A 56,181-nucleotide genomic window follows, 5' to 3' on the forward strand; every position below is an offset into this window, starting at 1 on the left:
CGCGCGCAGCGATGGCCTCCAGGACGGTGGACATGCCGACCAGGTCGCCGCCCATGACGCGGACCATGTTGATTTCGGCCGGGGTCTCGTAGTGCCGGGCCGGGGTGGGGAACGGCGCGGCCGGGCGGGCGTGCGGCGCGGCGCACCCGGCTCCGCTCCGGCGGCCTGCGTACGGTGGGTCAACTCCCTTCGGCGCCCGCCCTCTTGCGCGCCCCCGGACAGGCCCCTACTCTCGCCCCCAGTGAAAGTTAGGAAGCTTTCCTATTAGTCTCCTCCGAGAAGTGGAGTGACATGCCCCCCACCATCAACGCGCTCCGGCGCCACCGCACGGCGGCCCTCGTCGCCGCCGCGGCCACCGGCCTCCTGCTCCCCGCCCTGTCCGGCCTCACGCCCGCCACCGCCGCGGCCGGCAACCTCGCGCAGGGCCGACCCGTCACCACGTCCTCCACGGAGACCAGCACCCTCACCGGCGCCAAAGCCGTCGACGGCTCGACCACCACCCGCTGGGCCAGCGCCGAAGGCGTCGACAACCAGTGGATACGGATCGACCTGGGCGCGGGCACCGCCGTCAAGCGGGTCGTGCTCAAGTGGGAGGCCGCCTACGCCAAGTCGTACCGCGTCGAGGTCTCCGACGACGGCTCCACCTGGCGCCAGCTCTACGCCACCACCTCCGGCGACGGCGGCACGGACGACCTCACCGTCGACGGATCGGGGCGCTACCTGCGTGTCTTCGGCACGCAGCGCGGCACCCCTTACGGCTACTCCCTCTGGGAGGTCGAGGCGTACGGCACCGGGTCCACCACCCCGCCGTCCACCGGCAAGAACCTCGACGACCCGGCCAAGAAGGAGGTCGCCATGAAACTGGTGTCCTCCTTCGAGAACTCCTCCCTCGACTGGCGCGCCCAGTTCGCCTACATCGAGGACATCGACGACGGCCGCGGCTACACCGCCGGCATCATCGGCTTCTGTTCCGGCACGGGAGACATGCTCGACCTCGTCGAGCGCTACACCGCCAAGAAGCCGAGCAACCCGCTCGCCTCGTACCTGCCCGCCCTGCGCAGGGTGAACGGCACCGACTCCCACCAGGGCCTCGACCCGGGCTTCACCAGCGCCTGGCGCCAGGCCGCCCAGGACTCGGTGTTCCAGCAGACCCAGGAGGAGGAGCGCGACCGCGTCTACTTCAACCCCGCGCTCTCCCAGGCCAAGGCGGACGGTCTGCGCGCGCTCGGCCAGTTCGCCTACTACGACTCCGCCGTGATGCACGGCGAGGACGGCTTCCGCTCCATCCGCCAGGTCGCCCTCTCCCGGGCCCTCCCGCCGTCCCGCGGCGGCGACGAGAAGGCCTACCTCAACGCCTTCCTCGACGCGCGCGAGGAGGAGATGCGCAAGGAGGAGGCGCACAGCGACACCACGCGCGTGAGCACCGCCCAGCGCCGCTTCCTCAACGAGAACAACTTCGACCTCAACACTCCGCTGTACTGGAGCGTCTACGGAGAGTCCTTCTCCCTCACCGGCTGACGCGAGCGGCGACGACGGCGCGGCGGCGGTGCGGAGCAGGTCTCCGTACCGCCGCCGCGCCGTCGTCATGGGTCACCGCCAGGCCGGGTGGCCCTCCGACACCTCGCCGGTGGTCAGGCGCCGCTCGCCCGTGCCGTCCGCCCGCACCGCCCAGATGACCGGCTTCTCGTACGGTCCGCGGACGAAGGCCAGCCAGTTCCCGTCCGGAGACCACGCGGGGTCCATCTCGTGCGCCCCGGTCTTCACCAGAGGCCGGTCCCCGGTGCCGTCGGTCCGGACGAGGCGGATGTCGCCCGCCGTGGGCCCTCGGTAGGTTCCGGCGGTGTACGCGAAGGTCTTGCCGTCCGGGGACCAGACGGCGTCGAGCGCCGGGTGCGGCAGCCGGGTCACCTGCTCGGGCCCCTTGTCGGGGTTCGACGGATCCACCACGTACACCTGCCAGTTGCCCGGGGAGGACGCCTCCTGCGAGATGGCGATGCGCGAGCCGTCCGGGGACCACGACGGATCCTCCACCCGGCCGGTCCCGTGGGTGAGCTGGCGGGCCGAGCCGTCGGCGACCTTCACCTCGAAGAGCTGCTGCACGCCGTCCTGCTTGCGCAGCACCGCGAGCCGTGTGCCGTCCGGCGACCACGACACCCGCCCGCCGGAGATCTCCGCGACACGCCGCGCGCCCGAGCCGTCGGCCTTCGCCGTCCACACCGCCGTGCCCTCGGACGTCGTGCGCGTGAACGCGAAGGAGGCGCGGTCCGGCGCCCACTGGGGCAGGAAGTCGCAGGTTCCGTCCGGCACCAGCCGGCGGGGCTCGTCCTTGGTCGACGGGCGGACCGCGATCACCGCGTGACAGTTCCGCGGCCAGCCGGGCGCGGTGTCCTCACGCACCAGGAGCTGCGTGTTCGGGAACGCGGCGGGCCCCGCAGCGGTGGACGACGTGCCGCCTCCGGGCTTCGTCCCGGGGCCGGGCTCCCCCTTCCACGGCTGCCATACGAACAGGCCGGCCGCGACGGCCGCGGCCACGACGAGGGCGGCCGCGACGGCGACGCGACGACGGGGCCGCGTCGTGGGGGAGGGGGCCGGGTACTCGGTCGGGCGGTCGGGCGGCGGACCCGGCGCGACCGTCGGTGTCGGTGTCGGTGTCGGTGTCGGAACCGGCGGTACGGGCGGGGGCACGGGAACGGGCCCGGGCGGAGTGCCCTGCCCGGCGGCCGTCGGCTCGCCCGCCGTCCCGGGCCCGGAGGGGGGCGTCGGCGGGGGCGTCGTGCCCGGTCCGCTCACGGCGGTCGGTTCGGGTGCCGTGCCGGGTCCGCCGGCCGCGGTCGGTTCATGGGCGGTCCCCGGTGCGCTCGCGGCGGCCGGTCCGGGCGCGCCGCCCGCCGGCCCGGACTCGGCCGCCGTCGGCTCGCGGGGCACCTCTGCCGCGCCGGGCTCCTCCCGTACGACGGCGGTCGTGGGATGTCCCGGGACCGTGCGGAGGAGGTGGGTGGCGGCGTCCGGGAGCCAGCCGCCGTCCGGTCGGTGATGGACCGTCAGGGCGTCGAGGAAGGCCGCGGGGGTGGGGCGGGCCGCCGGGTCCTTGGCCAGGCAGGCGGCGACCAGGTCGCGCAGGGACGCGGGCACGGCGCCCAGGTCCGGTTGTTCGTGGACGACCCGGTAGAGCCAGCCCACCGACGATCCGTCGCCGAAGGGCGAGCCGCCCGCCGCCTGGCCGAGCACGACCCCCAGCGCGAACATGTCGACGGCCGGCGTGATCGTGCCTGCCGTGAGCTGCTCCGGGGCGAGATAGCCGGGCGTGCCGACCTGGAGGCCGGTACGGGTCAGGGCGGCCGTGCCGTCCAGGGCGCGGGCGATGCCGAAGTCGATGACGCGCGGCCCGTCCTCGGCGACGATGATGTTGGCCGGCTTGAGGTCGCGGTGGATCACCCCGGCCCGGTGGATCGCGTCCAGTGCCTCCGCGAGGCCGGCGGCCAGGACGGTGAGGCTGTCCTCGGGGAGCGCCCCCACCTCGTCGAGCACCGCCCGCAGGGTGGGCCCGGGCACGTACGCGGTGACCAGCCAGGCCGGATGACCGTCGGGGTCCGCGTCCACGACCGGCGCCGTGTGGAAGCCGCCGACCTGCCGCGCCGCCGTCACCTCACGGGCGAACCGGCGCCGGAACTCCGGGTCGGTGCTCAGATCCGGACGTACGACCTTGACCGCGACCGCCCGGCCGGACCGGGAACGGCCGAGGTAGACCACTCCCATGCCACCTTGGCCGAGCCGTCCGATCAACCGGTACCGGCCGTCGCCGACCGATTCCGGGTCCCCCGCCTCCAACGGCTTCATACTGCCCCCTCACCAGACGTACTGTGCAGGGTTCTCCTACCAGCCGCGCGGTGCCCTGGTCGAGCACCGTGCGGTCCGGGCGTCGGGAACCGCCGGCCGGCTGCTCCCGCTCAGTCCTCCAGGGAGTGCTCCTCCCAGGTCTCGTCGTCGGGGTCGTACTCGGTCCGCGCGGACTCCCAGGTGGCCGACGCCAGCTCCACGCCGGGGACCTCGCCGAGGAGGGCGATCGGGTCGATGAAGTGGGCCAGCGAACCGGACGGGTCGAGGTCGATGGCCTCGACGGACTGGGCACGCTCGCCCTCGTCCATGTACTCGTCGTCCTGGACCTGGGCGAGCGCGGCGTCCTTGAGGGCCTGCTCGTCGGTGATCTCGGCGACGAGCTCGATGGTGACCCGCACGTAGCGCGGGCCGGACTGCTCGGATGCGGGTTCGAAGGTGGTCATCCGGGAAGCTTAGGCGACGTCCGGAACAGCGGCGTCCGGCCCCTCGGGGAGGGGCCTGGCGACGACGCCGAGCGGCGTCTCCTGGTGTCCGCCCGAGGCGAGGACGCGCACTTCGTCACGGTCGCTGATCTCCGCGCGGATGATGCCGGTCGGGTCGGCGTAGACGGGATGGCCGCCGGGGCCGGACGCCGAGGTGCGCTCCACGACCACGGCGTCACGGGTCGAACCCGCGGCGTCGGAGAACACCAGCTCGTACCTGCGTGCGCTCACCCGGCCATCTTACGCCCGCCCCCCGATCCGGGCCGGTCCCCGCGGCGCGTCCCGGCGCGCGGTGGGGTGCACCGCCCGGTCACGGCGTCGGCCCTCTCAGGCCGCCGCATCCGTCACCGCGTCGACGAGGGCGGCCAGAGCGACGCCCAGGGCCCGCGCCCCCGGTCCGGCCGGTCCGCCCGGCTCGGTCATGTACAGGTCCCGGCGGATCTCCACCATGAGCGCGCTCACCCGTGGGTCCCGGCCGTAGTGCGCCAGCGGCACGTACGTCCCGGCGAACGGGCTGTCCATGCCCACGCCGCCGAAGCCGGCGAACGCCCGCCGCGCCGCCGCCAGCAGGGCGGGCGGCGTGTGGAAGCGGTCCGTGCCGAGGCAGACGGGCGGCCGGGGGCCGTCGCCGTGCAGCTCGTACGGGAGCGCGGCGGTCGGGTACGAGTGCACGTCGACGATCACCGCGCGGCCCGTCGCCGCGAGCCGTTCGTCGACGGCCCGGGTCATGGCCTCGGCGTACGGGGTGAAGTACCGCTCCACGAGCGGTGCGGGGTCGAATCCGGCCGGGCGCAGCTCGGCACGGTGCGTGGTGCGCGTGTACACGGCTCCCATCCCGACCGAGAGCATCTCCTCACGCTCGTCGGGGAAGCGCTCGGGGTCGACGACCAGCCGGGACAGGCGGTTGAGGAACCGCCAGGGCGTCGCGTCGGCCGATGTCGCGGCCACGGCGGCGACGACGTCCGTGTGCCCGTCGGTGATGTGGTCGAGCTCGCGCTCCAGCGCCGCGTCGCCGAGGACGATGTCCGCGCGGACGTCCGAGGGGACCAGCCGGGACGAGTGCGGCACGTGGAGCAGGACGGGGGAGTCCGGGGCGCCGGTGACGAGCTCGAAGGAGGGGGCGGCGGCGGACGGCGGGGCGGCATCGGTCATCGGGCGGGCTCCTCGGGACGGACGTGCGGGCGCCGGCGGAGGGACGTTCGCGACCCTGCGCGACGGACGGCGGGGCGTGCGCTACGGACGGCGGGGCGTGCGCGACGGACGGCGGGCGTGCGCTACGGGAGGGCCGCGCCGCGGGCGGTGATCCACAGCCGGTACCAGTCCTCGTGGCCCAGGTCCGGGGCATCGACGGCGGCGTCGCGGCAGGCGCGGATGCGCTCGGGGTTGGTGGTGCCGATGACCGGGCTGATCCGGGCGGGGTGCCGCTGCAGCCACCAGAGCACGATCGTCTCCGGGGTGGTGTCCTTGGCCTTGGCGAGTTCGGCCACGAGCTCGGCGGTGGCGTACTCCTCGGGGGTCTGCTGGCGCCCGGTGAAGCGCCCCTGCGCGAGCGGGCCCCAGGCCTGGAGGGTGACCCCGTGGTCCAGGCAGTGCTCGACCGTGCCCGCCGGGAAGCCGACGCCCGCCGAGGCGGGCGTGTTGACCAGGACGCCGTCCTCCAACCAGTCCCTGCGGAGCAGGCTCATCTCCAACTGGTTCGCGACCAGCGGAAGTCCGAGGTGCGCCTGGAGCCGGGCCATCTGGGCGGCGTTCATGTTGGAGACCCCGAACCGGCGCACGAGCCCCTGCCGGTGCAGCGACTCCAGGGCCTCGGCGACCTCGGCCGGGTCGGCGAGCGGATCGGGCCGGTGCAGCAGGAGGACGTCCAGGGCGTCCGTGCGCAGCCGGGTCAGGCTCTCCTCGACCCTCCGCACGATCGTCGCCCCGCGCAGGTCGTACATGCCGGGCCGGTCCCCGTCGGCGAGCCGGATGCCGCACTTCGACTGGAGCGTGATCCGCTCACGCAGCCCCGGCGTGCGCGCCAGGACCTCGCCGAAGACGGCCTCGGCCTTGCCGTGCCGGTAGATGTCGGCGTGGTCGAACGCGGTGATGCCGCTCTCCAGGGCCGCCTCGATCGCCGCCTCGGCGGCGTCGACGTCGGCAGGGGACCAGGGACTCGCGTCCCAGCTCCCGCCGAGCCCCATGCAGCCGAGGAGGACACGGTCGGTGCGGACGGGCGTTCGCGCGGTGTCGGTCGTCGAGGTCACGGGCACACCCTGCCACAGGAGGGTCGCCGACCGGAGCGGGCGGACACGCCCCGCGGTCGCGGCCGGTGGGTACCCCGGCCACGTGTGCGCGGACCTCGCCGGGATGTGGCCTCGCCCACCCTCGTCGTACCCGCTTCAACAGTTTGTATACAATCCGACGGAAGCGTCGCCACCGTCCCACCTGCCAGGAACCACGTCCCTTCCCATGAGCACCGACACCGCACCCCCCGAGACCACGACCAAGCTCCGCATCACGGGCCGCGCCCCGGCCCGCCCGGCCCCGGCGGCTGCCGTGCACAGCGTCAGCGCCGTCACGCTCGTCCTGCTCGGTCTCGTGGCGATCGGCGCGGCCATCCACGAGCCCGTCCTGATCCCGCCGCTGGCCGCCAGCGCCGCCTTGGTGCACAGCGTGCCCACGCTGCCCTTCTCGCAGCCCCGCAGCGTCGTCGTCAGCCACCTCCTGGCGGCGGCAGCCGGCTACGCGACCCTCGCCGTCGCGGGGGCCGGCTCCGCCGCCGCGGCCGTGGCCGCCGGCATCACCCTGGCCCTGACGACCCTCGCCCGCACCCCGCACGCGCCCGCCTGCGCCACCGCCGTGGTGATCGTCCTCCAGTCCCCCTCCCCGGCGCGCTTCGTCCCCCTCCTCTTCGGCGCGAGCGTCGTCCTCGTCCTCATGGAGTTCGCGGTCTCCCGCATCCGCCGCGGCGCACCCCGCTATCCGTCCTACTGGTGGTGACCACCCTCCCTGACGCCGGCCGTCAGGGGCGGTACACCACGAGGTCGCGGACCTCGTAGGACATCTCCGTCGTGTCCGGGGACGGGGCGGGGTGGTAGCGGCCCGCGCAGACCGACAGGTTGACGATCAGGTAGGCGTGCCAGGAGCGGCCGACGCCGCGGTGGTCGGCGAACACCTCCTCGCCGTCGAGCCACCACACCACGGAGCGGGCCCCGAACTCGGTCCGCAGGCGGATCCAGCCGCCCGGCCGCACGGCCGCGGCGTGATGGTAGCGGTGCGTGCCGCGCACATGGTTGGACAGCTCCAGCAGGTCGGGGTTGTCAGGGTGGTACTCGAAGACGTCGACCTCCTGCCCGCCGTCGCGCCAGGTCCAGATCGCGGGCCAGGCGCCCGTCTCCTCGGGCAGCCGCACCCGCGCCTCCAGTACGTCCCCGGCGCGCACCTGGAAGCCTTCGGGACTCCCCTCGGTCGTCAGGAGCCCGGCGTCCCACAGCCCGTCCGGGCGGCGCGTCGCACGGAAGACCCCGGACCGCGCGTACGCGGGATCGTCCGACAGGTGGTCCAGCTTGTTGTCGCCCGGATTGACCGGTCCGCCGTCGGGATAGGCCCAACTGCGGCCTGCGACCCACTGCTCCGACGAGCGGAAGTCGGCGGTGAAGACCGGCTCTCCGGCCGGTGACGGTGTGGACATGGCTGCTCCTCGCCTCGGTGGCCCCGCGGGGCCGGCCGTCTCCGGCTGTACTGCCCCCAGGACGCGGCGAGATGCGGAACGGTCCGCTCCTTGACGACAAGTCGCCACACGAGGTCATTCCCGAGCCGGGGCCTCGGCCCGGGCCGTCACCACCCGTGGCAGGGCGCCCGGATGCTCGCGCGCCAGCCAGCCGACCAGCTCCTCCCGCACCGCGCAGCGCGTCGTCCACAGGTCGTCGGCGTCCTTGCCGGTCACCAGGGCGCGCACCGTGACGCAACTGGGGGAGGTGTCGGTGACGGCGAGGTCCCAGGCCCGGCCGTCCCAGGTGGGGCAGGTGTCCAGGAACTCCCGCAGCCGCGCCCGCATCAGCGCGACGGGCACGGAGTGGTCGCAGTGGACGAACACCGTCCCGGTCATCTCGGCACCGCCGCGCGACCAGTTCTCGAAGGGGCGGGACGTGAAGTACGAGACGGGCAGCGTGACCCGGCGCTCGTCCCATGTCCGGACGGCCAGGAAGGTCAGGGTGACCTCCTCCACCACCCCCCACTCCCCGTCCACGACGACCGTGTCGCCGAGCCGCACCATGTCGCCGAACGCGATCTGGAAGCCGGCGAACAGGTTCCCCAGCGTCGACTGCGCCGCCACGCCCGCCACGATGCCGATGATCCCGGCCGAGGCGAGCAGCGAGGTCCCGACCGCGCGGAACGACGGGAAGGTGACCAGCGCCACCGCCGCGGCGAGCACTCCGACGGCGACGGACACCACTCGCATGATCAGCGTGACCTGCGTACGTACCCGCCGCACCCGGGCCGCGTCACGGGACCGCCCCGCGTAGCGGGCGTACGTGGACTCGACGACGGCCGAGGCGACCCGTACGGCAAGCCACGCGCCCCCGCCGATCAGACACAGCGTCAGGACGTGCGTCACCGCCCCCGCGTGCTCCTCCAGCGGGGCCCAGCGCGTCGCGCGGAACGTCCACCCGAGCAGGGCGGTGACGAGCACCACGTACAGCGGGGTGCGGCAGCGGCGCAGCAGACCCCACAGGGGGGTCTCCGGATGGCGCGCGTCCGCGTGCCGCGCGAGCAGGTCCGCCGCGCGGACCGCGGCCAGGGCCACCACGGCCGAGCCGCCCAGGACTATTGCCAGTCGCAGAAGGTTCTCCATGGCTTCCTTGTCGATGCGTGATGCGTGCGTGATGCGTGCGTGGCGCGTGCGTGGCGCGTGCGTCACGCGGACGCGGGTGCGTCCGCGTGCGGTCAGGTCGGCGGGGCGCGCACGCTCAGCGGTTCACCGCCACCACCGCGCGCACCGTCTTGCCCCCGGGCCCCACGTCCACGGTCACCTCGCGGCACAGGTGCAGCACGATCGGCCAGCCGAAGCCGCCCGGTCGCAGGTCCGGCGACAGCGTGTACCGAGGCGTCCGTGGGCTGGAGTCGCTCACCGACACGGTCACGCTGTCCCGCCCCACGGCGAGCGCGAAACCGGTCACCCCGCCCGCGTGCCGCTGGGCGTTGGTGACCAGCTCCGAGGCCACCAGCAGGACGTCGTCCACCTGCGCCGACACGGCCGCCGTACCGGACGTCAGGGCGCGGCGGACCGACCGCCGCGCCTGGGCCGAGGTACGCACGTGCGCCTCCGCCCGGCCCCTGGTGCCGTACGGCTCCCTCACGGGCGTCGACGGGCCGGACCGCACGTCGCCCTGACTGTTCATCACGAGCCCCTTCCCTCCCGGTCGGTGTGATGCGGGCAGTGCCCGCCTGCCCCGGCTCGGCGGAAAGATGCCTGCCGGAGTCCGCTGCGCGTGCCCGCGCGAAGCGGGGGTAGGCGCACTGCCACAGGCGAACGTTCAGCGAGGAACAGGAGGTTGTCCCCGTGCGGACCGAGATGGTCGAGGCGACGACGACGGCCGCGGCGGACGGCGCGTGCCGGGACCTGCCCGTGCTCGAGGCTCCTCACGAGGTCGCGCCCCAGGACGCGCGCGCCCTGTCGAAGGTGTTCCTCCGCGAGTTGGCGGCACGGGAGGAGGGAACGGAAGGCCACCAGTACGTCCGCAGCACCCTGATCGAGATGAACGCGTCGCTGGTCCGGTACGCGGCCGGCCGCTTCCGTGCCCGGGGCGACGAGATGGAGGACATCGTCCAGGTCGGCATGATCGGCCTGATCAAGGCGATCGACCGCTTCGACCTGACCCGGGAGGTGGAGTTCGCGACCTTCGCGGTGCCGTACATCGTGGGAGAGATCAAGCGCTTCTTCCGCGACACGACCTGGGCCGTGCACGTGCCGCGCCGCCTCCAGGAGGCGCGGGTGGAGCTGGCGAAGGCCAACGAGGCCCTGGGCGCCCGGCTCGGCCGGCCGCCCCGCGTCGGCGAGCTCGCGGAGGCGATGGACCTCTCCGAGGAGGAGGTGATCGAGGCGCAGATAGCCGCGAACGGCTACCACTCCACGTCGCTCGACGCGGCCCTCGCCGCCGACGACGAGGAGGAGGACGCCTCGCTCGCCGACTTCATCGGCGGGGAGGACCCGGCGCTCGAGCTCTTCGAGGACTTCCACACCCTCGCTCCGCTCCTGGAGCGCCTCGACGAGCGCGACCGGCTGCTGCTGCACCTCCGGTTCGTGGAGGAGCGGACCCAGTCGGAGATCGGCGCGCGCCTCGGCGTGTCCCAGATGCACGTCTCGCGCCTCCTCGCCCGCAGCCTCGCCCGGCTGCGCGAGGGGATGCTCCTGGACCCGCCCGCCGGGCCCTGACGGCCCGGGCGCGGCGCGCCGACCGCCGGGCCCGGGGGCGCACCACCTGACGGTGCATGCCCCCGGGCCCGGCGCCCTGCCGGGAGCCCGCGCCCTCACCTGACCGAGCGCAGGAACGCCCTCGTCCGCTCCTGCGCGGGCGCGTCGAGGAGCTCATCGGCCCGTCCCGACTCCACGATCCGCCCCCGGTCGAACATCAGGATCCGGTCGGACACGTCCCGGGCGAAGCCCATCTCGTGCGTCACGCAGAGCAGGGTGATGTCCGTGTCCCGCGCGACGTCCCGCAGGACGTCCAGCACCTCGGCGACCAGTTCCGGGTCGAGTGCGGACGTCACTTCGTCGAGGAGCAGGATCTCCGGCCGCATCGCGAGCGCCCGGGCGATCGCCACCCGCTGCTGCTGGCCGCCGGAGAGCCGGGTCGGCCGGGCGTCGACCTTGTCGGCGAGCCCGACCATGCCGAGCAGGTCCCTGGCGCGGACCTCCGCCGCCTCGCGGCTCTCGCGCAGGACGTGCACGGGCGCCTCCATGACGTTCTCCAGCACGCTCATGTGGGGGAACAGGTTGAAGTGCTGGAACACCATGCCGACCCCGCGGCGGCGCTCCGCGAGGTACCGCTCGCTCGCCGGCACCAGCCCGCCGCCGGGCCCGCTCGGCATGTGCGAGTAGGGATCGCCGTCCACGTGGATGACGCCCTCCGTCACCCGCTCGAGGGTCATGAGCAACCGCAGGATCGTGGTCTTGCCCGAGCCGCTCGGCCCGATGAGCGTGACCCGCTCGCCGCGACCGACCGCCAGGTCGAGGCCGTCGAGCACCGTGTGGTCCCCGTACCGCTTGGTGACCCCCTCGAAGCGGACCGCCTCCGCGGGCCCGTCCGGTGTGCCGCCCCCGGGCATCCGCGACGGCAGCCGCCCGCTCTCCTCCTGCCTCCGCCGATCGGGCACCGGCTCGTCCAGGGCCGCCTCTCCGTGCTTGTTCTCAGTGGGCAAGGCGTGCCTCCAGTCGTCGTACGAGCACGGACGTCGGCCAGCTCGCCAGCAGGAACACCGCGGCGGCCAGCGTGAAGCTCTCCAGATAGGCGAAGTGCGTACTGCCGAAGGTGCTCGCCGAGTTGACCATCTCGTGCACCGTGATCACCGACAGCAGCGGGGTCTCCTTGAACATGGAGACGGCGTAGTTGCCGAGCGGCGGCAGCACGTTGCGCACCGCCTGCGGCAGCACCACCGCCCGCCACACCCGCCGGCGCGGCAGCGACAGCGCCGTGCAGGCCTCCCACTGGCCCTTCGGCACCGCCTCGATGCCGGTCCGGTACACCTCGGACAGGTACGTGGCGTAGTGCACCCCGAGGACCAGGACGCCGAGCACCAGCGCGTCCAGGCCGGGGACGAGCACCCACGCCGCGAACAGCTGCACCAGGAGCGGCGTGGAACGCACGAACGCGGCGACCCCGTTCACCGGCGCGGCCGCCCACCGCGGCCCCGCGTGCCCGACGAGCGCCAGGACCAGGCCCAGCACCGCCGCCACCGCGAAGCCGAGGACGGTCGCCATCAGCGTGACCCCGAAGCCCTCCAGCACGACGGGCAGCGCGGCCCGAGCGGCCTCCCCGTCCCACATCACGCACCACCTACCGTCCCGAGCCGCGCCTTCGCCGCTCGCTCAAGCGCGTTCATCGACAGACTCAGGACCGCCGCGAGCGCCCCGTACACCCCGAGCAGCACCAGATACGCCGCCGCCGTGTTCCCGGTCGCCGACCGCAGCTGGTCGATCTCGAAGGTGATGTCGGGCACCGTGACGAGCGACAGCAGCGGTGTCGCCTTCAGCAGCTGGACCAGCAGGTTCTTGAACGGCGCGACCATCAGCGCGTGCGCCTGCGGCAGCACCACCCGGCGCAGCCGCAGCCCGCGACCCATGCCGAGAGCGATCGCCGCCTCGGTCTGGGGCCGCGGCACCGCCGCGACGGCGCCCCGGACCACCTCGGCGCCGTACGCGCCGTAGTTGAGTCCGAGGGCGAGGACCGCGCAGGCCAGCGGCTCGAGACGGAACCCGAGCATCGGCAGGGCGAAGAACAGCCAGAAGAGCTGCACGTAGAGGGAGGTGCCCCGGAAGAACTCCACGACCAGGCGCACCCCGCCGCGCACGGCGAGCCGCCGGGAGCGCGAGAGGAGCCCGAGGCCGTAGGCCACGGCCAGGGCGAAGGCGGCGCCGAGCAGCGTCGCCTCCACCGTGACGAGGAGCCCCTCGCCGAGCCGCGGCAGGGCTCGCCGGAGCTCCGGCAGGAACTCCGTCACGCCGGCTCCTTGCCCGCGCACAGGTCGGCGGTCCGCAGCGAACGGGGCGGCGCCTCCTTCGCGGTGAACCCGTAACGTCCGATCAGCCCCACGTAGCGGCCCGGGTCACCAGTGATCTTCGCGAGCTCCCGGTCGAAGGCGTCCCGCAGGTCCCGGGCCCCCGGCCGGAAGACGGCACCGCCCGCGCTCCACTGCTTCACCCCGCCGATCTCGGGGACGAACGGGGTGCCCACCTCCACCGCCGCACCCGCGTTCGTCCGCGCCAGCCAGCGCAGCGAGATGCCGGTCAGAGCGAAGGCGTCGATCCGGCCCGCGAGCAGCGCGTCGAGCCCGTCCTGCTGCTTGGCCAGCGTCTTCACGGCCTCGTCGGGGACGCCGGCCGCCTTCGCGTAGGAGGCCTCCACGGCCGCGGTGAGCACCCCCACCGTGGCGCCCTCGCGCGCGCAGGAGGCGAAGTCGCCCAGCCGCTTCGGATTCCCCCGGCGGACCATCAGCGCGGTGGGGGAGACGAACTCCGGCTGGGAGAAGATCACCTTGTCGCAGCGCTCGGGCGTGATCGACATCCCGGCGCTCACGACGTCGAAGCGGCCCGCGAGCAGTCCCGGGATCAGGGCTCCGAAGTCGGTGAGCGTGGGGCGTAGTTCGGGCACGCCGAGGGCCTTGAATATCTCGTGGTGGAGCGTCGGGGCCTCGCCCGTGAGCTCGCCGCCGTCCTGGAAGCCGTACGGCGCCTCGCCGGCGAAGCCGACCCGCACGAAGCCCTGCCGGCGCAGCTTGGCGAGCAGCCCGCCGTCCTCCTTCGGCGCCCCCGTGCCCACCTCGGTGCGGCTGCAGCCGGCCAAGAGTCCGGCCGCCCCGATCGCGGGTGCCAGGGCGAGGAATCCGCGCCGGTCGAGGTGTGCGGGACGGGACATGACGGTCCTTCCGGGAGGGGGCGGGGGAGGCGGTGCGGTGGCGGAGGGGGAGTCACCCGACGGGCGTGAACTCGCGTGCGGCGATGAAGGCGGGCCGGCGGACCGGAGCGGCGAACGGGGCCTCCGGACGGTTCTCGACACTGTTGAAGACGAGGAACACGTTGCTGCGCGGGTACGGGGTGATGTTGTCGCCCGAGCCGTGCATCGCGTTGCAGTCGAACCAGGTCGCCGACCCCGGGGCGCCCGTGAACTGGCGGATGCCGCACGCCTCCGCGAAGCGGGTCAGGGCCTCGTCGGACGGGGTCCCGGCGTCCTGCATCTGCAGCGACTTCTTGTAGTTGTCCTTCGGCGTGGCGCCGGCGCAGCCGAGGAAGGTCCGGTGCGAGCCCGGCATGATCATCAGGCTGCCGTTGGTCGTGTGGTTCGCGGTCAGCGCGATCGACACCGAGACGGTCCGCATCTGCGGCAGGCCGTCCTCGGCGTGCCAGGTCTCGAAGTCGGAGTGCCAGTAGAAGCCGCTGGCCCCGAAACCGGGCTTCACGTTCACCCGCGACTGGTGGACGTACACGTCGGAGCCGAGGATCTGCCGGGCGCGGCCGACGACCCGGGGGTCGGCGGCGAGGCGCGCGAACACCTCGCTGATCCGGTGCACCTCGAAGACGGAACGGATCTCCTGCGTGCCCGGCTCCACCACGGCCCGCTCGTCCTCGCGCACCTTCGGGTCGGTGACGAGCCGGTCCAGCTCGGCCCGGAGCTCCACGACCTCGTCCGGGGTGACGAGCGCGTCGACCGTGGCGAAGCCGTCGCGCTCGTACTCCTCCAGCTCACGGGCCCAGAAGGGGCCGGGTGTTCCGGGGCCGGACCACACGACGGGGTCCTTGCGGCCGACGAGCACCTCTTCGGTGCCGCGGGTGGGGTAGAGGTCGACGGGACGGGTGGGTGCGGAGGTCATGAGGAGCAGTGCCTGCCTTTCTCGTGTCTCTGGTCGCGGGTGGCGCGGGTGGCGCGGGTGTTGCGCGGGGTGTGCGTGTTCTTCGGGTTCTCGTACGGGTGCTGCGCGGTGTGATGCGGCGTCAGGCCGGGTCGGGCTCGGTGAGCAGCGGGTAGACGCCGTTCTCGTCGTGGTCCTCGCGGCCCGTGACGGGCGGGTTGAAGACGCACAGGCAGCGGAAGTCCTGCTTGACCTTGAGGGTGTGCCGCTCGTGCCCGTCGAGCAGGTACATCGTTCCGGGCGTGATCGTGTACGAGCGGCCCGTCTCGTGGTCGGTGAGTTCGGCCTCGCCGGCGGTGCACACGACGGCCTCGACGTGGTTCGCGTACCACATGGACGTCTCGGTCCCGGCGTACAGCACGGTCTCGTGCAGGGAGAAGCCGACCCGCTCACGGGCCAGGACGATGCGCTTGCTCTCCCAGGTGCCGGAGGCGGCACGGACGTGCCGGTCGGTGTTCTCGATCTCGGCGAAGCTACGGACGATCACGGGTGGGGTCTCCCTTTCGGGGGTCGGGCTGGTCGGGCTGGTCGGGCGGGTCGGACGGCGCGGACCGTCCGGACGGGTCCGGCCGGCGCACGGGCCAGGCAGGTCCGGCAGGCCGGCAGGTCCGGCCGGTCAGGCGGCGACGGCGGCGCGGTCGGCGGCGTGCCGTACGGAGCGGGCCAGGATGCCGAGCCCCTCGTCGAGCTCGTCGTCGGTCGCCGTGAGCGGCGGCAGGAGCTTGACCACCTCGCCGTGCGGCCCCGAGGTCTCCAGGAGCAGGCCGAGCTCGAAGGCCCGCCGGCACACGGCCTCGGCACGCTCGCCGTCGGTGAACTCCAGGCCCCAGACGAGCCCCCGGCCCCGGTGGGCGATGCCCGTCCGTCCGTCGTCGCCGCACAGGTCGCCGAGGGCCTGTTCGATCCGATCGGCCCGGTTCAGGGTGCGCTCGCGCAGGGCGCCGTCGCGCCAGTAGGCGTCGAGCGCGGCGGTCGCGGTGACGAAGGCCGGGTTGTTGCCACGGAAGGTGCCGTTGTGCTCGCCGGGCTGCCAGAGGTCCAGCTCCGGGCGGAACAGGCACAGCGCCATGGGCAGGCCGTAGCCGCTGATGGACTTGGACAGGGTGACGATGTCGGGCGTGATGCCCGCCTCCTCGAAGGAGAAGAAGTCCCCGGTGCGGCCGCAGCCCATCTGCACGTCGTCGACGATCAGGAGCATGTCGTGGCGTCGGCACAGGTCCGCGAGGCCGCGCAGCCACTCGGCCCGTGCGACGTTGATCCCGCCCTCGCCCTGCACGGTCTCGACGATCACGGCCGCCGGGTGGTCGAGCCCGGAGCCCGGGTCCGCGAGCAGTTTCTCGAACCACAGGAAGTCCGGCACCTGGCCGCCGAGGTAGTGGTCGAACGGCATCTGCGCGGCGTGGTGGAGGGGGACGCCCGCGCCGGCCCGCTTGGTGGCGTTGCCGGTGACGGCGAGGGAGCCGAGCGACATGCCGTGGAAGGCGTTGGTGAAGGACACGACGGTCTCCCGCCCGGTCACCTTGCGGGCGAGCTTCAGGGCCGCCTCGACGGCGTTGGTGCCGGTGGGGCCCGGGAACATCACCTTGTAGGGGAGGGCGCGCGGTTCGAGGACCGTCTCGCGGAACGTCTCCAGGAAGTCGCGTTTGGCGGTCGTCGACATGTCGAGGCCGTGGGTGACGCCGTCACCGGCCAGGTAGTCGAGCAGGGCCCGCTTCAGGACCGGATTGTTGTGGCCGTAGTTGAGGGAGCCCGCGCCGGCGAAGAAGTCGAGGAAGGGGCGCCCGTGCTCGTCGTACAGCCGGCTGCCCCGGGCCTGTTCGAAGACCACCGGCCAGGCACGGCAGTAACTGCGCACCTCCGATTCGACGGTCTCGAAGACGGACGGGGCGATGTCGGTGAGGGTCACGGTTCTCCCGTATCTCGATGGGGGGTGGGTGGATGAGGAAGTCGGGCGTGCGTCGTCGGCGCCCGGGGTGCCGGCCGGACGGTCAGGCGGACGCCGGTGGACCGATGCGGTAGAGCACCTCGGGCTCGTGGACACCTGCCTCGGGCGTGTCGGGGAAGGCGGTGGTGGGGAACAGGACCTCCCGCGTCACGGTCGCGCCGTGCCGGCGTGCGTAGGAACGGAAGAGCCGGTCGGAGGGGATGTTCCCCGGGGTGACCGTGGCTTCGAGCCGGACCGGCCCGTGCTCCGTCGCCACGCGGGCGGACAGGGCGTCGAGCAAGGCTGCGGCTACCCCGGTTCCGCGGTGCGAACCGTCCACGGCCACCTGCCAGACGAAGAGCGTCCCCGGCGCCTCGGGCCGCAGGTACCCGGTCACGAAGCCGACCGCGCGCCCCGAGGCGTCGCGGGCGACGGCGCTCGTCGCGGCGAAGTCGCGGCACCACAGCAGATAGCTGTAGGGCGAGTTGACGTCCAGTTCCCCCGACTCGCGGGCGATGCGCCAGAGGTCGGCACCGTCCGCCACCTCGGCGGGGCCGATGGCGACGCGGGCCCTCGGGGTTGTCACGTGTGCTGTGGTCATGTGGGCCGAAGCTACCCAGCGCACCGGCGAACTTCCTGGTCCGGAAGGGTTGTGCGGCGCTGAGAAATGCGGTAGGTGCGCAAAACTGGTTCGGCGGGGAACTCCGTCACTTCCCGCCCGTCAAACAGGCCGACAAACGGACAAAATGCCCGTTTATAACAGCTGGGTAACGGCTCCGTGGTGTTTGCTGTGCCCATTACGATCTTGTGCGAACCTGCCGCCCTTCACGTTTGAAGCGGCCAGGCGGGGTCAGAAGTAAGAGTTCGCGGGACGGCTGGGCATGCCCGGCAGGGCCTCCGGAGCGGATCCGGACGGGATGCCGGGAGCGGGTTCGCGAGCGGATCCGGGACTCATTCCTCTTCGACGAGGTGTACGGCGGCCTCCTCCGCGGACGCCGCACCGCCGTCGATGCCGACGTCGCGCGCGTAGCCCTCCAGCGGGGACAGGGCGAGGCCGTTGTCCGGTGCCACGAGTCGGCCGGCCCGGCGGGCGCCCACCTCGCGGTCCAGCGGCTCGCCGTCGGTGTCCGCGGCGTCGCCGATGCCGTCCCATTCGGGGTCCGAGCTTTCTTCGGGCAGCTCCTCGGCGAGTCGCTGCTCGAGGGTCTCGCCGCGCAGCCGCTCGGCCGCGGTGACTCCCGTGTGCTCGACGGCCCACGGCCGGTCCGGCGGCACGTACCCCTCCTCCACGGGGTCGACGGGCCCGACGAGCGTGTCCGAGGCGTCGAGCAGGCCCGCGTCGTCCTGCACCTCGCTGCCGTCGGGCTGGTAGACGTCGTCGCCCCAAGCCTCGCCGGCCTCGTTCTCGATCATGCGGAATCTCCAGCCACTCTTCGATCGGCACGAGCCGCACTTCCATGCTCCGTGTCCGGCCCGCGACCCGCCACCCCACGTCGCCCGTACCGGTCGGCACCCTTGTGCCGGCTGCGTCCCACGCTCCGGTCGGTGGCACTCGATCCCCGGCGGGAACGTCGACGCCGCCGTGCCGCCCGGCGGGAACCTTGACGCCGCCGTGCCGCCCGGCGGGAACCTTGACGCCGCCGCGCTGTCCGGCGGGAACCTTGACGCCGCCGTGCTCCCCCGCGCGGACCCCGCCGCGACCGTGCTGCCGTCCCTGACCTGACCTGCCCCGATCGGACCCGACTCGGCCCGACGCGACTCGGCCCGACGCGACTCGGCCCGACCCGACGCGACTCGGCCCGACCTGTCCGGACCCCACCCGTCCGGACCCCACCCGTCCTGCCCCGTCCTGACCGGACCTGGCCGGCCCGAGCGGGCGTGCCGGGCCGGCCGTGCCGCGCGGGGCCCCCGCTCGGCGCTCAGCCGAAACTGCGTCGGTACGCGTGCGGGCTCACGCCCGTGGTCCGCTTGAAGCGGTCCCGGAACGCGGTGGGGGAGCCGAAGCCGACCTGGGCGCCGATCCCTTCGACGGAGTGCCGCGTGGTCTCCAACAGGTGCTGGGCCTGCCGGACCCGCGCCCGGTGCAGCCATTGGAGCGGCGTCGTACCGGTCTGCTCGCGGAAGCGGCGGATCAGCGTCCGGGTGCTCGTCCCCGCCCGCGCGGCGATGTCGTCGAGGGTGAGCCCGCGTCCCAGGTTGTCCTGCAACCACGCGAGGAGCGGCTCCAGATCGGAGCCCCGGGGGACCGGCGGGCGGTCGTGGACGATGAACTGTGCCTGCCCGCCCTCCCTTTCGAGCGGCACGACGGCCAGCCGCGCGGCATCGGCGGCCACCGCCGAACCGTAGTCGGCGCGGACCATGTGCAGACACAGATCGAGGCCCGCTGCCGCGCCGGCCGACGTCAGGAACTGCCCGTTGTCGACGTACAGCACGTCGGGATCGACCGTCAGGCGCGGGAACTCCGCGGCCAGCAGGTCGGCCGCGATCCAGTGCGTGGTGACCCGCAGTCCGTCGAGGAGGCCCGTGGCCGCCAGGGGGAACGTCCCCGCGCAGATGGACGCGATCCGCGTCCCGTTCTCCGCCGCCGTGCGCAGCGCTTCCCGCACCTCGTCGGGCAGCGGCGCCGTGGGATCGGCCGTTCCCGGTACGACGACGGTGTCCGCCTCCCGCAGCGCGTCGAGTCCCCAGGGCGCCCGCAGGGCGAACGTCCCCGCGTCGATCTCGGGCCGGGCGGCGCACACCCGCACCTGGTAGCCCGGGCGACCGTCGGGCAGTCGGGCGCGCGTGAACACCTCGACGGGCGTCGCGAGGTCGAACGGGATCACCCGGTCCAGAGCGAGGACGGCCACGGTGTGCATGGCGTGAATATAGCCCGCCACCAGGAGGGCGGCGCCAGGACTGCGAGCCATTCGATCGGTCTTTTCGCAGGTCACAGCCCATGGAGCCAGGTGGTGCACGGGTGTGTCACTTTTCCGTTGATACCTGGCACTCTCGCCACTGGGATCATGCACGGTCACGACATAGCCTCGGCACCGCCGGGGTCGCCCGGCCCCCGGACAAGCCCTGCTTCCCGCCCTCGAAGGCCCCCATGACCAAACTCTTCCTCACCCTGCACGTCCTGGCCGCCATCGTGGCCGTGGGACCCGTGACGGTCGCGGCGAGCATGTTCCCGCCCGCCCTCCGCCGCGCGCACCGGTCCCCGGACGACCCCGGGGCGCGCGCCACCCTCGCCACCCTGCACCGCGTGTGCCGCGTCTACGCCGCCCTCGGCATCGCCGTACCCGTCTTCGGCTTCGCCACCGCGAGCAGCCTCGGCGTGCTCGGCAGCGCCTGGCTGATCGCCTCCGTCGTCCTCACCGCGGCCGCCGCCGCGATCCTGGCCCTGGCGATCCTCCCGGCCCAGGAACGTGCTCTGGCACCTGGCGGAGGGGGAGCGGTCGCGGCAGCCGGACGCCTGTCGGTGCTCGCGGGCGTCTTCAACCTGCTGTGGGCCACCGTGACGGTCCTGATGATCGTCCGCCCCGGCTCCACCACCGGAGCGTGACCATGGACCCCGCCCTCCGCCCGCTGCGCTTCGCCGCCCACGCCGAACTCGCCACGCTCGTCGTGATGCTGGCCAACCTCGCAGGCCCGCACCTGAGGGCCGTCTCCTCCCTCATGGGTCCGGCGCACGGCTGCGCGTACCTCTTCGTCGTCGGCGCGACCTGGCGGATCACCCGCGCCGCACGCCTGACCCGGGTGGTCGCCCTGGTCCCCGGAATCGGGGGTCTCCTCGTCCTCCGACAGCTGCGCGCGCACCGCGTCTCCACCGCCTGGACCAATCCCGGATGTGAACCTGAGGCGCCCACGGGGTAAAACGAAGGGCAACACCCCTCTCATTCGAACGGACACGCGCGCGTTGAGCATGCTTCCTGGGTCACGTGTGCCAGGCAGGACCTGGACGATCCGCCTCGGCGGTCACCCCGATCACTCCGCTTCGGTCACCTGCACCACGGCGGGCTGCCGCATGCCCGCCCGGTCCAGGGACCTCCAGGCCCTGCGCGTCTTCGCCGCCGAACACGCCCGGGCACACGCCCGCCTGGCCACCCCCCGCCCCAACGCCGCCTGTGCCTGCGGTGCCACCGGCTGCCGGCACCATGCCGCCCGGGCCACCTGCACCGGCCGGACGCTCCTGGTCCTCATCCACAACCCGGCCCTCGCCGAGGTCTGGACGCTCGCCGAGATCTGCCAGGCCTGCGCGCCCCTGATCTCGCACGCCACCGTCGTGGCGGGGGCCGGGCCGGCCGGCGCCCGTGAATCCCTCGCCGCCCGGGCAGCCGCGGCGGCGGGGGCCGCCGGTGCCACAGGGGCGACGGGGACGACCGGTGTGACGGGGGCAGGCGGCCCGACCGGGGGCGTCCCCCCGGTGGCATCCCCGGCCGCGCCCACGACCCCGCCCGTCGTGCCGATGATGTTCTCGTCCCCGGAGGCGGCCGGCGGCCCCGCGGCACCCGGCCCCTCGACGCACCGTCGGCGGCCCCGCCACGGCGGCGGCCGGGGCGGGCAGGGCGGGCAGGGCGGGCAGGGCGGGCAGGGCGGAAACCGCCCGCGTCGCGGCCGTTCCTGACGCGTGCTCCGCCCTCCGTCGGACGACGGAGGGCGGACTCCCTCGGGCCGCCGAGCCGGCTGGTCGACCGGGAGGGCCGCCCAGCGGATGATCACGACCGCACCCGGTGAACGGGGCCGTCTGCCGCCTTTCTAGGCTGACCCCCATGTCCGACGAGTCTCCCCTCATCCGTAGCCTCCGCGCTGCCCTCGCCGCCGCCCCCGAAGACGTGCCCCTGCGGCTGCACTTCGCCGAACTCCTCCTTGCCGAGGGGCGAAACGACGAGGCCGTCAGCCAGGCCGCGGTCGCGCTCCAGCACGCGCCGGGCGACCCGGCGGCACGGGACCTGATGGTCCGGGCCATGAGTCTGCCCGCCCCCACCCCGCCGCCGACCGCGCCCTCGCCGCCGCCCCCCACCGCCCCGGAGCCCCGGCGGCCCGCCGCCACGGACTCGCCCGCGGTCGGCCCGGACACCATCGGCCCGGACACGACGGGCCCGGACGCGACCGGCCCGGACACGACGGGCCCGGACGCGACCGCCTCCGCAGCCGCCGCCCGACCCCCGGCCGAGTCGCCCGCCTTCGACTGGGACGCCGCCGAGCAGGAGGTCGCGGGCCTCGTCGGCCCCCGCTTCGCCGACCACGACACCGAGGAGCCGCTGACCTCCGACGGCAGCGGCGACGCGGGCGACGCGTCCGCCTGGGACATCGACGGGCCGGGCGCCGTACGCCTCGCCGACGTCGGCGGCATGCAGGAGGTCAAGGACCGCCTGGAGGCCGCGTTCCTCGCCCCGATGCGCAACCCCGAGCTCCGCCGCCTGTACGGCAAGTCGCTCCGCGGCGGCCTGCTCCTGTACGGGCCCCCCGGCTGCGGCAAGACGTTCATCGCCCGTGCCGTCGCGGGCGAACTCGGCGCCGGCTTCATGTCGGTGTCGCTCTCGGACATCCTCGACATGTACATCGGCACGTCCGAGAAGAACGTCCACGACATCTTCGAGACCGCCCGCCGCCAGTCCCCGTGCGTCGTCTTCCTCGACGAGCTGGACGCCCTCGGCGCCAAGCGCTCCCGCAGCCACCACAGCGGACTGCGCAACGTCGTCAACCAGCTTCTCACCGAGCTGGACGGCGTCGACGGCGACCGCAACGAGGGCGTGTTCGTCCTCGCCGCCACGAACGTGCCGTGGGACGTCGACCTGGCCCTGCGCCGCCCCGGCCGGCTGGACCGCACCCTGCTCGTCCTGCCCCCCGACGCCCCGGCCCGGGAGGCGATCCTCCGCTACCACCTGCGCGACCGGCCCATCGAGTCCGTCGACCTGAGTAAGATCGTCAAGGTCACCGAGGACTTCTCCGGCGCCGACCTCGCCCATGTCTGCGAGACGGCCGCCGAGTCGGCGCTGCTGGACTCCGCGCGCAGCGGCAAGGTCCGCATGATCGGCACCAAGGACCTGCTCCAGGCGGCCAAGCAGATCCGGCCTTCCAGCGAGTCCTGGTTCGCCTCCGCCCGCAACGTGGCCATGTTCGCCAACGACGGCGGCATGTACGACGACCTCGTCGCCTACCTGAAGAAGAAGCGGAAGCTGTGAGCCGGCACCCTGACGTCGTGAAGTCCGAGGCCCTGTACGACCTCGGTCGCTACGAGGAGAGTCGCGAGGCCGCCGTGCGCCGGGTCGCGGAGGACCCCGACGACCCTTACGGCTGGCTGGCGCTCGCCCGTTCGCAGGCGGCACTGCGCCTGCGGGAGGAGGCCCTCTCCGCGGTGGGCGAGGCGGTGCGCCTGGCGCCCGAGTGGAGCAGCGCCCACTTCGTCCGCGGCTTCGTCCTGCGCCGGATGGACCGCATCGAGGAAGCCGAGGAGGCGCAGCGTGAGGCGATCCGGTGCAACCCGGAGAACTGGGCTCCGCGCGCCCAGCGCGCCGAGCTGCTGATCTCCCTCCCCGGGCAGAAGGCGGCGGCGCTGGCGGAGGCTCACGAGGCGGTACGGCTCGGCCCGGACGAGCCGGAGACCTGGGAGGCGATGTACAAGGCGGCTGCCTTCAACGAGCGGCCCGACCTGTCGCGCGACGCGGTGAAGCAGCTGCTGCGCATCGACCCCACGCACACGCTCGCCGTCTCACTGTCCACCCGACAGGAGGCCGCCAAGCCCGGCACCTCCGCCGCGCGGGCCGCCGACCTGTACGCCGGCGGTCTCGCCGCCGCCCCCGACTCCAACTGGCTGCGCGGTGACCTCGACAGGGCCGTCTACCGGATGCTGCGGGGGACCCGCTGGCTCGCGCTGCTCTGCCTGGTCATGGCGGGTGTCACCCTCGACGTCTTCCCCACCGACGGCGAGGAGCCGAAGGAACTCCCCATCCACCTCGGCACCCGGCTCTGGGCGCTCGCGCTCATGGCGGCGGTGTGGGGCTTCGGCGCCCTGCGCCGCTACCAGCGGATGCGCACCGGCGCCCAGCTGGCCGTCCTCGCCCTCGTCCGCGCCCCCCGCGAACGCTCGTTCTGGCCCAGGGTCGTACTCGGACAGGCCACCTGGGCCACCCTGTGCGCGCTGCTGCTCGTGGTCCTTCCCTGGACCGAACGCACCGTCCCCCAGGTGCTGTTCTGGCTGGCACTCGTGCCGAACCTGCTCAGCATCACCCACGACAGAGACAAGGTCCGATGAGCGGGACACTGGAACAGGCCGACGTCCTCTTCGACCTCGGACGCTTCGAGCAGGCCGCCGAGCTCGCCGCCCGGCACCTCGCCGGCCACCCCGACGACACCACCGCGCTCGTGCTGCTCGCCCGCTGCCGGCACCGCCTCGGCGACGAGGGAGAGGCGCTCGCCACCGTCGAACAGGCCCTGCGCGTCGCGCCCGAGTCCGTGAGCGCCTGGCTGATGCGCACCCACATCCTGCTCGCGCTGAAGGAGCACGAGCAGGCCGAACGCTCCGCCCGGCGGGCCGTCGAACTCGCCCCGCAGTACTGGGGGAGCCACTACACCCTCGGCACCGTCCTCGACCGCTCCGTCCGCCCGGAACGCCAGCGTGCGGCGTACGAAGCCGCGCGTACGGCCGTCGCCCTCGCCCCCGAGGAGGCCGACGCGCACTTCCTCGTGGGCCTGACCGCCCAGCGCACCGGCAACCACCAGGTCGCCCGGCAGGCGTACGAGACGACGCTGCGGCTCAACCCGGAGAGCAGCGAGGCCCACAACAACCTCTCGCTGCTCCACCTGCGCCGCCATTGGCTGCGCCCCGGCTCGTGGACCAGGGCCGCCGAGGGCTTCGTCCAGTCGGCCGCGCTCGACCTGAACGACCGCCAGGCCCGCTACAACCTGGAGACGATGGCCTGGGGGACCGTGTCCGGCTCCCGCTGGGTGGCCCTCGCCGGGATCGTCGCGGTGTCCACCGGGGCCACCCACCTGCGGGCGGGCGCCACCGGGACCGACGCCCTCGTCACGTACCTGGTGTGCGCGGCGGTGCTCCTCGGGGGCTGGGGAGTCTGGCTGCTGTGGCTGACCCGGCGGGTCCCGCCCCACCTGCGGCGTCCCCTCCTGCTGGTGGCGCGCGGCTGCCGGCAGGTGCTCGGGATGGCGTTCGCCATCGCGCTGCTCGTCGTCCACTCGGTCCTGGCGTTGGTGCTGTGGCGCAGCGCCCTCTTCGGTGGCCTCGCCCTTCCGCTGGTCATCTTCGCCCTCGTGATGTCCGTGGCCGGCCGCACCGCTCTCCAGCAGCGCGCGCCGAAGCCGTAGGGGCGGCCGGTCGGCGCCCGGAGGCCGGGGGCGGCGGCCTCCAGGCGCGGTACGTGAGGGCCGTGCGGCCCTGCCCGACCCCCGGGTCAGCCCGCCGCCCGGTACGCCTCCGTCAGCTTGCGCACGGCGCCCGCCGGGTCGCCCGCCAGAAGCAGATGGTCCGCCTCGGCGAACGGCTTGGCCGTGGCCTGCGTGAGGCGCTGCCCGATCCGCTCCTGCACGATCAGCCGGGCCCGCGTGACGAGCGCCCTGCTCTCGGGGGAGTCGCCCCGCCCGGCCGACTGCAGTGCCCCGGCCGCGATGCCCAGGGCCCGCAGGACGGGCTCGCCGCCTGCCGGCGCCGCGGCCAGGGTCGTCAGGCCCCAGCCGTACGGGTACTGCGGGTCGTAGGCCCGGTCGCCCACGTTGATCGGCAGCTGCTCCTGCGACTTCGGCCAGGTGACCGGCAGCCGGCCGGTGAACGGCCGCTTGCCGTAGAGGACGTCGGCGACGCCGTCCCCCTCCGTTCCGGGCAGCCAGGACGCCACGAGCGCGTCGACGGCCGGCAGCCGGTCGCCGACGAGCTGCGGGCGTCCGGACACGACGAGGACCGCGCACGGCATCGCGTCGCAGACCCTGTCCACGGCCGCCCGGTCCGCGGCGGTCAGCTCCAGGTCGTGGCCGTTGCCGACGTCGCCGACTCCCTCGGCGTACGGGGTCTCGCCGACCACGACCACACCGACGTCGTATCCGCCGGTGGGCGCGGAGGCGTCCTTCGAGTAGGCGATGTCGGCCGTCGGCGCTGCCCTGCGCATGCCCTCGAGGATCGTGGTGCCGGTGGTCGTACGGCCGGAGGAACCCTGCCAGCTGATCGTCCAGCCGCCGGTCTGGTTGCCGAGGTCGTCGGCGTTCGAGCCGGCCACGTACACCTTCTGCGAGGGCTTCAGGGGCAGCACGGCACCCTCGTTCTTCAGCAGCACCTGCGACTTCGCGACGGCCTCGCGCGCCACGGCGCGGTGCTCGGGCGATCCCACGGACGGCAGGTTCGTGGTGTCCGCGTACGGCTCGTCGAACAGGCCGAGGCGGAACTTCTGGGTCAGGATCCGCGCCACGGCGTCGTCGACGCGTGCGGGGGCGATCCGGCCCGCCGTGACCTCGGCGGCGAGGGTGCGGGTGAACTCCTGGTAGTTCGTCGGGACCATGATCATGTCCAGGCCGGCGTTGACGGACGTGCGGACGTCACTCGGGTAGTCGCCGGGGATCTGGTCGATGGCCTGCCAGTCGCTGATGACGAAGCCCTCGAACCCCATACGGCCCTTGAGCACGCCGTTGATCATCTCGGCGTTCGCGTGCATCTTGACGGGGCCGGCGCCGTCGTCCAGGACGTCCAGCGAGGAGTACGAGGGCATGACCGTACCCGCGCCGCGGCGGACGGCCTCGGCGAACGGGGCGAGGTGGACCGCCTCCAGTTCCTGCCGGGTGACGCGGGTGACGCCCTGGTCGATGGTGTACGAGCCGGTGGCCGACGAACCGAACTGGGTGCCGCCGTCGCCGACGAAGTGCTTGGCACTGGTCAGGACCTTGTCGTTGCGCTTGAGGTCCCGGCCGTCCCGCGCGCCCTGCATCCCGTTGATCACGGTCTCCATGGCGGTGACGAGCGCCGGGTCCTCGCCGAAGGCCTCGTAGGAGCGTCCCCAGCGCTCGTCGCGGGTCACGCACAGGCACGGCGCGAAGTCCCAGGGGACGCCGGTGGCCCGTACCTCCTTGGCCGTGACCGCGCCCGTCCGCGCCGCCAGCCCCGGGTCGCGGGCGGCGCCGATGCCGATGTTGTGCGGCATGACCGTCGCCCCGACGACGTTGTTGTGCCCGTGCACCGCGTCCACGCCGTAGATCAGCGGGATCTGCAGGCGGGTGGCCCGGGTGCGCAGCTGGTACGCGTCCACCATCCTGGCCCATGCCTCGGGAGTGTTGGGGGCCGGCACGGAACCGCCGCCGGAGAGCAGGGAGCCGAGCCCGTAGCCGGCGATGTCGCCGGGCGAGCGCAGCGCGTTGCGCTCGGCCTGGGTCATCTGGCCGGTCTTCTCCTGCAGGGTCATCCGCCCGACCAGGTCGGCGACCCGCTCGCGGACGGGTCGTCGCCTGTCCAGGTACGGCAGACCGTGGGCGTTCACCACGACGAACGGCGGCTCGGCCGGCGCCTTGGCGCCGTTCACGCCCAGCACGAGCGGGATGCTCTCGGCGGTCTCGGCCGTGCCGTCCTTCAGCGTCGCCACGGTGAGGGAGCGGGTCGCACCGGAGGGCGTCCCGGCCGGGAAGACGACGCTCCCGCTGACCGGCGTGTAGTCCCTGCCGGGCTCGGCGCCACCGCTGCGGCTGTCGTCCGTCGCGTAGGTCACGGTGACGGGCTCACCGAGCGGCGTGGCACCGGTGGTGGTCACCGACAGCTCGATGCGGGCGGAGCCGCCCTCGTCGACGGGGTGCACCACGGACCGCGTGACGACCCGGGTGTTCAGCGCGGGCTCGGCCCGGCCGTACAGCTCCACGCCGTCGAGGGCGAACGTGCCCGGTGCGCCGGTCGGCAGGGTGAGGGCGTACCCCCACATGGCGTCGAGCCCGAGGACCTGGTCGATGCCGCCGACGGGCTGGTAGTCGGCCCGGTAGTGGAACTCGGAGAACGGGATCTCGACCAGGTGCCAGCCCTCCCAGTCGTCCGTGAAGGACGTCGTCCACAGCTCGGACGCCTCTCCGTTCGCCCCGCCGTCCTTGATCTCGAAGTTGATCCGCCGGCCCGAACCGGGCGGCAGCGGGGCGGTGTTCTGGCCGTACCACCAGAAGCGGACGCCCCTGTACGCGGTCCAGTCCTGCGCGGGCCGGTCGAAGGCGAAGTCGTGGGTGAAGCCGCCCCAGCCGCTGATGTCGTAGCGCCCTTCGAGGACCTTGTCCCCTTCGGGGGCGTCGGCCCGCTCGGCCAGCGCGAGGCGTGGGTGGTCGTCGGCGTCGCTGCCCCAGGTGAACAGCCCCTCGGCGGGAGGTCCGGCGAACGGCACCTCGCCCTCGAAGCGGTCGACGGGTCGGGGAACGGGGTCCTCCGCGGCGGCTGCGCTCGGCAGGGCGCCGGTGAGCAGTCCGGCGAGCACGGCGGTCGCCGCGACCACCGCCGGTCCGGCCGTCCTTCGGTATCGCTTGCGTGGCATGCGGGGCTCCTTGGACAGGGGAGGCTGTCGGTAGGGGAGGGGGACAGGACCGTGCGGGGGCACGCTGGAGGGGTCAAGCGGAGCGCCGCACGACGAGCTCGGTGGGCAGCACGAGCGGCTCGTCCGGCAGCGGCGCGCCGCCCAGCCCGGCGAGCAGCATCCGGGCGGCGGCCTCGCCCATCGCCCGCATCGGCTGGCGGACGGTGGTCAGGGGCGGTTCGGTGTGCCGGGCCATCGGCAGGTCGTCGAAGCCGACGAGCGCGACATCGTCCGGGACGCGGCGGCCGACGGCCCTGAGGGCGCGAAGGGCCCCGGCCGCGATGAGGTCGTTGTGCGCGAAGACGGAGTCGAAGGGCCGACCCTCGGCGAGGGAGCGTTCGACGGCGTCGCGGCCGGTGTCCTCGGTGAACTCACCGTTGATGACGAGATCGGTGGGCAGCACGTCGACGAACCCCGCGAGCCGCTCGCGGACGCAGCCGAAGCGGGTGGGTCCCGTGATCACCAGGGGCCGCTCCCGACCGGTGGCGAGCAGGTGGGCCGCGGCAGAGGCACCGCCGATGTGGTGGGTGGTGGCCACCGAGGGGAACGCCGGCCGGTGGCCGTGGTCGTCGACGAGCACGACGGGCATGCCGCGCCGGTGCATCGCGGTGACGGTGCCGAGGGTGCCCTCGGGGAGGACGACGAGCAGCCCGTCGAAGGCACGGGCGGAGACCTGGGTGGCGAAGTGGGCGACGGAGTCGGCACCGCGGTTGCAGGTGAACAGCAGCATGCCGTACCCGGCCGCCTCGACGGTGTCGGCGACTCCCTGGAGCACCTCCCCCATCCAGGGCCAGGTGAGGGAGGGCGTGAGCATGCCGATGGTTCGGCTGCTGCCGCGGGCCAGGCCCACGGCACCGGAGCTGGGGACGTAGCCGAGGACGTCGATCACTTCACGAACGCGGGCGGCGGTGGCCCCGTCGACCTCGGCCTTCGTGTTGAGGACCCGTGACACCGTGGTCTTGCTGACCCCCGCAGCTCGTGCGACATCGGAGATCGTGACACGCATCGAGAGCCTCCCCGGCGGATCTGACATCGCTGTCGGAACCGGTTCCGACGTGGCAGCCGAGAGTCAACAGCGGTGCGGGCATGTCGTCAAGACTTCACGCCACCTTGGGGTGAAACCCAAGTTCAGTACCTGTAGCGGGAGTTGAGCGTTCATGCTGTGAATGCGCGAAGCCTTGACGCGCCTGGTTCAGACCTTTACGTTCGCCGCTCGTAAAGCGGAATCGCGTTCATGTCCATGAATGCCGCGCCGCGTCGAGAGGACCCCCACATGCATCGCACACGCCTGCCGCTGACCCTGGCGGTGCTCGCCCTCGCCGCCGGCGGCATCACCGTCGCCGCCGGCCCGCCCGCCGAGGCAGCCGCCGGCCGGATCACCGGGATCGGCGGGAAATGCGTCGACGTCGCCGGAGCCGACCCGGCGAACGGGACGCCCGTCCAGCTCTACGACTGCAACGGCACCGCCGCCCAGAACTGGGACGTGGGCGCCGACGGCACCATCAGGGCGCTCGGCAAGTGCCTGGACGTGACCTCCGCCGGCACGGCGAACGGGACGAAGGTGCAGCTCTGGGACTGCAACGGCACCGCCGCCCAGCGCTGGACCGTGACCGCGGCCCGCGACATCGTCAACCCGCAGGCGGACAAGTGCCTGGACGCCACCGGCAACAGCTCCGCCAACGGCACCCGGCTGCAGATCTGGACGTGCACCGGGGCGGCGAACCAGAAGTGGACGGCGCCTCCCGCCGGCGGACCGGATCCCGCACCCGGCGGGAACATGGCGGTCGCGCCGTACCTCTACAACGGCTGGGGCAGCCCGCCCAGCCCGACGACCGTCATGAACGCCACCGGGGTCAAGTGGTTCACGCTGGCCTTCGTCCTCAGCAACGGCTACTGCAACCCGCAGTGGGACGGCGGGCACCCCCTCGTGGGCGGCGTCGACCAGCAGACCGTCAACACCGTCCGGGCGGCCGGCGGGGACGTCATCCCCTCCTTCGGCGGGTGGAGCGGCAACAAACTGGAGAGCTCCTGCTCCAGCCCGGGCGAACTCGCCGCCGCCTACCAGAAGGTCATCGACGCGTACGGCCTGAAGGCCATCGACATCGACATCGAGGCCGCCGCCTACGACAGCCCCACCGTCCAGCAGCGCACGGTGGACGCGCTCAGGACCGTCAAGGCGAACAACCCGGGCCTCAAGGTGTACGTCACCTTCGGGACCGGCCAGAACGGCCCGGACACCAGCCTGATCAACCGGGCGGTCGCGGCCGGCCTCGTGGTCGACAGCTGGACCATCATGCCCTTCAACTTCGGCGGCAACGGGCAGAACATGGGCACCCTGACCACCCGTGCGGCCGAAGGACTCAAGACCGCGGTGAAGAACGCGTACGGCTACAGCGACGACCAGGCCTACCGCCACACCGGCATCTCCTCGATGAACGGCGTCACGGACGTCGGCGAGACCATCACCCAGAACGACTTCCGCACCGTCCTCGCCTACGCCCAGCAGCGGCACCTCGCCCGGCTGACCTTCTGGTCCGTCAACCGTGACCGCCCGTGCACCGGCGGCGGCGCCGACACCTGCTCCGGCATCGCACAGCAGCCGTGGGACTTCACCAGGATCCTCGCGGCCTACACCGGCTGACGCGCCCACGGCACGTCCCCGCCCCGAACCCCCCACCTCCACGAGGAGTCCCTCAGCATGCCCGTCCCCCTCCGTCCCCACCCCCGGCCCGGCCGCCTCGGCGCGGTCCTCGCCGCCGGCGCCGCGGTCTGTTCCGTCCTGGTCGCCCTGTCGCCGGGCTCCGCGGCGGCCGAGGCCCCGCTCGAGGCTGCGTCCGCCCTCCCCACGGGCTGGGTCACCGTCGCCAACAGCGGCAGCGGCAAGTGCGTCGACGCCCGCGCCGCCCGGACCTCCAACGGCACCGCCGTACAGCAGTACGCCTGCAACGGCACCACCGCCCAGCAGTGGACCGTCACCGCGACATCGGACGGCTACGTACGTATCGGCAACCGTAACGACCCGGCCCAGGTCGTCGACGTCAGCGACGTGTCGACCGCCGACAACGCCCCCGTCCACCTCTGGACGTACGGCGGCGGCCCCAACCAGCAGTGGCAGGCCGTCGACGACGGGGGAGGCGCCTACCGCTTCGTCAACCGCAACAGCGGGAAGTGCCTCGACGTGCCCGCCGCCTCCACGGCCGACAGCGTGCAGCTCGTCCAGTACACGTGCAACGGAACGGCCGCCCAGCGCTTCCAGGTGACACCGGTCGGCACCGCGCCCGGCGACGTCGACCTCGGTCCGAACGTCGTCGTCCTGGACCCCTCGATGCCCTCCTCCACGATCCAGGGCCGACTGAACACGATCTTCCAGCGCCAGGAGACCAACCAGTTCGGCCAGGAGCGCTACGCCGTCCTGTTCAAGCCCGGCACGTACGCCAACGATGTCAACGTCGGTTTCTACACCCAGGTCCTCGGCCTCGGCGAATCGCCCGACGCGGTGACGATCAACGGTGCCGTGCACGTGGAGGCCGACTGGTTCCCGCCGCAGAACGCCACCCAGAACTTCTGGCGCGGCGCCGAGAACCTCTCCGTCAACCCCACCGGCGGCACCGACCGCTGGGCCGTCTCCCAGGCCTCGGCCTACCGCCGCATGCACGTGCGCGGCAACCTGGAGCTGAGCGACGGCGGCTGGTCCAGTGGCGGCTTCATGGCCGACACCAAGATCGACGGCCAGGTCCGCTCCGGCAGCCAGCAGCAGTGGCTCACCCGCAACTCCCAGCTCGGCAGCTGGACCGGCTCGAACTGGAACATGGTCTTCGTGGGCAGCCAGGGCGTCCCCGCCACGACCTTCCCCAACCCGCCGTACACCACGGTCGACCGCAGCCCGGTCGTGCGCGAGAAGCCCTTCCTCACCGTCGACGCCGACGGCGCCTACCAGGTGATCGTGCCCACCGGCCGCGCCGACTCCACCGGCGCGAGCTGGACGGCCGGTGGCACCTCCGCCGGGGCCCGGCTCGGCATCGACCGCTTTCACGTCGTGAAGCCCGGGGCGACCGCGGCCCAGATCAACGCCGCTCTCGCCGCCGGCAAGGACCTCCTGGTGACCCCCGGCGTCTACCACCTGGACCAGACGCTCCGGGTCACCCGCCCCGACACCGTGGTCCTCGGCCTCGGCCTCGCCACCCTCGTCCCCGACAACGGCATCACCGCCATGACCGTCGCCGACGTCGACGGAGTGAAGATCGCGGGCCTGCTCTTCGACGCCGGTACCGCCAACTCGCCCACCCTCCTGGAAGTCGGCCCCGCCGGCTCCTCCGCCTCCCACGCGACGAACCCGACCTCGCTCCACGACGTGTACTTCCGCGTCGGCGGCGCGGGCGTGGGCAAGGCCACCACCAGCCTCGTCGTCAACAGCGACCACGTCATCGGCGACCACATGTGGATCTGGCGCGCCGACCACGGCAGCGGCGTGGGCTGGACCACCAACACGGCCGACACCGGACTGGTGGTGAACGGTGACGACGTGACCATGTACGGCCTGTTCGTCGAGCACTACCAGAAGCACCAGACCGTGTGGAACGGCAACCGCGGCCGCACGTACTTCTACCAGAACGAGATGCCGTACGACCCGCCCAACCAGGCCGCCTGGATGAACGGCGCCACGCAGGGCTACGCCGCCTACAAGGTCGCCGACTCCGTCACGAGCCACCAGGCCTACGGACTCGGCAGCTACTGCTACTTCAACGTCAACCCCGGCGTCGCCGCCGAACACGCCATCGAGGCGCCCAACCGCCCCGACGTGCGCTTCCGGAGCATGGTCACCGTCTCTCTGGGCGGCACCGGCACCATCCGGCACGTCGTCAACGACCGTGGGGGCCCCTCGAATTCGTCCACCAACGTCGCCAACCTGGTGAGCTATCCGTGACCCGGCGATAAATCGGTGTTCCCCTGCGCTCGTCGGTGCCTAGACTCCAGCCGAACCGACGAGCCGAAGAATCGCCCTGGCCACCGGGACCGAGTCGGATGAAGACCGACTCGGTGACGAAGGCCGACCCGGTCACCGGGACCACGGGACGATCAAGATCACCGAAGGGAGACGACCATGCGCGCGACCACTCCCGCGTCCGCCGCCACGGTCGTCTCCCGCGCCCGGTACGACGTGATCCTGGCCTCTTCGTCGCTCCGGTGCCGGCTGCGCGGCCGTCACCGCTGACCCGCGACGAGAGAGGCCCTTGGGCTCCTCAGCTCCTCACCGCCCCCGTCGTCACGGGAATCGCGCTGCCCTGCGTCCGCATCGCACGCGAATCGAGAATCACCATGCGTCACCGCCTCCCCATCCGCAACCTCGGCATCCTCGCCCACGTCGACGCCGGCAAGACCACGCTCACCGAGCGGTTCCTCTACCTCACCGGCGCCACCCACAAGCGCGGCGAGGTCCACGACGGCACCACCGTCACCGACTTCGACCCGCAGGAGCGCGACCGCGGCATCACCATCTTCAGCGCCGCCGTCAGCTGCGACTGGGACGGCCACCGGCTCAACCTGATCGACACGCCGGGACACGTCGACTTCGCGGACGAGGTCGAACGCGCCCTGCGCGTCCTGGACGGTGCGGTCGCCGTCTTCGACGCCGTCGCGGGCGTCGAGCCGCAGAGCGAGTCCGTGTGGCGCCAGGCCGACCGGCACGGCGTCCCGCGCATCGCCTTCGTCAACAAGCTGGACCGCGCCGGCGCCGACCTCGACAACGCCGTGGCCAGCATCCGCACCCGCCTCGGCGCCGTACCGCTGCCGGTGCAGCTGCCCATCGGGAGCGAAGACGCCTTCACCGGTGTCGTCGACCTCGTCCGGATGCGCGCCACCACCTGGCCGGCCGGCTCCGACACGTACGAACTCGGTCCCGTGCCCGAGGAACTGCGCGACGAGGCCGCGCGCCGACGACGTGTGCTGGAGGAGACCGTCGCGGAACTGCACCCCGCGGCCCTGGAGGAGTTCTGCGAGAAGGACACGCTCGGCGACGACACGCTGGTCGCCGCGCTGCGCGACCTGACCCTCTCCCGAGAGGCCGTGGTCGTGCTGTGCGGCTCGGCCTACCGCAACCGCGGGGTGGAGCCGCTGCTCGACGCCGTCGTCGCCTACCTGCCCGCTCCCGCGGACGTACCTCCGGTGCGCGGCGAGCACCCGGCCGATCCGGACGCGCCGCTCACCGCGCTCGCCTTCAAGGTGACGACGACGCCCACCGGCCGCATGACCTATCTCCGCCTCTACGCCGGAACCCTGAGGAAGGGGGACACCGTGCTCGACACCACCGCGGGCCGCACCGAACGGATCTCCCGCATCCTGCGGGTCCAGGCCGACCGCACCACGGAGGCCGATCTGGCCGTCGCCGGCGACATCGTGGCCGTCGTGGGACCGAAGACGGCCCGCACCGGTGCCACCCTGTGCGCACCCGACGCACCCGTGCTCCTGGAACCGCCCGTCTCCACCACCCCGGTGGTCTCCGTCGCGGTCGAGGCCCGGAGCGGGCGTGACACAGAACGCCTCGCCACCGCCCTGGCCCGCCTCACCGAGGAGGACCCGTCCCTGACCGTGCGGACTGCCCCCGAGTCCGGTCAGACCGTGCTGTCCGGACTCGGCGAGCTCCACCTGGAGGTGGCCGTCGAGAAGCTGCGGCGAGGCCAGGACCTCGACGTCACGGTCGGCCGGCCCCGGGTCGCCTACCGGGAGGCCCCCGCTGGAGCGGTGACCGGCCTGACCTACCGGCACGTCAAACAGGACGGCGGCGCCGGCCAGTTCGCGGTCGTCGTCCTCGACGTCGCACCCCTGGAGGAAGGAGACGGCATGCGCGACGGTGAGGGCGCCTTCGCCTTCCGCTCGACCGTGACGGGTGGCCGCGTCCCCCAGGAGTTCGTCCGCGCGGTCGAAGCGGGCTGCCGCGACGCCCTGACCGAAGGACCGCTCGGCGGTCACCCCGTCACCGGCGTGCGCGTCACCCTCACGGACGGGGCCACGCACGTGAAGGACTCCTCGGAGCTCGCCTTCCGTGCGGCGGGCCGTCTCGCCCTGCGCGAGGCGCTCCGGACGGGCGGCACGACGCTGCTCGAACCTGTCGCCGAGGTCACGGTCACGGCACCCGAGACCGCCGTCGGCACCGTCCTCGGCGACCTGACGGCCCGTCGTGCGCGGATCACCGACTCGACCACGCACACCGGCACGGCGGTCCTGACCGCCACCGTCCCGCTGGCGGCCCTCTTCGGCTACGCGACCCACCTGCGCAGCCGCACCCAGGGCCGCGCCACGTTCACCACCCGCCCCGCGGGCTACGCCCCGAAGGCCTGACCGCCCCGGGGCCCGGCGCCGACGACGCCGGGCCCCGGCCGGGCGGACCCCGGTGGGGCGGTCCTGGGGCGGACGGCCTTGGGCGGGCGGGCCGGGGCGGGCGGCCACCGGTCGGTCAGCCCTGGGGCGGCCAGGCGTCGGTCAGTCGGGCCTCAGTCGGGCGGGGCCCGTCGGTCAGCCCTGGGGCCGGTCAGACCCTGGGGCGGTCGGGCCTCGGTCGGGCGGGCGTCGGTCGGGCGGGCGTCGGTCGGTCGGGCGTCGGTCGGTCGGGCCCGGCGCCAGGTCCCGGCGCAGCGGCCAGCCGTCCTCGACCACGCAGCGGGCCAGGCGCAGGCGTCCGGTCTCGGTCAGGGGTGCATTACGGTGGGCCATGAGGGCCTTTCTGGTCGCCGGTGCAGATGTCGCAATCCACACCAGGCCAGAAGGCCCTCACCCATTTCAAGATTCCTCAGCCGAGACCTGCATCACCCGTCCACAACCTCCCTGGACAGAACAGCTAGGGCTCCCGCGCCAGGAACGCCGGTCGCAACGACGGGTCCACCGGGTCGTAGTACCGGTGGAACACGGGCGTGGCGGAGCCGGAGACCGGCGGGACGATCCAGCTCCAGTCGGCCGGGGTGGGCCTGCCGTGCCGGCTCTCCTGTGCGATGTGCCGCAGGAACCGCTCCGACTCCGTGTGATGGTCCGCCATCGTGACCCCCGCCCTCTGGAAGGAGTGCAGCACGGCCACGTTGAGCTCGACCAGCGCCCGGTCCCGCCACAGCGTCCGCTCCGAGGAGCGGTCCAGGCCGAGGCGGTCCGCCACCACCGGAAGGAGGTCGTAGCGCTCGGCGTCGGCGAGGTTCCGGGCACCTATCTCGGTTCCCATGTACCAGCCGTTGAACGGCGCCGCCGGATACCGCACCCCGCCGATCTCCAGGACCATGTCACTGATCGCCGGTACCGCGTACCAGCGCAGCCCCAGCTCGGCGAACCAGGAATGCTCCGGATGCCGCAGCGGCACCTCCTTCACGACGCCGTCCGGCAGCTCGTACCACTCCGGGCGGGTCCCGGGCCGCTCCCGCACCATCAACGGCAGCACCTGGAACGGCTCTTCGCTCCGTTTCCACCCCAGCTCGAGCGCGCCGGCGGTCATCGGCGCACTGCGCGGATCGCCGACCCAGCGGCCCGCCTCCGTACGGTGCCCGGCGTAGCGCACCAGCTGGTCGTTCACGATGCGCGGCCCCGGCCGGCCCGGCCGGTCCGGAGCGAACACCGAGATCACCGGCCGGATCCGCCCTCCGTTGCCGGCCAGCCGCAGATGCTCGAAGCACTCCTCGGCGATGTCGTCGGGCGCCGTGACGTGCCGCAGGTCCCGCACCACCAGACTGCGCCAGTAGAGCCTGCCGATGCACCGCGCGGCGTTGCGCCACGCCACGCGCGCCCCGAAGGCCAGCTCGGCGGGGGAATGCGTGTAGGTCCCGGTCCGATCGATCTCGGCCCCCACCTCACGCACCCGCCCCTCCGCGTCGCCCGCGTGCGGCTGCTCAAGGTGGAACTGGCGGACGAACCGCTCCGCCTCCTGCCGCAGCCACGCCGACGGGTCGGCGACGGCAGGCGGCGGAGGCACGGGCGCGGGCGGGGGCACATGCGCGTGCGCGTACGGGCAGGCGCCGCTCACGGGCACGGACTTACGGCGACGACTCAGACTGAAGACCAAGGTGTTTCCTCCCTGGCCCATGACTACCGTACGCATGCGCGCAGGCGTGGAGAGTAGTCGCTTTTCCGGTCTCGAAGCCCCGGTCCTGATAGAGTGCCCGGTTTGTGCCTCGAACGAGGTGATCTCCTCCGGCCGCCCTCAGTCGACCGGCTCGACCACGAACAGCGGAATCTCCCGCGCGGTCCTGTGCTGGTAGTCGGCGTAGTCGGGGAACGCCGCGACGGCCCGCTCCCACCACGCCCGCCGCTCCTCGCCGGTGACGATCCTGGCCCGCATGTCCCACACCTTCGGGCCGTCGCGCAGCTCGATCCGCGGACCCGCCACCAGGTTGTGGTACCAGACCGGGTGCTTCACCGCGCCGCCGTTCGACGCGACCAGCGCGTACGCCCCCTCGTGCTCGACCCGCATGAGCGGCGTCTTGCGGATCTTGCCGCTCTTCGCGCCGACGCTCGTCACGAGGACGACAGGCAGACCCCGGATGGTCGTCCCCTTCGTGCCGCCGGACGACTCGTACAACTCGACCTGGTCGCGCACCCACTTCGCCGGGCTCGGCTCGTACACACCTTCAAGTGCCATGACTGACCTCCCGTCGCAGGGCAACCGCAGAGCCCGGCGACGCTATTCCCTGATCCGCTCCGGGCCCCGAACCCGGCGCGATCCCGGTGGGTGCGTCCCAGCCACGGCCGCCTTCCCCCGTGGAGGGCGGCCGTCGGGCCGGATCAGTACCAGCCGGTGCAGCGGATGTTGCCCGTGGAGTCGTTCCAGGCACACGCCCGCATCGTGTAGCCGGCGTCGTTGTACGCCGGGGTGTGGGTGTCCGAACCGGTCTGCACGGTCGTCATACCCAACGGACCCTCCCAGGAGGAGCCGCCGTTGCTGGACCGGTCCACCCACACCTTGTCACCCGGGTCGGCGGAGGTGATCCGGCCCCAGGCGCAACGGCTGGAGGTGCTGTAGCGCAGCTCGATGCGGATGCCGTCCACGCTCGCCGTCCTCGGCGAGGTCGCGTTGCTGGTGCTGCACGCCAGGGTCGACGCCGGCCCGGGAGCCGGAGCGGCCTGGGCCGCCGTGGCGGCACCGCCGAAGCCGAGCAGCAGGGTGGCCGTCGACACCAGGACGCCGGTCCGCTTGCCGATCCTCATGAGTTCCCCCTGTGTGGTCGAAGGGTGGGACGTGACGCACGCCGTCGTGTGCGGCATGCGGTGAAGCACGACCACCTTCGCGCGGCGACCGTCCCCCGGGCGTCCACCACGGAGTGGAGAAACCGGGTAAACCCGTGCGGCAGCCCGCTCCGGCGCACACTGCACCTCTGGTATGACGATCTGCCGCCGGACGGGCACGTAGCATCGCGCGATGCGCATCAGGGCCCTCTGGGCGGTGTGGTTCCGCGGTGTGGATCCCCGGCTCGTCGACGCGACGGTGGCCGTGGGGCTCGTGGCGGCGACGGTGGCGATCGGCCACCAGTACCACCCGGCCGGGTGGCCGCCGTTCGACGCGCGCGCCGATCTGCTGAGCGCGTCGGTCGGCCTGCCGCTGGCCCTGCGCAGGGTCGCTCCGATCGGCGCGCTCGTCGCCTCCTGCCTGGCGTTCACCGGCTACCTGGCCGCCGGCTACCAGCCCTCGCTCAACTTCTGGGGGCCGGCGATCGCCCTGTACGGCGTCGCCGCCCAGCGGCCGCCCCGCACCGCGGCCGCTGCCGCCGCACTCGTCGCCGCGGTCGTCCTGCACAGCGGCCTGACCGCCCCCGAACTCGGCGTCGGCGTGGCCGTCATCCAGGCCCTTGCGGTGCCCTCCGTCATCTGGGTGTTCGGCAACAGCGCCCGCCTGCTCGCCCGGCGGAACCAGCAACTGGCACTCCTCACGTCCCAGCTGCGGCTGGCCCAGGAGGAACGGGCGAAGCGGGCGGTGGCCGAGGAACAGCGCCGCATCGCCCGCGAGCTCCACGACGTGGTCGCCCACCACATGTCGGTCATCAACGTGCAGGCGGGGATGGCCGGTTACGTCTTCCGGTCCGAGCCGGACACCGCCCGCGCGGCCCTGGACACGATCGCGCAGACCAGCCAGGAGGGCCTGCGGGAGCTGCGCCGCATCCTCTCCCTCCTCCGCACCGAGGCGCCCGGGGCGGGGGGAACACCGGACGGCGACGGAGAGGCAGGCGAGTGATACGCGCCGATGCCCGGCCTGGCCGGCCTCGCGGACATGACCGAGCGCGTCCGGGCGGCGGGCGTCCCCGTCGACCTGACGACGACGGGCACGCGCCGGCCCCTCCCGCCGGGCACCGAACTGTGCGTGTACCGGGTGGTGCAGGAAGCCCTGACGAACGTGCTCAAGCACGCCCACCCGGCCCGGGCCACGGTCCTCGTCGAGTACCGCCCCACCGAACTGCGGGTCACGGTGACGGACGACGGCCGGTCCGACCGTCAGGATCCGGCCAAGCTGCCGCCACGCTCAGGACACGGCTTGATCGGCATGCGTGAACGCGCCAGGCTCTACGGCGGAACAGTGGACGCCGGCCCTCGGGCCGAGGGGGGATTCCGCGTGTGCCTCGTACTTCCCGTCGCCAGCGAGGGCTCCGACCGGTGGGGAAGCCGGCCACCGGCATGATCAGAGTGCTCGTGGTGGACGACCAGGACCTGATCCGGGCCGGGCTCGTCGCGCTCCTCCGGGCGGCCCCGGGGATCGAGGTGGTCGGCGAGGCCGCCGACGGCGAGTCGGCGGTCGGCTGCGCGGCTCGCGTCAGACCCGACGTGATCCTGATGGACATCCGCATGCCCGGCATGGACGGCACCGTGGCCACCGAACGCATCCTCGCCGAAGCCGCCGCCGGCGACACGGACGCGCCACCGCCGCGGATCCTCGTTCTGACCACCTTCGACCTCGACGAGTACGTCTACGCCGCGCTGCGGGCGGGAGCCTCCGGCTTCCTCCTCAAGGACACCGGTCCGCAGCGCCTCATCGACGCGGTCTCGGCGGTGGCCCACGGCGACCTGCTCTTCGCCCCGAGCGTCACCCGACGCCTCATCGAGTCCTACGTGACCAACGCCGACCCCGCCCCGGACCCCGCGACCGACCTCGACGTCCTCACGGCCCGCGAGTGCGAGGTCCTGCGCCTGACCGCCCGGGGCCTGTCGAACACGGAGATCGCCGAGCAGCTCTACATCGGCGAGGCGACCGTGAAGACCCACCTCAACCGCACCATGAGCAAGCTCAACCTGGACAGCCGCGCCCAGGCCGTCGTCCTGGCCTACGAGACGGGCCTGGTCGTCCCGGGCGGCCCGGCCGCCTGAGCGAACGGGTGACCGGACACGGGGCCCACGTCAGTCGCCGAGGGCGGCGAGGGCGAGCCGCTGGGACGCCGGCGGGGCGCCGTTGCTCTCGGCGGACGCGGTCCCGACCGCGTACACCATGCGCCGCTCGAGGTCGGGGGAGGCGAAGACGCCGCTGCGGTAGCCGGGATCGGAACCCGTCTTGCCCCACACGACCGAACCGTCCGGCATCGGCACGTACATCAGCCCGACACCGAAACAGGCCGTCCCCTTCGCGGGGCCGGTGTTGCAGTTGCTCCCGCCCACGTAGGGCAGCGGTTTGCCCGTGGCGTCCTTGGGCACGGCGAACAGCTCCGCGGCCTGCGCCGGACGCAGCAGCCGTCCGTCGAAGAGCCCGGATATGAAGCGGTCCAGATCGCGCGTGGTGGAGGTCATGCTGGCAGGCAGCCCGCCCTGCACGTTGACGTCGACCAGAGTGCCGCTGCTTCGGGGCAGGTAGCCGGGCAGGGAGGGCCGGGGGACGGGTGTGCTGCGGTCCGGCACGGCGGCGCGGGTCTCACTCATGCGCAGCGGCTTCAGGATGCGTGTGGTCACCTCGTACTGGTAGGAGTGGCCGGTGATGTGCTCGATCAGCTTGCCGGCCACGCGGTAGCCGAAGGAGTTGTACTCCTGCCGCGTGCCGGGCGAGAAGTGCGGCCCGGGTGCGGGCCGGCCCGACGGGCGCAGGGTCCCCTCGATCACCTCGTCGAAGGTGACGTAGTCGAGACGCCGCTCGATGTCCTCGTCCCGGCTCGTCGCCGGCGCGCCCTCGAAGTCGTGGGGCAGACCACTGGTGTGGTCGAGCAACTGGCGTACGGTGACCGGCTCCTTGAACCGCTCTTCCGGCAGCAGTCCGGGCAGGTAGTGCTGCACGTCCCGATCGAGGTCCACGCGCCCCTCGGCGGACAGCTGCAGCAGGATCACGGCTTCCATGGGTTTGCTGATGCTGCCGATCCGGAAGTGCGCGCCGGGACGCACGCGTTTGCCGGAGACGACGTCTCCGGACGCCCCCCGCCAGCTCTCCTGGCCCTTGTGCACCTCGGCGACGACCGCGGCGGCTCCGTCGCCCGGCCGTATGGCGATGGCCTCACCCAGGGCCGTGCGGTTCAGACCGCCGTCCGTGGCGGGCGCGGGGGATGCGGCCTGCGCGGGAAGGGCGACGCCGCAGGCGAGGGCGGCGGTCACGATCAGGGCTGAGGAACGGCGCACGGGCGGACTCCACTCGAAGCGAACGGTGTTGATCACGTCCCTTCGAGTCTGTCGGCAGACCCGGCCCGCTTCGACAGGGATCACCCTGGCCGGCCCCTGATCCGCCCCTGACACGACATCAGGGGGCTTTCTCCGCACGAAGAGGAGCATCGAGCAGCCGATCCGGCGGCGTCATCCCTTCGGTGCCGCCGCCGTCGCCGAGGTCTCCCTCGCCGAGATCGCCGCGCGTGGGCCGGTCACGGCGATGAGGGCCGCCGCGGGGAGCAGGAGCACCCCCGTGAGGGTGAGGGAGGCCGTGATGCCCGTGAGGTCGGCGGTGACGGCGCCCAGAAGGGCGCCGAGGACCGTGACGTTGACCATCAGGGAGTTGAAGAGGCCCACGCCCCGGCCGCGGAGGTGGGCGGGGAGGTCGCCGAGGAGGGTGTGGGCGATCGGGACCTGGAAGAGGCCGGAGCCCAGACCGGAGAGCAGGCACCAGAGAAGGACGGGTGTGATGCCCACGGCGTCGTGCAGCGGCCCGGTCGGGGCGAGCAGTAGCAGGGAGGCGCCGAAGAGGGCGACCGACCAGCTCAGCAGTCTGCCGTCGGAGAGGCGGCGCACCAGCGGGGGACCGAGGAGCGCCCCGGCGACGGAGCCGGCGCCGAAGGCGGCCTGGGCCAGGCCGTAGTCGAACGGCGTCAGCCGGAAGACGTTCAGGAGCTGGGAGTTGAGGTTGGTGGTGAACAGGCCCAGGGCCAGCATCACCGGCACCAGTACCACGGCGAGGAAGCGCAGCGACGGCGTCGCGAGGACCCCGCTCAGGCCCGTGCGCAGCGCCCGCCAGTAGGGCTCCCGGTCACCCCCGGGCACCGGGACCTCGCGCAGGACCGCCATGCTGCCCAGCAGCAGGGCAGAGGCGACGAAGGTCGCCGCGTCGACGACGAACACCGCCGGGACGCTGCCGAGCGCGAGCAGCAACCCGCCCAGCGCCGGGCCGACCAGGTTCAGGGTGTGACTGGTCGACTGGAACAGGGCCACGGCCGTCGGGATGCCGTGCCCGCGCACGATCAACGGGATCGCGGTCAGCCGGGCGGTCTCGAAGAAGGCCTTCCCGATGCCGCTCAGCAGGATCAGGGCGAGCAGCGGCAGTGGTTCGTCCCGCACGGCGATCATCAGCAGGGCGAGCACCGCCCGCACCAGGTCGGAGGCGACCATCAGGACCCGGGCGGGCACGCGGTCGGCCAACGGGCCGACGAACACGCCCAGCATCCCGGACGGCAGCAGCTGGGCGACGACCACCAGGGACACGTACAGGACCGGGCGCTCGGTCTCCGTGGCGACCACGTAGATCAGGGTGATCTTCGTGACGGCGTCACCGAGGAAGGAAGCCACGACGGCCAGCCAATAGCGTATGTACGTAGGATCCTTGAGGAGTTCGAGCACCGGGGTGGCCTCCCGTTCCCTGGTCAGTGGACGCGCCCGCCGGAAGGAGTCCGCGCAAGCCCGGCCGCGCGATGGTAACCGCGGCCCGACGCGCGGACACGCCCATTTCCGGGGAGCACGCTCAGGCGGACCGGATCCGCTCCCCCAACGAGTGGATCTCCCCGAGCAGGGGATGCGAGGCATGCAGATACCGCTCGCAGGCCGTGAGCGCCCGCCGGAGCTCTTCCTCCGCCTCTCTCGGGCGGCCCAGGCCGTGCAGGGCGACGGCAGTGACGAGTTCCCGTTCGCCGCTGGTCCCGGGGGAGTGTTCGGGTGCCGTCCGGCGGGCCTCCGCCAGCGCCTCCTCGTGGCGGCCGAGCCCCGAGAGGCTGCGTGCCAGGAGAATGCGCAGACCGCGCTCCGACCGTCGTCCGGCCCGCGGCAGATTTCCCCGCGCGATCGCCGCGGCCTCCTCGTACCGGTGCTGCGCGCACAGGGCGTCCCCGAGGCAGAGGGCCGCCCACAGTTCGACCTCCCACGCCTCGGCCAGATGCCTCGTTCGCGCCAGCGACCGCAGGACGTCGCGGGCCTCGGCCTCCGCCTCGGGGGACCGGCCCAGATCGATCAGCACCCAGGCGCGGTGCAGCCGCGCGGACAGGAGCAGGTCGCGGTTCTGGCGGTACAGCGGCGCCATGTCCTCGATCAGGGCTTCCAACTCCGCCAGGACCTCGGGCCGGCGCCCATGGGCGATCGCCGCCGTGGTGGCGTAGAAGGTGGCGAGCCAGACGGTCGCCGGCCGTCGGTCCCGCCCCCGCCGTTGCCGTCGCTCCGCGACGAGTTCCCGCGCCCGCGCCTCCGCCTCCTCGAACCTGCCGTCGTCCATCAGGCCCTGGGCGGCACGGAGAGCCGCCCGGTGCCATGGTGCCGGGGCTCCGCTCGCCCATGCCCACCACGGGGCCGCACCACCCCGGGCCCCCCTGTCGAATGTCATGTTCGAAAGCGTACGTGCCCGTTCACGCAGGCCGGCGGCGGGAGGTTCGGGTCCGGGCGGGCCCTAGATGCCGGGACCGTAGCCGGGATCGGGCGCCTGCCGAGGGTGCCAGACCCCGAGCACCCCGCACAGGAACAGGGCGAGGGCCGCGAGGGTGGTGAGGGCGGCCACCCAGAGGCGACGGGTCCGTCGCAGCGTCAGGACCCAGGTGAGCAGACGAGGCCAGCCACGCGCTCCGGCGCGGGAGGGGAAGCAGGGAAGGAGCTGCCGTCAACTGGCGCGAGTGCCAGCACGGTTGACGAAAGGTATGGACCAATCTACGGTCTGCGTGAGCGTCGCACGCCATGCCCAGGGTCACCCCCACGTCCCAAGGAGCACGCATGCCCGGCCGTCCCCTCGCCAAGGTCCTCGGAACCGCCCTCGCCACCCTGCTCGCCGCCGCCGCTGTTCTCACCGCCCCCGCGGCCGCCTCCGCGCCGTCCGCCGACCCGGAGACCTGCGCTCTCAAGCCGAAGCCGGCCGGGAAGGTCCTCCAGGGCTACTGGGAGAACTGGGACGGTGCGGCGAACGGCGTCCACCCGCCCTTCGGCTGGGCGCCCATCGACGACCCGCGGTTCGCCGCCCATGGTTACAACGTCATCAACGCCGCTTTCCCCGTGATCCGTTCCGACGGGACGGTGCTGTGGGAGGACGGTATGGACAGCACCGTCCGCGTGGCCACCCCGGCCGAGATGTGCCGTGCGAAGGCCGCGGGGGCCACCCTCCTGATGTCCATCGGCGGAGCCGCCGCCGGGATCGACCTGAGCTCCCGCGCCGTCGCCGACCGGTTCGTCGAGACCGTCGTACCCCTCCTCAAGAAGTACAACTTCGACGGGATCGACATCGACATCGAGACCGGACTCGTCGGCAGCGGCAGCATCACTACCCTGTCCACCTCACAGGCCAACCTCGTCCACATCATCGACCAGGTGCTCGCGCGCATGCCCGCCGGCTTCGGCCTGACGATGGCACCCGAGACGGCGTACGTCACCGGCGGCAGCGTCGCCTACGGCTCGATCTGGGGCGCCTACCTGCCGATCGTCAAGAAGTACGCGGACAACGGGCGCCTGTGGTGGCTCAACATGCAGTACTACAACGGCAGCATGTACGGCTGCTCGGGCGACTCGTACTCCGCCGGCACCGTCGCCGGGTTCGTCGCCCAGACCGACTGCCTCAACCGCGGCCTCGTCATCCAGGGCACGACCGTCCGCGTGCCGTACGACAAGCAGGTCCCCGGCCTGCCCGCCCAGCCGGGTGCGGGCGGCGGCTACATGACACCGTCAGCGGTGGCCCAGGCATGGAGGCACTACAACGGAGCGCTCAAGGGCCTGATGACCTGGTCCGCCAACTGGGACGGGTCGAAGGGCTGGACCTTCGGCGACAACGTCAAGACCCTCCAAGGCCGCTAGCGACCGCACATCCCCGGTCGCCCCTCCTCGTCCCGTGCGGGCTGTTGTCAGTGGCGGCCGGCAGAGTGGAACCTCCACGGCGGCAACGAAGCGGAAGGGGCTGGGGGAGTTGGGTGACTACGTCGAGCGGGTGGTCGACCTCGGGGTCGCACTCGAGGACGCCGCGGCACTGGGGGACCAGGTGGTCGACTGGCTCGTCGCGAAGGGCGTCGTGACCCGGGAGACGGAGGCCTCGGGCGTGTACAGCGTGCACGTGGTCGAGGGGTACCGCCCCGGCCCCCATTGGGGACGAGCCGTGCACGACGGCGGCTGGGAGCCGGGCCCGCTCGCCGTCGTCACCGGTCGCCACCACCACGTCGGCGGACAGGGAGAGGACGACGCGGAGTACGCGACCTGCCCCCACTGTCACATACGCACCACGTTCATCGACTACCCCGCCTCGTTCGAACCGGACGAGGAGGCGTGGGCCCCGTTCCGGGCCGCCGTCGAAGCCTGGGAGGAAACCGGGACGGGCCGCGTCACCTGCCCCGCCTGTGCCGCCGTCCTACCCGTCACCGACTGGCAGTGGCCCGACGAGTACGCCCTGGGAGCGCTCACGTTCGAGTTCTGGGGCTGGCCGCCGCTGTCCGACGACTTCGTCGCCGAGCTCACCGGCCGTCTGGGGCACCGTACGGCCCGGCACCTGGCCAAGTTCTGAGCAGCCCGGGAGCCGTTCCCGTGCCCCGCACCGGGAGCAGGTGCGGGGCACGGGACCGGCGGCCGGAGACCCGTCAGGAGGCCGGGACCTCGTCGACGAAGGCCGTGCCGGCGCTCCGGTAGGCGGCGACCTTCGCCGCCACCTGGGCCGGGGTGAGCACCTGGTCCTTGACGTGGAGGACGTAATCGACCTGCTGGTCGTAGGCGCGCGGGGACGTCGAGGTCTGGCCGTTGAGGTCGATGAGCCACTGGTTGAAGTTGATCGACATGGGTCGCTCGGGCAGGTACGCGGAGCCGTGCGTCCCGAAGAGTCGGCCGTCGACGTAGTAGGTGATCACGCTGTTGTCGATGGTCACCACCAGGTCGTGCCAGCCGGCGAAGCTCTGCCGGCTCTCGCTGTGCTGGTTGACGGCCTGCCAGGGGTCCGGGTTGTAGGTCTCCCACGAGGTCGTGTAGAGAATGGCGGCCGGCTCGCCCCAACCTCCGTTGGGCAGGTACTCGAAGTCGTACTCGGCGTAGTCGTCGGCCATGGGGGCCTTCAGGTCGTTGATGGTGAAGAAGGTCTGGACGACGTGGTCGCCGTCGGGTCCGTACTTCGGGGCGTCGGAGAACCTCACCCGGGCCGCGTACGTGCCGTTCTTGAACTTCGTCGCCTTGGTGAGGACTTCGGTGTGGCGCGTCGACTCGCCGGTCCCGGCGGTGGAGGTCTCCAGGTTCATCACGGTGCCGCCGCCCTGGGCGGAGAAGGTGACCTTCGACGGGTCCCACGTGGCTCCGGGCACCCCGGGACCACCGGAGTTCGCGCGCACGCTCCAGCCGTGGGCCGCGAGCGCGGGATCGGCGGACGAGCCGTACGAGAAGTCGTCGAACAGGGTCCGGCCGCCGCCCGGCGGGTCCGTCGGGTCCGTGGGCGGGTCGGTCGGCTCGGTAGGGTCGTTGCCCTCGGGCGCGACGCCCCAGACGGTCGTCCCGTCCACCTGGGCCGTCACCTTGGTCCAGTCGGCGTACGAGGTCTGGCCGCCGCCGAAGGAGTAGTCGTCGCTCTGGTTCAGGGGCTGCCACGTCGACTGGTAGAAGCGCAGCTGCATGTCACCCGTGTCCGCGCCCGGCGCCAGGGAGCCCGCCGCCGCGGTGAAACCGATCTCCAGATAGCGATCGGCCGTCGCGGTCGGCTTGCCGAGCGTGCCGAAGGTGCCGGTGACGGCGGAGCACCCCTTGACCGCCCAGGAGCAGGCGAATCGGTACGTGGCGCCGGGGGAGTCGGCCTTGAAGTAGTACCGGATCCTGACCTGGCTCAGCTGGACGGAGGAGGAGCCGGTGTTGCGGACCTTGAACCAGGGCTCGCTCTGGTCGGCGGTGCTGCCGCCGGCACTGGTGCGGTACTGCACGGCGAGCCCCTCGCCGGCCGCCGAGGCGGTGGTCACGGGAAGGGTGGCCAGTGCCGCGCTGCCCAGGAGAGCGGTGAGGGCGAGGGCCGCGCGCGAGCGACGGCCGAGGGGGCGAGCGGTGGGACGCGTACTCATCCGTGGGTTCCTTTCGGTGCTCCCGCTTCCTGCGGGAGAGCGGAGGGGGGTGGTGCACGGCGGATCGCAGCGGAGGTCGGTCAGGTCGGTGGGCCGGTGGGGCCGGTGGGGCCGGGGGAGGGAGGCGGTCATGCGGGCGCCTGCGCCGTCGTCTTCGGCAGGCGCGGGGGCGTCGCGTGCGGAACACCGAGTGCGTCCAGCCGCGCCGTGTGCCCGCCGAGGCGGGCACGGAAGTCCGTCCAGTCGGCCGCCGGGTTCCACACCCTCTCGGCCAGCGCGCACAGCCGGGGAAAGCTCAGGTACTCGATGTGCTCCGGCGTCGTGACGAACTCCGTCCACAACTGCCCCTGCGCGCCGAGCACCCGGGCCGCGAGCTCGGGCTCCGAGGGCGGAGGCGTGAGGTCGAGGGCGTGCACGGTCCGCAGACCGGTCACCCGGCCCGGCTGCGCGGGCGGCTCCAGCGGGCCGTCACCGCGGGCGTAGTCCAGGTACGTCGTGCGGTGGTCGGCGTACACGACCTCGTGGCCACGACGCGCCGCCGCCCAGGCGTGCTCCGGTTCGCGCCAGCTCATCACCGCGCACTCGGGCGGGAGTGTCGTGCCGGTCTCCGCCCAGGCCACGGGCCGCCGCCCGGCCCGGACCAGATGGCCGGCGACGCGCCCCAGGAACCAGCCGTGCAGGTCCCGCGGGCCGGACAGGTGCTCGCGGGCCGCGCGGGCGAGCGCGGCCGGGCTGTGCTCCCACTCCGTCGTGGGGCACTCGTCGCCCCCGATGTGGACGTACGGGGAGGGAAAGACGTCCATCACCTCGTCCAGGACCGTACGGAAGAAGTCCAGGACGTGCTCGCCGACGCCCAGCACGTTCGGGCACACGCCCCACCGCGTCCAGACGTCGAGTCGCCGCTCGGGCCGGTTGCCCAGCTCGGGGTGGGCGGCGAGCGCGGCGCGCACATGGCCGGGCACACCGATCTCCGGCACCACCGTGACGCCCCGCCCGGCCGCGTAGGCCACGAGCTCCGTCAACTCGGCCCGCGTGTACGCCCCGGCGTGCGGCCGGCCGTCGAAGCGCTCGCTCCCCGCGGGGCCGACCGGCGACTCGGCCCGCCGACCGCCGACCTCGGTGAGCCGGGGGTACGCCGCCACCGGCATCCGCCAGCCCTGGTCGTCGGTCAGGTGCAGTTGCAGCACGTTGAGCTTGTGCAGCGCGAGGAGGTCCACGTAGCGGCGCAGGTACGACACCGGCTGGAAGTGCCGGGCCACGTCGAGCATCGCGCCCCGCCACGCGTGCCGCGGCACGTCCGTGATCTCCACCCCGGGCAGGTCGAGGCCGGCCGGGCTGCCGGTCCTCGGCCGATCTGCCGACAGGGCGTCGTACGGGAGGAGCTGACGCACCGTCTGCACGCCACGCAGCAGGCCGACGGGACGGGCCGCGCGCAGCAGCACGCCCTGGGGGCCGACGGTCAGCCCGTACCCCTCCTGGCCGAGGCCGGTGAGCGAGGGGTCGACGGCCAGGACGAACGCCCCGTCCGGTGCGTGCTCCAGGCGCCGTCCCAGGGCCGGCTCCAGACAGCCGCGCAGCAGTTCGGCGGCGGGCTCGGCGCCGGGAGTGACACGGAGCCGGGTGGCGGCGTCGAGGCGGAAGCGACCGGGGCGCACGGAGAGCCTGCGGGGGCGGGGTACGAGGGCGTGTTCGGGGCGTGGAGGTTCCACGGGGCGTGTCTCCGGTGATGTGTCGGGACGGCGGGAGGTGACGGTGGGCGGGGCGGCGGGGCCGGGAGTCAGCCCTTGACCCCTCCGGACGCGAGCCCCGAGGTCACGTGCCGCTGCAGCGCGAGGAAGACGACGAGGGCGGGGAGGGCGAAGAGGGTGGAGGCGGCCATGGTCGCGCCCCAGTCGGTGCCGAAGGTCGACTGGAAGGAGGAGAGCCACACCGGCAGGGTCCGGCTGTCCTGCTGCTTGATGATCAGGAAGTTGGCGTAGGTGAACTCGTTCCAGGCGGTGATGAACCCGAACAGGGAGGTCGCCATGAGGCCGGGCGCGAGCAGGGGGAACGCGACCCGCCGGAAGGCGCCGACGCGCGTGCAGCCGTCGACCTGCGCCGCCTCCTCCAGTTCGGGCGGGATGCCGGCGATGAAGCCGCGGAGCACCACCACGGTGAAGGGCAGAGTGATCATGAAGTAGACCAGGGTGAGGGTGGGCAGCCGGTCGAGCATCCCGGTGTCCCGGGAGATGATGTAGACGGGGATGACCAGCGACTCCCACGGGGCCATCTGGGCGAGGAAGACCGCCAGCATGAACTGCCGTCGGCCCCGCCAGCGCAGCCGGGCCACCGCGTAGGCGGCGCCGAGGGCCACCACGAGCGCCAGCAGGACCGCGCCGAGCGTCACCAGGGCGCTGTTGCGCCAGAACAGGGCGAATCCGTCCGCCCCGACGGCCCGCCGGAAGTGGTCGAGGGTCCATTCCCGCGGGATCAGGCGCGGCTCGTACGACTGGATGTCGCGCGACGGCCGGAACGCGGTCGCCACCATCCAGTAGACGGGGAAGAGGCAGACCACCACGGTCAGGCCGGCCGCCGCGCGCAGGGGCAGCCGGCGCAGTGCGGGGCTCACAGGTTTTCCCCTTCCTGACGGAACAACTGGCGGAAGTAGAGGACGAGGACCCCGCTCATCAGCAGCACCGTGAGCATCGAGGCCGCGGAGCCGAGGTCGTAGCGCTGCCGGGCGAGGGCGGTCTGCACGGCGTACACCGGCAGGATGGTCGTCGCGTCGCCGGGCCCGCCGCGGGTCATCACCCAGATCTGGACGAAGGCCTTGAAGGTCCAGATGACCTCCAGGGAGAGAACGAGCATGAAGATCGGCCGCATCAGCGGGAAGGTCACCGAGCGGAAGATCCGCACACCGCCGGCACCGTCCATCCGTGCGGACTCGTAGAGCTCCACCGGTACGGTCGTCAGCGCCGAGTACAGCGTGATCGCCGCGAAGGGCACCGACTGCCAGACGACGAGCACCACGACGATGGCGAACGAGGCGCCGCCGTGGGCGAACCAGGGGTAGCCCTCGAAGGAGCTGAGACCGAGGCCGGTGAGCGCTTCGTTGACGATGCCGAACTCCGAGTGGAAGAGCCACTGGAAGACGGTGGTGGCGGCCACCACCGGCACCGCCCACACCAGGACCAACGAGCTGAGGACGGCGGTCCTGCCGAGGCGGCCCAGCCGTTCGATCATCAGGGCGACCAGCGTGGACAGGACCATGATGACGAGCACGTTGACGCCCATGAAGGCGAAGGTGCGGCGGACGACCTCCCAGAACCGGGGGTCCGACAGCAGCGTCTCGTAGTTCCGCAGGCCCACGAACTCGGTGTCACCCAGAATTAGTTGACGGAGCCGGAAGTCCTGGAAGGAGATCAGGACGGCGCGGGCGAGCGGATAGAGCAGCAGGTACAGCATGCCGACGACGGCCGGGGCGATCAGGAGGTAGGCCCAGGGGGAGCCCGGGCCGCCCGCGCGGTGCGCGGTGCGGCGGGCCATGCTCAGGAACCGCTGTTCAGCGTCGTGGTGACGGCCTGTGCCGCCTTGGCGGCCTCGGTGCGCGCGTCGCCGCCCGTGAGCACGGCCGTCATGTAGTCCTTGATCGGGTTCTTGGCCTCGACCGCCGCCCACTGCGGGGTGTTCGGCGTCGCGTGCCCGTGGGCGGCGCCGACCGCCATCGCGGCGGCACCGGGATCGGCGGAGACGGCGGCGGCCAGGGTCGTGCGGTTGGGCACGTAGCTCATCGCCGTCGCGAGTCTGGTCTGCCAGGTGTCGCCGGTGAGGTCCTTGATGAAGGCGTAGGCCTCCTTCTGGTGCTCGGCCGCGGCCGGCACGACCAGGTCGGAGCCGCCGGTGAAGACGGCGCCCGGTGTGTCCGCGGTCTTCCCGGGGATCGGGAAGAAGCCCAGCTTCCCCTTCAGGGCCGGGTTGTTCTGGACGATCACGTTGGCGCCGCCGGGAGCGGAGATGATCTGTGCGATCTGCCCCTTGGCCATCACCTCGGCCTGCGGCGGCTGGGCCTCGTCGGAGTCCTTCGGACCCCTGCCCAGGGACTGGAGCCGCTGGTAGAAGGCCATGGCGCGCAGGGCTTCCGGGCTGTCGAGCCCGCCCTTCCAGTGGCCGTCCGTGCGGACCGCGAGGTTACCGCCCTCGTCCCAGATGAACCCGGACAGGGCGTACCAGTTCTGTCCGGGCAGGTAGATGCCCTGCGTGCCGGCCCTGTTGAGCTTCTCCGTCGCGGCGATCCACTGCTCCCGCGTCGTGATGCGCCGGGCGTCGACACCTGCCGCGCGGAACAGGTCGGTGCGGTAGACGACGACGCGGTTGGCCGCGTAGTAGGGGATGCCGTACTGCTTCCCTTCGTACGCGCCCGGCTCGGCGAGGCCCTTGAGCCAGGTGTCGCCGCCGAGTTCGGCGACCTTGTCCGTGAAGTCGGTGAGACCGCCGCTCTGGGCGTACTGGGCGACCTGGGTGTTGCCCACCTCGATGACGTCGGGGGCGTCGTTCCCCGCGAGGGCGGCGGTGACCTTCTCCCCGATGCCGTCCCACTCCTGGATCTGGATCTTCAGGTCGACCTCCGGATGGTCCTTCTCGAACCCGGCCTCGAACTCCTTCTGGAAGGCCGCCGAGACGCTGTCGCGCATCAGCCAGACGTCGAGGGTGGTCCTCCCGCCCGAGGCGCCGCCCGACGCGCCGTCGGTCGTGGTGCCGGGGGAGGAGCAGGCGACGAGCCCGGCGCTCAGGAGCAGGGCGCCGAGCAGGGCGGGGGAGCGGTGCTTCACGGTTCACCTCGAGAAGTTGACCAGTTGACCACTGGTTGCTTACCAGTTGTCGCGGGGATGAAGGTGGCATAGACCAATGGGGTCGTCAAGTCCCTTGGTTCAAGCCGGATTTAGGCCGAGCTCGGCCGCTCCTGGCTGGACCAGGAGTGGTGATCGCGGGCTCTAGTCCCTTGACCAGGTGACCAGTTAGGATGACCAGTGCCCGTTCCGGGAGCTGGACCGACGACGAACGAACGAGGACCCGAATGGAGATCGACGCCGCCGCCTCCGGTGCGATGCTCAAGCGCGAGCGCGTCCGCGACGCCATCCTCGAACTCGTCGAGGCCCGGCGCCCGGGCGACGCGATCCCGTCCGAGCGCTCCCTGTGCGCGGAACTCGGCGTGTCGCGCCCCACCCTGCGTGCCGCGGTCGACGAACTCGTGGTCGCGGGACTACTGGTGCGCGAGCACGGCCGGGGCATGTTCGTCGCCGAGGAGAAGATCACCCAGGAGCTGATCTCCGACCGTCACGCCTTCAGCCTTCCCCAGGCCGGCGGGGTGTGGACCAGCAGACTCCTGGAGTTCCGCACCCTGCCCGCCGGCGCCCGTGTGGGCCGCAAGCTGCGCGTCTCGCCGGCTGCCGAGATCCGTTACGTGGCCCGGCTCCGGCTCGTCGACGGCTCCCCGATGGCCATCGAGCACCTCCACGTCCCGGCGGACCTGGTCCCCGACCTGACCAGTGAGGAACTGGAGCAGGGCGACCTCTACGAGCACCTGCGCGACCGGCACGGCGTGCACGTGAGCGAAGGGGTGCAGTCGATCGAGCCCACCGTCGTCACCCGCGCCGAGGCCGAGCTGCTCGATGTGCCCGAACTCTCCCCGGCGCTCCTCTTCGAACGCCTCACCACCGACACCGACCACCGCCCGGTGGAATACGTCCACTCCCTCTACCGGGGCGACCGCTACCGCATCGTCTCCCGCCTGGCCCTGGGCCCCGGCACCCCCACGCCGCCGCCGACCACGGGCCACCACCCCGGCATCCCCCCCGGCGACTTCACCGGCGGAGACCCGGTCCCGTTCTCCACCCGCGGGGTCGTCCAGCACGGTCTGTGACAGGCGGCCTCCCGAAGACGGCCGGTCCGGCGCATCCCGCCGCCGCGACGCGCGCCGACGCCCCCCGCCCGCCGGTGAGCCGCGACGGGTACGGGACGGACCACGGGGTTACGGTCGACGTCATGATCGATGACGGCGATGGCGACGGTGAGGCGGCGACGGCGGCATCCGGAGCGAGAGCGGCGGCGGGAGCCGGAGCCCGAGCGGCGGAGACAGCGGCGGAGGACGACTCCGCCCGCCGGGGCGGGAAGGGCTGGCTCCACTGCCTCCTCGCCGGAGCCGTCTTCGTCGTCTGCATGGCCGGCACGACGCTCCCGACCCCGCTCTACCCGCTCTACCAGGAGAAGTTCGGCTTCTCCGAGCTCACGGTCACCGTCGTGTACGCGGTGTACGCCTTCGGGGTCATCGGCGTCCTGCTGCTCGCCGGCAACGCGTCCGACACCATCGGCAGACGCCCCGCCCTGCTCTGGGGCCTCGGCTTCGCCGCCGCGAGCGCCGTCTGCTTCCTGAGCGCCTCCGCCCTCGGCTGGCTGTACGCGGGCCGGCTCTTCTCCGGCCTCTCGGCCGGGCTGTTCACCGGCGCGGCGACCGCGTACGTCATGGAACTGGCCCCGCCCGGCGGCGCCTCACGCGCGACCTTCGTCGCGACCGCCGCGAACATGGGCGGCCTCGGCTGCGGCCCGCTCCTCGCGGGCCTCCTCGCCGAGTACGCGGCCGAACCGCTGCTCCTGCCGTTCGCCGTCCACCTCGCCCTGGTGGCCGTGTCCGCGCTCGTCCTCCTGCGGCTCCCCGAGACGGTACGGGAGCCGCGATCCCTCACCGCCGTACGCCCCCAGCGCCCGGCCCTGCCCCCGCAGGTCAGAGCGGTGTTCGTGCCGGCCGCGATCGCGTCCTTCGTGGGATTCGCCCTCTTCGGCGTGTTCACCTCCGTCAGCCCCGCCTTCCTCGCCCGCTACCTCGACGTCGACAACCACGCCGTGTCCGGCCTGGTCGTCGCGCTCGCCTTCTTCGCCTCCACCGCGGGACAGCTCGCCGTCACCCGCGTCGGAGTCGCCCGCTCCCTTCCCCTGGGCTGCGCCGTCCTCTTCGCCGGCCTGCTGCTCCTCGCCGGGGCGCTGTACGCCGACCTGCTGGTCCTCGTCGTCCTCGCCGCCCTCGTCGGCGGAACCGGCCAGGGCCTCGCCTTCCGCGCCGCCCTCTCCGCCGTCGCGCAGGCCGCCCCGGCCGACCACCGCGCCGCGGTCATCTCCACCCTGTTCGTCGTCGCCTACACCGGTATCTCCGTCCCGGTCATCGGCGTCGGTCTCCTCGCCGACCCGCTCGGCCTGGAAGGCGCCGGCCTCGTCTTCATCGCCACGATGCTGCTCCTGATCGTCCCGGCGGCCGGATACCTGCTGCGCCGCCCGGTGCGCCAGGACTGACCCGCCCGCGCCCGCCCGCCCGCGCCCGCGCCCGCCCGCGCCCGCCCGCCCGGGCCCGCGCCCGCCCGCGCCCGCCCGCGCCCGCCCGGGCCCGCGCCCGCCCGCGCCCGCCCGCCCGCGCCCGCCCGCCCGCGCGGCCGGTGCGGGCCCCGTCGCGGTGGTCGTGAGAGCCCGCTCGGTGGCACGCTGAGGGTATGCAGGATCCGTGCCGACCAGACGCGGGAGGATCCGATGGGCCGCGACGTACCGGCGCAGGAGTTCACCCGTGACGACCGTCGCCGCTTCAGGGATCGGCTGCACAGCTGTCTGGACGTGTTGGCCCGGATGCTGCGCGAGTCACGCTTCGAGATCGACCGGCCACAGGTCGGGCTCGAGATCGAGCTGAACCTCGTCGACGAGGCCGGCCGGCCCGCCATGCGCAGCACGGAGGTCCTGGCCGCCATCGCGGATCCCGCCTGGGCGAGCGAGCTGGGCCGGTTCAACCTGGAGATCAACATCATGCCCCGGCAGCTCACCACGGGCGGCCCGGACGCCTGGGAGCTCGAGATCCGCGACGCCCTCGACCACGCCGAGGCGAAAGCGGCGTCCGTCGGCGCACACCTCGTCATGATCGGCACCCTGCCGACCCTCGAACGCACCGACGTGGACCACTCCGCCCTGTCCGAGGACCCCCGCTACCACCTCCTCAACGAGCAGATCTTCGCCGCACGCGGTGAGGACCTGCTCATCGAGATCGACGGTGTCGAGCGCCTGCGCACGTACGCGGACACGATCACCCCCGAAGCCGCCTGCACCAGCACGCAGTTCCATCTGCAGGTAGCCCCCGACGAGTTCGCGGACCACTGGAACGCCGCCCAGGCCATCGCCGGCGTCCAGGTCGCCCTGGC

Annotated in this window: 50 protein-coding genes and 3 pseudogenes (1 of these 53 only partly in view); 21 read left to right on the forward strand and 32 right to left on the reverse strand. The window is 72.9% G+C overall.

Features of this window, described 5'->3' with window-relative positions:
- Positions 1–112: pseudogene (locus AB0M16_RS19485) on the reverse strand (purine nucleoside phosphorylase); the annotation flags it as partial.
- A 179-nt stretch (positions 113–291) separates the two neighbouring features.
- Here AB0M16_RS19485 and AB0M16_RS19490 point away from each other — a divergent pair.
- Positions 292–714: pseudogene (locus AB0M16_RS19490) on the forward strand (discoidin domain-containing protein); the annotation flags it as partial.
- Between the two features lie 111 nt (positions 715–825).
- A pseudogene (locus AB0M16_RS19495) lies at positions 826–1,518 on the forward strand (chitosanase); the annotation flags it as partial.
- A 72-nt stretch (positions 1,519–1,590) separates the two neighbouring features.
- Here AB0M16_RS19495 and AB0M16_RS19500 read toward each other — a convergent pair.
- The 5 genes from AB0M16_RS19500 to AB0M16_RS19520 form a co-directional block, all read right to left on the reverse strand.
- The gene (locus tag AB0M16_RS19500) at positions 1,591–3,837 is read right to left on the reverse strand and encodes a protein kinase (protein ID WP_365344424.1); all 2,247 of its coding nucleotides are present in this window, start codon (positions 3,835–3,837) and stop codon (positions 1,591–1,593) included.
- A gap of 110 nt (positions 3,838–3,947) precedes the next feature.
- Positions 3,948–4,280, reverse strand: a complete 333-nt coding sequence (locus AB0M16_RS19505; RefSeq protein ID WP_365344426.1) for a hypothetical protein — start codon at positions 4,278–4,280, stop codon at positions 3,948–3,950.
- Between the two features lie 9 nt (positions 4,281–4,289).
- Complete coding sequence (locus AB0M16_RS19510) at positions 4,290–4,550, reverse strand: DUF6296 family protein (RefSeq protein ID WP_365344428.1); 261 nt, start codon at positions 4,548–4,550, stop codon at positions 4,290–4,292.
- A gap of 96 nt (positions 4,551–4,646) precedes the next feature.
- Positions 4,647–5,471, reverse strand: coding sequence for an N-formylglutamate amidohydrolase (locus AB0M16_RS19515; RefSeq protein WP_365344430.1), 825 nt, complete (start codon positions 5,469–5,471; stop codon positions 4,647–4,649).
- A gap of 122 nt (positions 5,472–5,593) precedes the next feature.
- Complete coding sequence (locus AB0M16_RS19520; protein ID WP_365344432.1) at positions 5,594–6,565, reverse strand: aldo/keto reductase; 972 nt, start codon at positions 6,563–6,565, stop codon at positions 5,594–5,596.
- A 205-nt stretch (positions 6,566–6,770) separates the two neighbouring features.
- Between AB0M16_RS19520 and AB0M16_RS19525 the strand changes: the two genes are divergently transcribed.
- On the forward strand, positions 6,771–7,301 hold the full coding sequence (locus AB0M16_RS19525) for an HPP family protein (RefSeq protein ID WP_365344434.1): 531 nt from the start codon (positions 6,771–6,773) through the stop codon (positions 7,299–7,301).
- A 22-nt stretch (positions 7,302–7,323) separates the two neighbouring features.
- Here AB0M16_RS19525 and AB0M16_RS19530 read toward each other — a convergent pair whose 3' ends face one another.
- The 3 genes from AB0M16_RS19530 to AB0M16_RS19540 all read right to left on the reverse strand — a co-directional run bounded on the left by AB0M16_RS19530 (position 7,324) and on the right by AB0M16_RS19540 (position 9,703).
- The gene (locus tag AB0M16_RS19530; RefSeq protein WP_365344436.1) at positions 7,324–7,992 is read right to left on the reverse strand and encodes a beta-glucanase; all 669 of its coding nucleotides are present in this window, start codon (positions 7,990–7,992) and stop codon (positions 7,324–7,326) included.
- Between the two features lie 114 nt (positions 7,993–8,106).
- Entirely contained in the window at positions 8,107–9,156 is a 1,050-nt protein-coding gene (locus tag AB0M16_RS19535) for a mechanosensitive ion channel domain-containing protein (protein ID WP_365344438.1), read from the reverse strand.
- Positions 9,157–9,271: 115 nt separating this feature from the next.
- Positions 9,272–9,703, reverse strand: coding sequence for an ATP-binding protein (locus AB0M16_RS19540; RefSeq protein ID WP_365344440.1), 432 nt, complete (start codon positions 9,701–9,703; stop codon positions 9,272–9,274).
- Positions 9,704–9,876: 173 nt separating this feature from the next.
- On the opposite strand from AB0M16_RS19540, the gene AB0M16_RS19545 reads away from it, so the two are divergent.
- Positions 9,877–10,737 carry an RNA polymerase sigma factor SigF gene (locus tag AB0M16_RS19545; RefSeq protein WP_365344782.1) on the forward strand — a complete coding sequence of 287 codons (861 nt, stop codon included), beginning with the start codon at positions 9,877–9,879 and terminating at the stop codon, positions 10,735–10,737.
- A 95-nt stretch (positions 10,738–10,832) separates the two neighbouring features.
- On the opposite strand, the gene ehuA is transcribed toward AB0M16_RS19545, so the two are convergent.
- The 10 genes from ehuA to AB0M16_RS19595 form a co-directional block, all read right to left on the reverse strand.
- Positions 10,833–11,630, reverse strand: coding sequence for an ectoine/hydroxyectoine ABC transporter ATP-binding protein EhuA (ehuA, locus tag AB0M16_RS19550; RefSeq protein WP_365344784.1), 798 nt, complete (start codon positions 11,628–11,630; stop codon positions 10,833–10,835).
- An 82-nt stretch (positions 11,631–11,712) separates the two neighbouring features.
- Entirely contained in the window at positions 11,713–12,348 is a 636-nt protein-coding gene (gene ehuD, locus AB0M16_RS19555) for an ectoine/hydroxyectoine ABC transporter permease subunit EhuD (protein WP_365344442.1), read from the reverse strand.
- Entirely contained in the window at positions 12,348–13,022 is a 675-nt protein-coding gene (gene ehuC / locus AB0M16_RS19560; protein WP_365344444.1) for an ectoine/hydroxyectoine ABC transporter permease subunit EhuC, read from the reverse strand. Before ehuC ends, ehuD begins: the two co-directional genes overlap by 1 nt.
- Positions 13,019–13,936, reverse strand: coding sequence for an ectoine/hydroxyectoine ABC transporter substrate-binding protein EhuB (gene ehuB, locus AB0M16_RS19565; RefSeq protein WP_365344446.1), 918 nt, complete (start codon positions 13,934–13,936; stop codon positions 13,019–13,021). The genes ehuC and ehuB overlap by 4 nt, the downstream gene beginning before the upstream one ends.
- A gap of 52 nt (positions 13,937–13,988) precedes the next feature.
- Positions 13,989–14,888: an ectoine hydroxylase gene (gene thpD, locus AB0M16_RS19570; RefSeq protein WP_365344448.1), complete on the reverse strand. Its 900-nt coding sequence runs from the start codon at positions 14,886–14,888 to the stop codon at positions 13,989–13,991.
- A 121-nt stretch (positions 14,889–15,009) separates the two neighbouring features.
- Positions 15,010–15,414, reverse strand: a complete 405-nt coding sequence (locus AB0M16_RS19575; RefSeq protein WP_365344450.1) for an ectoine synthase — start codon at positions 15,412–15,414, stop codon at positions 15,010–15,012.
- 129 nt (positions 15,415–15,543) lie between these two features.
- On the reverse strand, positions 15,544–16,833 hold the full coding sequence (gene ectB, locus AB0M16_RS19580; RefSeq protein ID WP_365344452.1) for a diaminobutyrate--2-oxoglutarate transaminase: 1,290 nt from the start codon (positions 16,831–16,833) through the stop codon (positions 15,544–15,546).
- An 82-nt stretch (positions 16,834–16,915) separates the two neighbouring features.
- The gene (gene ectA / locus AB0M16_RS19585; RefSeq protein WP_365344454.1) at positions 16,916–17,452 is read right to left on the reverse strand and encodes a diaminobutyrate acetyltransferase; all 537 of its coding nucleotides are present in this window, start codon (positions 17,450–17,452) and stop codon (positions 16,916–16,918) included.
- 350 nt (positions 17,453–17,802) lie between these two features.
- Positions 17,803–18,264, reverse strand: coding sequence for a DUF5709 domain-containing protein (locus AB0M16_RS19590; protein WP_365344456.1), 462 nt, complete (start codon positions 18,262–18,264; stop codon positions 17,803–17,805).
- 506 nt (positions 18,265–18,770) lie between these two features.
- Complete coding sequence (locus AB0M16_RS19595; protein WP_365344786.1) at positions 18,771–19,709, reverse strand: helix-turn-helix domain-containing protein; 939 nt, start codon at positions 19,707–19,709, stop codon at positions 18,771–18,773.
- Between the two features lie 230 nt (positions 19,710–19,939).
- On the opposite strand from AB0M16_RS19595, the gene AB0M16_RS19600 reads away from it, so the two are divergent.
- From AB0M16_RS19600 to AB0M16_RS19625, 6 genes are all read left to right on the forward strand, one after another.
- Positions 19,940–20,395 (forward strand): hypothetical protein, encoded by a 456-nt coding sequence (locus AB0M16_RS19600; protein ID WP_365344458.1) that lies wholly within the window; start codon positions 19,940–19,942, stop codon positions 20,393–20,395.
- A 2-nt stretch (positions 20,396–20,397) separates the two neighbouring features.
- Positions 20,398–20,706: a DUF3817 domain-containing protein gene (locus AB0M16_RS19605; protein ID WP_365344461.1), complete on the forward strand. Its 309-nt coding sequence runs from the start codon at positions 20,398–20,400 to the stop codon at positions 20,704–20,706.
- Between the two features lie 151 nt (positions 20,707–20,857).
- Entirely contained in the window at positions 20,858–21,457 is a 600-nt protein-coding gene (locus AB0M16_RS19610) for a hypothetical protein (protein ID WP_365344463.1), read from the forward strand.
- A gap of 145 nt (positions 21,458–21,602) precedes the next feature.
- Complete coding sequence (locus tag AB0M16_RS19615) at positions 21,603–23,018, forward strand: tetratricopeptide repeat protein (RefSeq protein ID WP_365344465.1); 1,416 nt, start codon at positions 21,603–21,605, stop codon at positions 23,016–23,018.
- 17 nt (positions 23,019–23,035) lie between these two features.
- Positions 23,036–24,088, forward strand: a complete 1,053-nt coding sequence (locus AB0M16_RS19620; RefSeq protein WP_365344467.1) for a hypothetical protein — start codon at positions 23,036–23,038, stop codon at positions 24,086–24,088.
- Entirely contained in the window at positions 24,085–25,155 is a 1,071-nt protein-coding gene (locus AB0M16_RS19625) for a tetratricopeptide repeat protein (protein ID WP_365344469.1), read from the forward strand. The genes AB0M16_RS19620 and AB0M16_RS19625 overlap by 4 nt, the downstream gene beginning before the upstream one ends.
- A gap of 86 nt (positions 25,156–25,241) precedes the next feature.
- Here the strand turns inward: AB0M16_RS19625 and AB0M16_RS19630 are convergent, their stop codons facing one another.
- Together AB0M16_RS19630 and AB0M16_RS19635 are read right to left on the reverse strand one after the other, a co-directional pair.
- Complete coding sequence (locus AB0M16_RS19630; RefSeq protein WP_365344471.1) at positions 25,242–28,328, reverse strand: glycoside hydrolase family 3 N-terminal domain-containing protein; 3,087 nt, start codon at positions 28,326–28,328, stop codon at positions 25,242–25,244.
- 73 nt (positions 28,329–28,401) lie between these two features.
- Positions 28,402–29,373 (reverse strand): LacI family DNA-binding transcriptional regulator, encoded by a 972-nt coding sequence (locus tag AB0M16_RS19635; protein WP_365344474.1) that lies wholly within the window; start codon positions 29,371–29,373, stop codon positions 28,402–28,404.
- 267 nt (positions 29,374–29,640) lie between these two features.
- Between AB0M16_RS19635 and AB0M16_RS19640 the strand changes: the two genes are divergently transcribed.
- The 3 genes from AB0M16_RS19640 (at position 29,641) to fusA (ending at position 35,702) form a co-directional block, all read left to right on the forward strand.
- Positions 29,641–31,008 carry a ricin-type beta-trefoil lectin domain protein gene (locus AB0M16_RS19640; RefSeq protein ID WP_365344476.1) on the forward strand — a complete coding sequence of 456 codons (1,368 nt, stop codon included), beginning with the start codon at positions 29,641–29,643 and terminating at the stop codon, positions 31,006–31,008.
- A gap of 57 nt (positions 31,009–31,065) precedes the next feature.
- Positions 31,066–33,291 (forward strand): RICIN domain-containing protein, encoded by a 2,226-nt coding sequence (locus tag AB0M16_RS19645; RefSeq protein ID WP_365344478.1) that lies wholly within the window; start codon positions 31,066–31,068, stop codon positions 33,289–33,291.
- Positions 33,292–33,683: 392 nt separating this feature from the next.
- Complete coding sequence (fusA, locus tag AB0M16_RS19650; RefSeq protein ID WP_365344480.1) at positions 33,684–35,702, forward strand: elongation factor G; 2,019 nt, start codon at positions 33,684–33,686, stop codon at positions 35,700–35,702.
- A 496-nt stretch (positions 35,703–36,198) separates the two neighbouring features.
- Here fusA and AB0M16_RS19655 read toward each other — a convergent pair whose 3' ends face one another.
- The 3 genes from AB0M16_RS19655 to AB0M16_RS19665 all read right to left on the reverse strand — a co-directional run bounded on the left by AB0M16_RS19655 (position 36,199) and on the right by AB0M16_RS19665 (position 38,543).
- Positions 36,199–37,401, reverse strand: coding sequence for a nitric oxide synthase oxygenase (locus tag AB0M16_RS19655; protein WP_365344482.1), 1,203 nt, complete (start codon positions 37,399–37,401; stop codon positions 36,199–36,201).
- 138 nt (positions 37,402–37,539) lie between these two features.
- Positions 37,540–37,977, reverse strand: coding sequence for a nitroreductase family deazaflavin-dependent oxidoreductase (locus AB0M16_RS19660; RefSeq protein WP_365344485.1), 438 nt, complete (start codon positions 37,975–37,977; stop codon positions 37,540–37,542).
- A 143-nt stretch (positions 37,978–38,120) separates the two neighbouring features.
- Positions 38,121–38,543, reverse strand: a complete 423-nt coding sequence (locus tag AB0M16_RS19665; RefSeq protein WP_365344487.1) for a DUF2690 domain-containing protein — start codon at positions 38,541–38,543, stop codon at positions 38,121–38,123.
- Positions 38,544–38,754: 211 nt separating this feature from the next.
- Here AB0M16_RS19665 and AB0M16_RS19670 point away from each other — a divergent pair, with 211 nt between their 5' ends.
- The 3 genes from AB0M16_RS19670 to AB0M16_RS19680 are packed head-to-tail and all read left to right on the forward strand — an operon-like array spanning position 38,755 to position 40,688.
- Positions 38,755–39,564: a histidine kinase dimerization/phosphoacceptor domain-containing protein gene (locus AB0M16_RS19670; RefSeq protein ID WP_365344489.1), complete on the forward strand. Its 810-nt coding sequence runs from the start codon at positions 38,755–38,757 to the stop codon at positions 39,562–39,564.
- 9 nt (positions 39,565–39,573) lie between these two features.
- Positions 39,574–40,005: an ATP-binding protein gene (locus AB0M16_RS19675; RefSeq protein ID WP_365344491.1), complete on the forward strand. Its 432-nt coding sequence runs from the start codon at positions 39,574–39,576 to the stop codon at positions 40,003–40,005.
- Positions 40,002–40,688 carry a response regulator transcription factor gene (locus AB0M16_RS19680; RefSeq protein ID WP_365344493.1) on the forward strand — a complete coding sequence of 229 codons (687 nt, stop codon included), beginning with the start codon at positions 40,002–40,004 and terminating at the stop codon, positions 40,686–40,688. The genes AB0M16_RS19675 and AB0M16_RS19680 overlap by 4 nt, the downstream gene beginning before the upstream one ends.
- Positions 40,689–40,718: 30 nt before the next feature.
- On the opposite strand, the gene AB0M16_RS19685 is transcribed toward AB0M16_RS19680, so the two are convergent.
- The 3 genes from AB0M16_RS19685 to AB0M16_RS19695 all read right to left on the reverse strand — a co-directional run bounded on the left by AB0M16_RS19685 (position 40,719) and on the right by AB0M16_RS19695 (position 44,307).
- A complete protein-coding gene (locus AB0M16_RS19685) occupies positions 40,719–41,915 on the reverse strand; it encodes a serine hydrolase domain-containing protein (RefSeq protein WP_365344495.1) in 1,197 nt (398 codons plus the stop codon).
- 171 nt (positions 41,916–42,086) lie between these two features.
- The gene (locus AB0M16_RS19690) at positions 42,087–43,520 is read right to left on the reverse strand and encodes an MFS transporter (RefSeq protein WP_365344497.1); all 1,434 of its coding nucleotides are present in this window, start codon (positions 43,518–43,520) and stop codon (positions 42,087–42,089) included.
- Entirely contained in the window at positions 43,459–44,307 is an 849-nt protein-coding gene (locus AB0M16_RS19695; protein ID WP_365344499.1) for a tetratricopeptide repeat protein, read from the reverse strand. The genes AB0M16_RS19690 and AB0M16_RS19695 overlap by 62 nt, the downstream gene beginning before the upstream one ends.
- Before the next feature lie 380 nt (positions 44,308–44,687).
- Between AB0M16_RS19695 and AB0M16_RS19700 the strand changes: the two genes are divergently transcribed.
- Entirely contained in the window at positions 44,688–45,755 is a 1,068-nt protein-coding gene (locus AB0M16_RS19700; RefSeq protein ID WP_365344501.1) for a chitinase, read from the forward strand.
- A gap of 109 nt (positions 45,756–45,864) precedes the next feature.
- On the forward strand, positions 45,865–46,452 hold the full coding sequence (locus tag AB0M16_RS19705; protein ID WP_365344503.1) for a hypothetical protein: 588 nt from the start codon (positions 45,865–45,867) through the stop codon (positions 46,450–46,452).
- 73 nt (positions 46,453–46,525) lie between these two features.
- On the opposite strand, the gene AB0M16_RS19710 is transcribed toward AB0M16_RS19705, so the two are convergent.
- The 5 genes from AB0M16_RS19710 to AB0M16_RS19730 all read right to left on the reverse strand — a co-directional run bounded on the left by AB0M16_RS19710 (position 46,526) and on the right by AB0M16_RS19730 (position 52,782).
- The gene (locus AB0M16_RS19710) at positions 46,526–47,974 is read right to left on the reverse strand and encodes a cellulose binding domain-containing protein (protein ID WP_365344505.1); all 1,449 of its coding nucleotides are present in this window, start codon (positions 47,972–47,974) and stop codon (positions 46,526–46,528) included.
- Between the two features lie 128 nt (positions 47,975–48,102).
- Positions 48,103–49,683 carry a beta-N-acetylhexosaminidase gene (locus tag AB0M16_RS19715; protein ID WP_365344507.1) on the reverse strand — a complete coding sequence of 527 codons (1,581 nt, stop codon included), beginning with the start codon at positions 49,681–49,683 and terminating at the stop codon, positions 48,103–48,105.
- A gap of 68 nt (positions 49,684–49,751) precedes the next feature.
- Positions 49,752–50,582: a carbohydrate ABC transporter permease gene (locus AB0M16_RS19720; protein WP_365344509.1), complete on the reverse strand. Its 831-nt coding sequence runs from the start codon at positions 50,580–50,582 to the stop codon at positions 49,752–49,754.
- Entirely contained in the window at positions 50,579–51,499 is a 921-nt protein-coding gene (locus AB0M16_RS19725) for a sugar ABC transporter permease (RefSeq protein WP_365344511.1), read from the reverse strand. Before AB0M16_RS19725 ends, AB0M16_RS19720 begins: the two co-directional genes overlap by 4 nt.
- Before the next feature lie 2 nt (positions 51,500–51,501).
- Positions 51,502–52,782: an extracellular solute-binding protein gene (locus tag AB0M16_RS19730; RefSeq protein ID WP_365344513.1), complete on the reverse strand. Its 1,281-nt coding sequence runs from the start codon at positions 52,780–52,782 to the stop codon at positions 51,502–51,504.
- Positions 52,783–53,027: 245 nt separating this feature from the next.
- Between AB0M16_RS19730 and AB0M16_RS19735 the strand changes: the two genes are divergently transcribed.
- The 3 genes from AB0M16_RS19735 to AB0M16_RS19745 form a co-directional block, all read left to right on the forward strand.
- Positions 53,028–53,873: a GntR family transcriptional regulator gene (locus AB0M16_RS19735; protein ID WP_365344516.1), complete on the forward strand. Its 846-nt coding sequence runs from the start codon at positions 53,028–53,030 to the stop codon at positions 53,871–53,873.
- A 122-nt stretch (positions 53,874–53,995) separates the two neighbouring features.
- On the forward strand, positions 53,996–55,294 hold the full coding sequence (locus AB0M16_RS19740; protein ID WP_365344518.1) for an MFS transporter: 1,299 nt from the start codon (positions 53,996–53,998) through the stop codon (positions 55,292–55,294).
- A 231-nt stretch (positions 55,295–55,525) separates the two neighbouring features.
- Positions 55,526–56,181, forward strand: the beginning of a protein-coding gene (locus AB0M16_RS19745; RefSeq protein WP_365344520.1) for a glutamate-cysteine ligase family protein. Its footprint extends 823 nt past the window's final position; the window shows 656 of its 1,479 coding nt (coding positions 1–656); it begins with the start codon at positions 55,526–55,528; its stop codon lies off the right edge, out of view.

This window comes from Streptomyces sp. NPDC051921 (assembly GCF_040680975.1).
Taxonomy (GTDB): Bacteria; Actinomycetota; Actinomycetes; order Streptomycetales; family Streptomycetaceae; genus Streptomyces.

Excerpts from the sequence above, each read along its gene's own strand:
- AB0M16_RS19500 (WP_365344424.1), bottom strand. The coding sequence starts at position 3,837 with ATGAAGCCGTTGGAGGCGGGGGACCCGGAATCGGTCGGCGACGGCCGG.
- AB0M16_RS19505 (WP_365344426.1), bottom strand. The coding sequence starts at position 4,280 with ATGACCACCTTCGAACCCGCATCCGAGCAGTCCGGCCCGCGCTACGTG.
- AB0M16_RS19515 (WP_365344430.1), bottom strand. The coding sequence starts at position 5,471 with ATGACCGATGCCGCCCCGCCGTCCGCCGCCGCCCCCTCCTTCGAGCTC.
- AB0M16_RS19525 (WP_365344434.1), top strand. The coding sequence starts at position 6,771 with ATGAGCACCGACACCGCACCCCCCGAGACCACGACCAAGCTCCGCATC.
- AB0M16_RS19530 (WP_365344436.1), bottom strand. The coding sequence starts at position 7,992 with ATGTCCACACCGTCACCGGCCGGAGAGCCGGTCTTCACCGCCGACTTC.
- AB0M16_RS19535 (WP_365344438.1), bottom strand. The coding sequence starts at position 9,156 with ATGGAGAACCTTCTGCGACTGGCAATAGTCCTGGGCGGCTCGGCCGTG.
- AB0M16_RS19540 (WP_365344440.1), bottom strand. The coding sequence starts at position 9,703 with ATGAACAGTCAGGGCGACGTGCGGTCCGGCCCGTCGACGCCCGTGAGG.
- AB0M16_RS19545 (WP_365344782.1), top strand. The coding sequence starts at position 9,877 with ATGGTCGAGGCGACGACGACGGCCGCGGCGGACGGCGCGTGCCGGGAC.
- ehuA (WP_365344784.1), bottom strand. The coding sequence starts at position 11,630 with ATGCCCGGGGGCGGCACACCGGACGGGCCCGCGGAGGCGGTCCGCTTC.
- ehuD (WP_365344442.1), bottom strand. The coding sequence starts at position 12,348 with ATGTGGGACGGGGAGGCCGCTCGGGCCGCGCTGCCCGTCGTGCTGGAG.
- ehuB (WP_365344446.1), bottom strand. The coding sequence starts at position 13,936 with ATGTCCCGTCCCGCACACCTCGACCGGCGCGGATTCCTCGCCCTGGCA.
- thpD (WP_365344448.1), bottom strand. The coding sequence starts at position 14,888 with ATGACCTCCGCACCCACCCGTCCCGTCGACCTCTACCCCACCCGCGGC.
- ectA (WP_365344454.1), bottom strand. The coding sequence starts at position 17,452 with ATGACCACAGCACACGTGACAACCCCGAGGGCCCGCGTCGCCATCGGC.
- AB0M16_RS19590 (WP_365344456.1), bottom strand. The coding sequence starts at position 18,264 with ATGATCGAGAACGAGGCCGGCGAGGCTTGGGGCGACGACGTCTACCAG.
- AB0M16_RS19595 (WP_365344786.1), bottom strand. The coding sequence starts at position 19,709 with ATGCACACCGTGGCCGTCCTCGCTCTGGACCGGGTGATCCCGTTCGAC.
- AB0M16_RS19600 (WP_365344458.1), top strand. The coding sequence starts at position 19,940 with ATGACCAAACTCTTCCTCACCCTGCACGTCCTGGCCGCCATCGTGGCC.
- AB0M16_RS19605 (WP_365344461.1), top strand. The coding sequence starts at position 20,398 with ATGGACCCCGCCCTCCGCCCGCTGCGCTTCGCCGCCCACGCCGAACTC.
- AB0M16_RS19610 (WP_365344463.1), top strand. The coding sequence starts at position 20,858 with ATGCCCGCCCGGTCCAGGGACCTCCAGGCCCTGCGCGTCTTCGCCGCC.
- AB0M16_RS19615 (WP_365344465.1), top strand. The coding sequence starts at position 21,603 with ATGTCCGACGAGTCTCCCCTCATCCGTAGCCTCCGCGCTGCCCTCGCC.
- AB0M16_RS19625 (WP_365344469.1), top strand. The coding sequence starts at position 24,085 with ATGAGCGGGACACTGGAACAGGCCGACGTCCTCTTCGACCTCGGACGC.
- AB0M16_RS19630 (WP_365344471.1), bottom strand. The coding sequence starts at position 28,328 with ATGCCACGCAAGCGATACCGAAGGACGGCCGGACCGGCGGTGGTCGCG.
- AB0M16_RS19635 (WP_365344474.1), bottom strand. The coding sequence starts at position 29,373 with ATGCGTGTCACGATCTCCGATGTCGCACGAGCTGCGGGGGTCAGCAAG.
- AB0M16_RS19640 (WP_365344476.1), top strand. The coding sequence starts at position 29,641 with ATGCATCGCACACGCCTGCCGCTGACCCTGGCGGTGCTCGCCCTCGCC.
- AB0M16_RS19645 (WP_365344478.1), top strand. The coding sequence starts at position 31,066 with ATGCCCGTCCCCCTCCGTCCCCACCCCCGGCCCGGCCGCCTCGGCGCG.
- fusA (WP_365344480.1), top strand. The coding sequence starts at position 33,684 with ATGCGTCACCGCCTCCCCATCCGCAACCTCGGCATCCTCGCCCACGTC.
- AB0M16_RS19660 (WP_365344485.1), bottom strand. The coding sequence starts at position 37,977 with ATGGCACTTGAAGGTGTGTACGAGCCGAGCCCGGCGAAGTGGGTGCGC.
- AB0M16_RS19665 (WP_365344487.1), bottom strand. The coding sequence starts at position 38,543 with ATGAGGATCGGCAAGCGGACCGGCGTCCTGGTGTCGACGGCCACCCTG.
- AB0M16_RS19670 (WP_365344489.1), top strand. The coding sequence starts at position 38,755 with ATGCGCATCAGGGCCCTCTGGGCGGTGTGGTTCCGCGGTGTGGATCCC.
- AB0M16_RS19675 (WP_365344491.1), top strand. The coding sequence starts at position 39,574 with ATGCCCGGCCTGGCCGGCCTCGCGGACATGACCGAGCGCGTCCGGGCG.
- AB0M16_RS19680 (WP_365344493.1), top strand. The coding sequence starts at position 40,002 with ATGATCAGAGTGCTCGTGGTGGACGACCAGGACCTGATCCGGGCCGGG.
- AB0M16_RS19690 (WP_365344497.1), bottom strand. The coding sequence starts at position 43,520 with ATGCCTCGCATCCCCTGCTCGGGGAGATCCACTCGTTGGGGGAGCGGA.
- AB0M16_RS19695 (WP_365344499.1), bottom strand. The coding sequence starts at position 44,307 with ATGACATTCGACAGGGGGGCCCGGGGTGGTGCGGCCCCGTGGTGGGCA.
- AB0M16_RS19700 (WP_365344501.1), top strand. The coding sequence starts at position 44,688 with ATGCCCGGCCGTCCCCTCGCCAAGGTCCTCGGAACCGCCCTCGCCACC.
- AB0M16_RS19710 (WP_365344505.1), bottom strand. The coding sequence starts at position 47,974 with ATGAGTACGCGTCCCACCGCTCGCCCCCTCGGCCGTCGCTCGCGCGCG.
- AB0M16_RS19725 (WP_365344511.1), bottom strand. The coding sequence starts at position 51,499 with ATGGCCCGCCGCACCGCGCACCGCGCGGGCGGCCCGGGCTCCCCCTGG.
- AB0M16_RS19735 (WP_365344516.1), top strand. The coding sequence starts at position 53,028 with ATGGAGATCGACGCCGCCGCCTCCGGTGCGATGCTCAAGCGCGAGCGC.
- AB0M16_RS19740 (WP_365344518.1), top strand. The coding sequence starts at position 53,996 with ATGATCGATGACGGCGATGGCGACGGTGAGGCGGCGACGGCGGCATCC.